Genomic DNA, 57099 nt, shown 5'->3' on the forward strand with positions numbered 1-57099 from the left:
CGCGGCCCACGTGAAGCGCACCGGCGCGCCCGGCGTGTCGCTGCTGACGCTCGATGTTTTCGGCGATGAGGAAGGATTAGGCATGTTCATGAGAGGCTCCAGACGAACCGGCGGTCGCATAGGTCATCACGGCGTTCGACTCGATCGCGTCGCCTTCGAGCAGCGCTTCGATGCGGCCCTGGCGGAATACGGCGACGCGGTCGCACATACCGACGATCTCCGGCAGCTCGGACGAGATCATGATGATCGAGTAGCCGCGCGCGGTCAGTTCGCGCATCAGCAGATAAATTTCGGCCTTCGCGCCGACGTCGATGCCGCGGGTCGGTTCGTCGAAGATCAGGATGTTGGTGTGGTGATTGAGCCAGCGCGCGATTACGACCTTCTGCTGGTTGCCGCCCGACAGCGTCGCGACTTCGGTGTGCATCGTCGGCGCCTTCACGCCGACGCGCTTCATGATGTCGGCGGTCGCGCGCGCCTCGCTGCGCTGGTCGATGAAGAAACGCAGCGAGCGGTACTTGCCGAGGTTGTTGATCGAGATGTTCTGCTTGATCGAGAAGTCGGTAATGAGCCCTTCGGTCTTGCGGCTCTCGGGCAGAATGCCGACGCCCGCGCGCAACGCATCGGCGGGATCGGCAAGCTTCGCGGTCGTGCCGTTCACGCGAATTTCCTTCGTGTAGGCGCGCTGCGCGCCGATCACCGCGAGCGCGGTCTCGGTACGTCCCGAACCGACGAGTCCAGCGAAGCCGAGAATCTCGCCCTCGCGCAGCGTGAAGCTCAGTTCGGGGCTGTCCTTTAACAACTGAAGGCGCATCACCTCGAGCACGATCTTCGCGTCGGCGCGCGCCGCCGGCTTCGGCGGAAAACTGCTTTCGATGCGGCGTCCGACCATCATCTGCACGAGCCGGCCCACGTCGGATTGCGCGACCTCGGTCATGCCGACGTACTGGCCGTCGCGCAGCACCGTGATGCGGTCGCACACCTCGAAGATTTCTTCCAGGTGGTGCGAGATGAAGATCATCGCGACGCCCTGCTGCTTCAGCTCGCGCATGATCGTGAACAGATGCGCCGCTTCCGCAGGCGTCAGCGTCGCGGTCGGTTCGTCGAGAATCAGCACGCGCGCATCGAGCGACAACGCCTTGCCGATTTCGACGAACTGCTGCTGAGCAACCGACAGTTCCCGGATCGGCACCGCCAGATCGATCGCGACGCCGAGCCGCTTGAAGATCGCGGCCGCCGCGCGCCGCATCCTGCCGCGTTCGAGCAGGCCGAAGCGGTTGCGCATTTCACGGCCGAGAAACATGTTCTCCACCGCGTTCAGATACGGAATCAGGCTGAACTCCTGAAACACGATACCGACGCCCGCGGCCACCGCATCGTGATAGTTCGCGAAGTGGCGCTGCTCGCCGTCGAGCGTAATCGTGCCTTCGTCCAGCTGATAAATGCCGCACAGAATCTTCATCAGCGTCGACTTGCCCGCGCCGTTCTCGCCAAGCAGCGCGTGAATCTCGCCGCGCGCGATCTCGAGGTGAATGCCTTGCAGCGCCTTCACGCCGGGAAAGCTCTTGCTGATGTTGTCGAGCTTCAGAAGCGTATCCATCGCGTGTTCCTTTGGTGCGCGCCGCCGCGCGTGATCCGCACGTGCGGCGGCCTGCGCTTGCGTTACCAACTGAAGCCCTTCGCGTTGCTCTTGTCGATCATCTTCACGTCGACCGGAATCGCCTTCGGCACATTGGCGCCCCACTTCTTCGCGAGCGCGATGCCGAGCGCGATGCGTACCTGGTCGGCCGGGAACTGCGCGGAGGTCTCGACGAATTTCGAATTCGGCTTCTGGATCGCGGCGATCGCTTCAGGCGCACCATCGACGCTCGTCAATTTGATGTCCTTGCCCGACGACTCGATCGCCGACAGCGCGCCCATCGAGCCGCCGTCGTTCACGCTGAACACGCCCTTCAGATTCGGATGCGCCTGGATCATGTTCTCGGTGACGGACAGCGCCGTCGCACGTTCCTGCTTGCCGTTCTGCGTATCGACGAGCTTCACGCCCGGCGCTTTCGCGAGCGCCGCCTTGCAGCCGCGCACGCGTTCGAGAATCGGCACGACCGGAATGCCGTCGAGAATCGCTACTTCGCCGCTGCCGCCGATCGACTTCGCGAGGTAGTCGCAAGCCATCACGCCCGCGTCGTAGTTCTTCGAGCCGACGAACGAATCGACCGGACCGTTCGCGTTCGCATCGACCGCGACCACCACCACGCCCGCCTTCTTCGCCGACATGACCGCCGACTGGATGCCGGTCGAATCGGTCGGATTGACGAGCAGGATGTCGATCTTCTTTTGCAGCATGTCTTCGACGTCGCTGACCTGCTTGCTGACGTCGTGATGCGCGTCGGTGACGACGACGGTCGCGCCGGTCGACGCGGCCGCATCGTTCAGCGCTTTTTGCATCGTCACGAAGTACGGGTTGTTCAGTTCCTGGAACGTCATGCCGATTTTCAGCGGCGCGGCCTGCGCGGTCTGCGCGGCCGACATGGCAACGAGCGACAAACCGAACGCGAGCGCGGCGACGCGGCGCGTCAAGATGATTGAGCGGTTCGATGAGCTGAGCGGAAAAGCAGACGGCTTCATGGTTGTCTCCATTTTTTGAAGTGAGCACGCCCCTCGCGCTGTGGGCGCACAGCGCGATCGATGCGTGTTGAAACGCGAGTGGACTAAAGCAGCGAACTACCGGGCGGCGGGCACTATGTGACGGGGTACGCGACCCCGCTGCGCGGCAAGCCGGGCGCGAGCACGATCGCCGGCGCGTTATCGATGCCCCTGCCGTGCGCGGCCGCTTGCTCGGAAGCATCGCGGCTCGCATCGTTCAGCTGCTGATAACGACGAAACGTCGACGGCGCCATGCCCTTCATCGCGAGAAACTGCCGGTTGAAATTCGACAGGTTGTTGAAGCCCGTCTTGAAGCAGATGTCGGTCACGCTCAGTTCACCATCGGTCAGCAACTGGCACGCGAGATTGATGCGCATGCGGTTCACGTACTGCACGAACGGCAGCCCGGTATGGCGGCGGAAATAACGCGAAAACGCGCTGACGCTCTGCCCGGCAAGTTGCGCAAGCTCCGACTCGCGCAACTCGTTCGCGAGGTTCTTGCCGATATACGCGAGCACGTGATTGATGCGGGTTGCCGCGAAGCTGGTCGGATCGGCCTGATACGCGGGACTCGCGAGCGTGTCGCGATCCTGCGCGTTCATCAGGATCTCCAGCATCGACATGAACAGCACGAGCCGGCGCAACCCGCGCGCCGCGAGCAGTTCCAGAAAGAGCGGCTTGATCTGCACCGAGGTCTCCAGACCGAACGACAGGCCGCGGCGCGCATCGGCAAGCATCGCTTCGACCTGACGCCACTCGGGGAAGCTCTCGAGACAGTTCGAAACGAACTCCTGGCCGAACTGCACGACCAGATTGCGCTGCGCGACGCTCTCGCCTTCGGGCACGTCGCTGACCCAGTTGTGCGGCAGGTTCGGCCCCATCAGCACGAGATTGCCGGGCGCGAAGCTGCCGATGTGGTCGCCGACGAACATCTTGCCGGTCGTCGCGACGATCAGATGGATCTCGTACTCCGGATGAAAGTGCCAGCGCACCGTTCGATACGGATAGCCATGCGACCACACTTTGAACGACTCGTCGTGGCGGACGGCCACGATTTCGAGATCAGGTTGCACTGTCTGCCTCCATGAAGCGGCACCTGTGAGGCGCCGCCGATCTTGATCTTGTAAAGCGAAAAGTAACCGCCAAACGCGTTGGCGACCACTTAAAAAGAAACCGCGGACCGATACTTTTTTGCATTCGGGTTAGCCCCGACGCGCACGAGGTCAAATTTGATGCAATGCAATATGCGTAGCGCGGCTTGATTTTCGGCCGCCGAGACTCGTCACCACGACCGGCGCGGCCTGCATGCCGCACTGCGCCACGAAAACTCCGCGCCCTTGCCTTGACTTTCGCCTGTCCGGGTACGATCATTCGCTCACAAACAGAGCAAATGCTCTAGCACAGAAAACGTGCGCCACGCGCGCCGCGAACAATTGCAACTACGTTGCACGGGACCAGAGTGGGCAATCAAGCGCCGACTCTGGCCGACACAGGAGACAGAACATGAACAGCGGGCAAGGCAGCGGCGCGGCCGCAAACGTGATCCTGCACATCGGCGCGGGATCGTTTCATCGCGCGCATCAGGCGTGGTATCTGCACCGGCTGAACGAAGCGGGCGCGGCCAGCGAGCCGCGCTGGTCGCTCACCGTCGGCAATATCCGCGGCGACATGAACCCGGTGCTCGAAGCGCTCGCCGCGCAGAACGGCGCCTACACGCTCGAAACGGTCACGCCGCAAGGCGAGCGCGCCTACGAGACGATCCGCTCGATCGAGCGCGTGCTGCCGTGGAGCGAAAGCCTCGACGGACTGATCGAAGCGGGCGCCGATCCGGCTTGCAAGATCATCGCGTTCACCGTGACCGAAGGCGGCTATTACCTCGACGAACACGACCGGCTCGATACCGCGAATCCCGATCTCGCGGCCGACCTCGCCGGCGGCCACACGACCATCTACGGCGCACTCGCGGCGATTCTCGACGCGCGCGTGAAGCGCGGCGCGGGCCCCGTGACGCTGCAGACCTGCGACAACCTGCGCAGCAACGGCGAGCGCTTTCATGCGGGCATGAGCGAGTTCCTCGAACGACGCGGCGCAAACGAACTCGCGCAATGGTTCGACGACCACACGTCGTGCCCGTGCTCGATGGTCGATCGCATCACGCCGCGTCCGACGTCCGAAGTGCGCGAGCGCGTGAAGGCCGCGACCGGCGTCGACGACGCGTGTCCCGTGATGGGCGAGGCGTTCATCCAGTGGGTGATCGAAGACCGCTTCATCGCGGGACGGCCGGCCTGGGAGAAGGTCGGCGCGGAACTCGTCGATTCGGTGCTGCCGTACGAGGAAGCGAAGATCCGCATCCTCAACGCGACGCATAGCTGCATCGCGTGGGCGGGCACGCTGGTCGGCCTGAACTACATTCACGAAGGCACGCTCGACGCCGACATCCGCCAGTTCGCGTACGACTACGTGAGCGAGGACGTGATCCCGTGTCTGACACCGAGCCCGCTCGATCTCGAACGCTATCGCGACGTCGTGCTCGAACGCTTCAGCAACCCGCATATCCTCGACACGAACCAGCGCGTCGCCGCCGATGGCTTCTCGAAGCTGCCCGGCTTCATCGCGCCGACACTCGCCGAATGTTTCGAGCGCGGCGTCACGCCGGCCGCGACCGCGATGCTGCCCGCGCTGTTCTTCCGCTTTCTGGAACGCTGGCACACGGGCAAGCTGCCCTACGCGTATCAGGACGGCGTAATGGACGAGCGCGTCGCGCACGGTTTTTTCGAAGCACCCGAGCCGCTGCGCGCATTCGCGGCCGACCGCCTGCTGTGGGGCGGCATGGCGCAGACGCCTGAGCTCGAAGCGGCGCTCGCGGGCGCGCTCGCGCGTGTCGACGCATGGCTCGCGAAACGCGGCGCGGCTTGAGCGCTCGACCACCTGACGCGCATCGAGCCAGGCTTAATGCGCATGACAGCCCGCGCGATGTGCGGCTAAAGTAGCGCATCCCCAACGACGAAGGTTTCGCTCCCATGTACCTAGGCATCGACCTCGGCACGTCCGAAGTGAAAGTTCTGCTGCTCGCCTCCGACGGCCGCGTGATCGGCACGGCAGGCTCGCCGTTCACCGTTTCGCGTCCGCATCAGCGCTGGGCCGAGCAGAATCCCGAAGACTGGTGGGCGGGCACGCGCGCCGCACTCGCCGCGTTGCGCGCGCATCATCCCGACGAGTTCGCGCAGATTCGCGGCATCGGCCTGTCGGGGCAGATGCACGGCGCAGTGCTGCTCGATGCGGAAAACCGCGTACTGCGTCCCGCGATCCTGTGGAACGACATGCGTAGCGACAAGGAATGCGCAGAGCTGACCGAGCGCGCGCCGGATCTGCACAGCGTCGCCGGCAATCTGGCAATGCCCGGTTTCACCGCGCCGAAGCTGCTGTGGGTCGCGCGTCACGAGCCGGAGATTTTCGCTAGAACAGCCTGCGTGCTGCTGCCGAAAGACTATTTGCGCCTGCAACTGACGGGCGGCAAGGTGTCCGATCCGTCGGATGCGGCCGGCACGCTGTGGCTCGACGTCGCGAAACGCGACTGGTCCGATTCGCTGCTCGCCGCCTGCAACATGACGCGCGCACAGATGCCGGCGCTGCGCGAAGGCAGCGCGCCGGCCGGCACGCTGCTGCCGGAACTCGCGCGCGAATTCGGCCTGCGCGACGACGTGATCGTCGCGGCCGGCGGCGGCGACAATGCGACGAGCGCGATCGGCATCGGCGCGACCCAGCCGGGCGACGGCTTCGTGTCGTTGGGTACGTCGGGCGTGCTGTGCGTGGTCGGCGACAGTTTCCGGCCGAACCCGGCCTCCGCCGTCCACGCGTTCTGTCATGCGATCCCCGACCGTTGGCATCAGATGAGCGTGGTGCTGTCGGCGGCGAGCTGTCTGCGCTGGGTCTGCAAGCTCACGTCGACCGACGAGCCGACGCTGCTCGCCGAAATCGCGGCACTGCCCGCCGCGGCCCTGACCACCGCGCCGCTCTTCTTGCCGTATCTGTCGGGCGAACGCACGCCGCATAACGACCCGTATGCGCAAGGCGTGTTCTTCGGCATGACCCACGCCACCGATCGCGCGCTGCTCGGCTACGCGGTGCTCGAAGGCGTGACGCTCGCGCTGACCGACGGCCTCGACGCGCTGCGCGCGGCCGGCACCGAGGCGAAGGTGCTGTCGCTGCTCGGCGGCGGCGCGCGCAGCGATTACTGGGCCCAGTTGCTCGCCGATGCGCTCGACACCGTCACCGTCAAGCACGGCGGCGGCGAAACCGGCGCGGCGCTCGGTGCGGCGCGTCTCGGCTGGCTCGCCGCGGGTGGCGAACCGGCCACCGTGCTGACCAAGCCGCCCGTCGAAAAGGAGTTCACGCCGAATCCGCGCCGCCACGCGGAATTGCGCACGCGCCTCGAAGCGTATCGCGCGCTGTATCGCCACGTACGGCCGCTGTTCGATCCCGCCCGCGCACCGCTCGCCTGAGCGTCAACCGCGGCCGGCCTGCGCGACGAACGCGCCGCCGGCCGCTTTCGTCGGCACACCTCAACCGAAACCTCATCGTGCCCAGGTCCACAGAAAAACTCGATCTCGCCACGCGCGCCGCGTGGCTTTACTACGTCGCGGGCAACACCCAGAACGAAATCGCCGAGAAGCTGCAGGTGTCGCGGCCGGTCGCGCAGCGGCTCGTCGCGTTCGCGGTCGAAAAGAATCTGATCCGCGTGCGGGTCGATCACAAGCTCGCCGATTGTCTGACGCTCGCCGATCAGTTGTCGAAGCGCTATGGCCTGACCATGTGCGAGATCGTGCCGGTCGACGACGATACGCCCGAGGAAGTCGACCGCAAGCTCGCCGTGGCCGGCGCCCAGGTGATGGAGCGCTATCTGAGTGTGGAGAAACCGATGGTGGTCGCGGTCAGCAGCGGCCGCACGCTGAAGGCCGCGGTCGATCAGATCGCGCAGCTGGACCGTCCGCAGCATCGGCTGGTATCGATGGTCGGCGCGATCGCTCAGGACGGCTCCTCGAACCGCTATGACGTCGCGCTGCACATTTCGGAGAAGACCGGCGGCAAGCATTTTCTGCTGCCCGCGCCGCTGCTCGCCGACAGCGAGGCCGAGCGCGCGCAGTGGTGCAATCACCGTCTGTATCGTATCGTCGAGTCGCTGTCCGCGCAGGCCGATGTCGCGTTCGTCGGCATCGGCAACATCGGCATGACGTGTCCGCTGCACGAGGACGGTTTCATCACGGAAGGCGAGGTGAAGGAATTGATGCACAACGGCGCGGTCGCCGAAATGCTCGGCCTGCCGATCGATGCAGCCGGCGCGCCCGTCGAATCGCCGACCGGGCGGCGCGTGACCAGCATCGCGCTCGACGCGCCGCCGCGCCGGCCGACCATCGGGTTCGCGGGTGGGCAGCGCAAGCGCGAGGCGTTGATCGCGGTGCTCAAGGGCGGGTGGTTGTCGGGGCTCGTGACCGATGAGTTGTGCGCGCGGGCGGCGTTGGAGGCGTGAGCGGCGGGTGAGTGCAAGTGCTCACGGCACAGCTTGACGGCAAAAGCAAAGCGGCGCCCAGGCGCCGCTTTTCACTTCCTCAAGCCGCCAGCACCTCGACGATCTTGCGCTGGAACGCCTTACCCTCGCTGTCGAACAGATGGCAATGCTCGGGCGTCGCGCCGAGCTTTTGCGTGTTGCCCTTCGCATGCCGCTCGAGCGGCGGAATCCGCGCGATCAAACCGTCCGGCGCGACGCTCGACTCCGCGTACAGATACGCGGCATCGCCGAGCGATTCGACCGTCATCGTGCGCGCCTCAATGCCGTCCTCGGTGGTGCTGACGTGCAGATGCTCGGGCCGGATGCCGACCGTCACCTTGTCGCCCTGCTTCGCCGCGCCCGGCTCGACCGACACGCGCTGCGTCTCGCCGGTCTCGTAACGCACCGAGACGCCGTCGTGCGACACCGACTGCACGACGCCTTCCATGAAGTTCATCTTCGGCGAGCCGATGAAGCCGGCGACGAAGCGGTTCGCCGGCGCGTGATACAGCATCGTCGGGCTGCCGACCTGCTCCAGATTGCCCGCCGACAGCACGACGATTTTGTCGGCCAGGGTCATCGCCTCGACCTGGTCGTGCGTCACGTAGATCATCGTGGTCTTCAGTTCGTCGTGCAGACGCGCGAATTCGAGGCGCATCTTCACGCGCAGCGCGGCGTCGAGATTCGACAGCGGCTCGTCGAACAGGAACACCTTCGGCTTGCGCGTGATCGCGCGGCCGATCGCGACGCGCTGGCGCTGCCCGCCCGACAGCTGCTTCGGCTTGCGTTCGAGCAGGTGATCGATGTGCAGAATCTTCGCCGCGTTGCGCACGGCCGCATCGATCTCCGGCTTCTTCGCGCCCGCGAGCTTCAGGCCGAACGCCATGTTGTCGTACAGCGTCATGTGCGGATACAGCGCGTACGACTGGAACACCATCGCGATACCGCGCTTGGCCGGCGGCACGTCGTTCATGCGCACGGCGTCGATGTTCAGATCGCCGCCCGTGATGTCCTCGAGGCCCGCGATCATCCGCATCAGGGTCGATTTGCCGCAACCGCTCGGCCCGACGAACACGACGAACTCGCCGTCCGCGATGTCGAGATTGATGTCGCGCATCACTTCGTTGTCGTCGTAGGCCTTTCTGATGTTGCGCAAGGTTACGCTTGCCATGATGTGTCTCCGTGTAATGCTGTTCGATACTTCGTGCCGCTACTGATTGAAGTGTAGTGTCGCGTGCGTTCGTGTGCTCAGGGTGACGCGGCCGTCGCGGACAGCGTCCATTGCGCGACGAGCTCCGGCAACTGCCGCATATCGTCGAACACGTGACGCGCGCCCGCCGCATGCAGACGATCGATCTGCGCATCGCTCGCATGACCGCCGCCGATGAACCCCAGCACCGCCATGCCCGCCGTGGCCGCCGCCGTGACGCCGGTCACGCTGTCCTCGACGACGAGGCACGCGGCGGGTGCGAGCCCGAAGCCCTGTGCCGCCGCCAGATACACGTCCGGCGCGGGCTTCGGATTCGGCACCGCGTCGGCGCAAAACAGCTGCTCGCCGAAGAATCGCTTCAGGCCCGTGCGCGCCAGCACCGTCTCGACGTACGGCCGGAAGCTATTGCTCGCGCAGCCCTTGACGAGCGGCACCTGGGTGAGCGCCATCTCGATGCCGTCGACCGCGGGCGCCTCGATTGCCGCCGCTTCGACCGCGCGGCGGATCGCATCGATATCGTCGGCGCCGAGCTGTTTGCCGAGCTGCGTCGCGGTGTCCCGCAACACGCGCTCGATGCGCAGCCCGAGCAGCGGCAAAACGACCGGCTCGACGTCGATGCCGGGCCAGCGCGCTTCGAGTTCGCGCACCAGCATGCGCGCAGCCACCGCTTCGCTGTCGATCAGCACGCCGTCGCAATCGCAGATCAACGCGTATCGCGCGATGCCCGGGCCTGCCGTCGGGTCCGTCATCACTTGACCGCCCCGAACGTGAGCCCGCGCACCAGCTGCTTCTGCGACAGCCAGCCGACGATCAGGATCGGCGCGACCGCCAGCAACGAAGCGGCCGAAAGCTTCGCCCAGAACAGTCCTTCAGGACTCGAATACGACGCGATAAACACGGTCAGCGGCGCCGCGTTCGAGCTCGACAGGTTGATGCTCCAGAACGCCTCGTTCCACGACAGGATCACGAGCAGCAGCGCGGTCGACGCGAGTCCGGGCAGCGCCATCGGCATCAGCAGATAGACGATCTCCTGCCACGTCGCCGCGCCGTCGATCCGCCCGGCCTCGAGAATGTCGCGCGGTATTTCGGCGAAGTACGTGAACGCCATCCACACCGCGATCGGCAGATTCATCAGCGTATAGACGATGACGAGACCCGACACCGTATCGAGCAGGCCGCTGCTTTTCCACAGCAGATAGATCGGCACCAGCACGCCGACCGACGGCATCATCTTCGTTGACAGCATCCACAGCAACACTTTCTGCGTGCGCCGCGTCGGGAAGAACGCCATCGCGTACGCGCACGGCACCGCGAGGATGAGGCACAGCAGCGTGACGCCGACCGAGATCAGGATCGAGTTCCACGCGAACGAGAAATAGTTGCTGCGCGCGAACACCTCGCGGAAGCTGTCGAGCGTCGGCATGAAAAACAGCGACGACGCGTAGGCCTGCTGCTCGGTCTTGAACGCGGTGATCGTCATCCAGAAGATCGGGAAGAACAGCAGCAGCGCGACCAGCCAGGCGAGCACGCCGGGAATCGCGCGCAGCACCGGCTCGAAAGGCGACTTGTGCGGCAGCGCGACCGGCTGCGTCGTCGATGCGGCAGTGGAGGCAACATGGCTCATTTTTCGTACTCCCCTTTCAGGTTCTTCGCGAGCATCCGCACGAGGAAGAACGACACGATATTGGCCAGCACGACCGCGAGAATGCCGCCCGCCGATGCGAGACCGACGTCGAACTGTTGCAGGCCGAGCGCGAAGATCAGGTACGACAAGGTGGTGGTCGCGTTGCCCGGACCACCGCCCGTGGTCGTGTAGATCTCGGCAAAGATCGACAGCAGGAAAATCGTCTCCATCATCACGACGACCGCGATCGCGCGTCGCAGGTGCGGCAGCGTGATGTAGAAGAACATCGAGAACGGACCCGCGCCGTCGATCTTCGCGGCTTCCTTCTGCTCCTGGTCGAGCGACTGGATCGCCGTAAAAAGAATCAGGAACGCGAACGGCAGCCACTGCCACGCGACGATCATGATCACCGCGGTCAGCGGATAGTCGGCGAACCAGTCGATCGGCTGCATGCCCAGCGCGCGCATGCCCTGAGCGACGAGCCCGTAGACCGGGTGCAGGATCATGTTCTTCCAGATCAGCGCGCTGACCGTCGGCATCACGAAGAACGGCGCGATCGCGAGCAGGCGGGCCACGCCCTGACCGTAGAACTTGCGATCGAACAGAATCGACATCAGCACGCCGCCGCCCACGGTGATCACGAGCACCCACACGATCAGCTCGATCGTATGCGCGATCGACGGGCCGAACGACGGATCGGTGGCGAGGTAGCGGTAGTTGTCGAGGCCGGCGAATCCGCGCAGATCGGGATTCAACAGGTTGTAGTGCGAAAACGAGAACCAGATCGTCATCGCGAGCGGAATCGTCATCCACAGAACCAGCACGCCGACCGACGGCGCGACGAGCCAGCGGGCCGAATTGGCCTTACGGGCTTCGCGTTCTTTTTCTGTCTGGGGATGGGCTTGCATCATTGGGACGCGCAAAGGACGCATGATGGACCACCTGTACGGAAATGCGCGGAGCGTTTGCCTGAGCCGCGTTGGCGCGATGCGGCGTGCGGTGCCGAAAGACACAACACACGTCCCGCATCGCATGCGGCGCAGGCAAACGGCCGCCCTGCTGCATGAGCCGCATCGGTCGATGCGGCTGGCCTGCCGGGTTACTTCTGATAACCCGCCTGCTTGACCGCGCGATCGGCGGCCGCGTTGCCGGCCGCGAGCGCCTGGTCGACCGTCATCTGACCGGCGATCGCGCCGGAGATACTCTGCCCGACCACCGTGCCGAACGACTGGAACTCAGGTATCCCGACGAACTGCACGCCGGTGTACGGGACCGGCTTCAAGGTCGGATGATCCGGGTCGGCGGTCTGGATCGCCTTCAGCACGAAGTCGCCGAACGGCGCGGCCTGTTTGTACTCGGGGCGCGCATAGGTGGACTGGCGCGTGCCCGGGGGAACCGAGGCCCAGCCCTCATCCTTCGCGACCATTTCGATGTATTCCTTCGAGGTCGCCCACTCGATGAACTTCTTCGCCGAATCGGCCTGCTTCGACGACTTCGGAATCGCCAGCGCCCAGGCCCACAGCCAGTGCGAACCCTTCGGCGTGACCGCGACCGGTGCCGCGGCGAAGCCGACCTTGTCGGCAATCTGCGACTGCTGCTTGTTGTACAGCATGCCGGCCGCGACCGTCGCGTCGATCCACATCGCGCACTTGCCGGACGACATCAGTGTCAGGTTCTCGTTGAAGCCGTTCGAGCTGGCTCCCGGAGGGCCGTCCTTCTTCAGCAGATCGACGTAGAACGTCATTGCCTTCTTCCATTCCGGCGACGTCAGCTGCGCGTTCCACTTCTCGTCGAACCAGCGCCCGCCGAACGTGTTCACGACCGTCGTGCCGTACGCCATGTTCTCGCCCCAGCCCGCCTTGCCGCGCAGACAGATGCCGTATTGCTCCTTGGACTTGTCGGTGAGCTTGTCGGCGAACTGGGCGATCTGGTCGTAGGTCGGCTGGTCGGGCATCTTCAGGCCGGCCTTGTCGAACAGATCCTTGCGGTAATAGGTCATTGAGCTTTCGACGTAGAACGGCAGCGCGTACAGCTGGCCGTTCGCGGACAGGCCGTCGCGGGCCGTCTTGACGACGTCGTTCAGGTCGTAGCTCGCCGGCAGGTTCGTGATCGGCGCGAGCCAGCCGCGCTTGCCCCATTGCGGCGTTTCGTACGCGCCGATCGTCATCACGTCGAACTGGCCGCTGCCGGTCGTGATGTCGGTCGTCGCGCGCTGACGCAGCACGTTTTCCTCGAGGATGACCCAGTTCAGCTTGATGTCCGGATTCGCTTTTTCGAACGCGGGCGACAGCTTCTTCAGCTCGATCATGTCCGGATTGTTCAGCGTCGCGATGGTCACCGTCGCCGCCGATGCGCTCAGCGCGAAGCAGGTGGCCGCGCCGGCACCGGCCGCCTTCAGCGCGAATTTGAAAGCTGGTTTCATCGTTGTCTCCTTTCTCATACGTTATGTGATGCTGCGTTCGTTTGACGACTTCACGCGTCGCTCAGAGCACCCAACGTGCCCGCTCCCTGCTCTTCGTTCAGCTCATCCAGTTGCCGCCGTCGACGTTCAGCGTCTGCGCGGTGATGTAGTCGGCATCGGCCGACGCGAGGAACAGCGCGGCGCCGGTCAGATCATCGGGCACGCCCATGCGCCCGAGCGGCACGGCCTCGCCGACGAGGCGCTTCTTCTCGCCGAGCGGCCGGTTTTCGTAGCGCGCGAACAGCGCGTCGACCTCGTTCCACATGGGCGTATCGACGACGCCCGGCGCGATGCCGTTCACGTTGATCTTATGCGGCGCGAGCGCGAGCGCCGCGGACTGCGTATAGCTCAACACCGCCGCCTTGGTCGCGCAGTAGTGCGAAACGAGCGCCTCGCCGCGCCGGCCGGCCTGCGACGACATGTTGATGATCTTGCCGCCGCGGCCCTGCTCGACCATCTGCCGCGCGACCGCCTGCATCAGAAAGAACATGCCTTTTACATTGACCGCGAACAGGCGGTCGAACACGTCCCAGGATTCGTCGAGAAGCGGGCGCATGTCGAACAGCGCCGCGTTGTTGAAGAGAATGTCGATCTTGCCGAAGCAGCCGAGCGTGCTCGTGACGATGCGCTCGATGTCCTCGCGGCGCCGGACATCGGCGCTGACGCTCAGTACGCGCTCGCCGTAGGTACCGCGCAGCGCGCCGCCGATGCTCTCGGTCGGCTTCACGTCGACCAGCACGCAGCGCGCGCCTTCGTCGAGGTAGCGCAGGGCCACCGCTTCACCGATACCGCTGGCCGCGCCCGTCAGAATGGCGACCTTGTCCTGCAATCGTGCCACTGCCTGTCTCCGGTTCGTTTTTGATTTCTGGCGCGCAGTGAGCGAACGCTCATCGCGCGATCAATTGCTCGGTTGGTGATCGAATGATCGGATACGGACCGGGTCATGTCAAGGCACGCGGACGAATTTCGATGGTGCAGCGCGGCAGGCGCAAGCGGGGCGCGACGCGGGTCGCCACGACGCGTTCGGCGCTTCCCGCCACGCGAAGGAGCGCGCCACTGACAAAAAATCGCGATACGTTATATCATTTCGACCTCGCCGCCCTCCCGGGCGCCGCCACATCAGGAGATTCACGCCGATGACTACCTCGCTCGCCGAACAGCACGCCCTGCGACTGACGCATGCGGATGCGCACGCCGCTGCACAGGGGCTCGCGCTGACTCCGCTGCGCCGCCAGGTGTACGCGGCGATCGTCGCGAGCGAGCGGCCGGTCGGCGCGTACGAATTGCTCGACGCGCTCGCGCCCGAGCGCGGTCGCATGCCGCCGACCACGGTCTATCGCGCGCTCGACTTCCTCGTCGCGCATGGCTTCGTGCACCGGATCGAATCGAAGAACGCGTTCGTCGCCTGCTGCGAGATCGGCGTGCCGCATCGCAGCCAGTTCCTGATGTGTGACGGCTGCGGCGCGACCGTCGAAATTCCCGGCGACGAACTCGCCGAGCGCCTGTCGCACAGCGCGCCCGCGCATGGCTTCGAGGTGCATCGCCAGGTGATCGAACTGAGCGGCCTGTGCGCGCTGTGTGCGCGAGCGGCGAAGCCCGGCGGCGCCAGCGGCGCAGCAGGCGCTTCGTCGTGATCAGGCGCGCGGCGCCCCGCTGAGCGCAGCCCGGTATCTGGCCTTGCCACCCCGAGTGGCTCATTCAAACTTTCACGCAGCAGGAAAACAACGATGAAAACGATCGGTTCGATGTTGTCCACGGCGCACCGCGCGCTGAAGCGTTCGACCTCTGTGCGCCCCCACCTGCGCACCTGGCTGCTCGCGGCCGCGGCGCTCTGCTTCGGCCACGGGGCGTTCGCCGCCGACGCAAAAATTCCGGTCGTCGCCGCGGAGAACTTTTACGGCGACGTGGTGCGGCAACTCGGCGGCGATCGCGTCGACGTGACCAGCATCCTCAGCAATCCGGACCAGGACCCGCATCTGTTCGAAGCGAGTCCAGCCACCGCACGAGCGTTGCAGCATGCGAGCCTCGTCGTCTACAACGGCGCCGACTACGATCCGTGGATGGCGAAGCTGCTGGCCGCGTCGAAAGGTTCGCAGCGCACCGTGATCGTCGCGGCCGACCTCGTCGGCAAAAAAGGCGGCGACAATCCGCACCTGTGGTACGACCCGGCGACGATGCCGAAAGTCGCGCGCGCGGTCAGCGACGCGCTCGCCGCTGCTGACCCGGCGCACAAGTCGGCGTACGATGCGAACCTCGCGAAGTTTCTCGATTCGCTGAAGCCGATCGACGCGAAGGTCGCCGAACTGCGCGGCCGCTATGCGGGCCTGCCTGTCACGGCGACCGAACCGGTGTTCGGCTATATGTCCGACGCGATCGGTCTAGGCATGCGCAACCAGCGCTTCCAGCTCGCCGCGATGAACGACACCGAAGCGAGCGCGGCCGACATCGCCGCGTTCGAACGCGATCTGCGCGAGCGGCGCGTGCGCGTGCTGATCTATAACAGCCAGGCCACCGAGGCGCTGACCCAACGCATGCTGAAGCTCGCGCAACAATCGAAGGTACCGACGATGAGCGTCACCGAAACCCTGCCGGCCGGCAAGACCTATCAGACGTGGATGCTGACGCAGCTCGACGCGCTGCAGAAAGCGCTCGCCGCGGGCGACACGAACGGCGCGACCAACGCGAACGCGAAAGGAAAGACTCCATGATTCCGACTGGCCATCAAACGCCAGCAGGTGCGCCGGCGGGCGCCCCCAGCATGCGCGGCGACACGCCCGTGCTCGAACTCGACAACGTGACGCTCGATCTGGGCGGCCGCACGATCCTGCGCGACACCAGCTTCGTCGTGAACCAGGGCGAGTTCATCGGCGTGCTCGGGCCCAACGGCGCGGGCAAGACGACGCTGATGCGCGCGGTGCTCGGCCTCGTGCCGGCCGCCGGCGGCGCGATTCGCGTGCTCGCGCAGCCGGTCGAGCGCGGCAATGCGTCGATCGGCTATATGCCGCAGACGCGCACCGCACTCGCCGGCCGGCGCGTGCGCGGCCGCGATTTCGTTGCGATGGCCGCCGATGGTCATCGCTGGGGCTTGCCGCATGCGGATGCGAAAACGCGCGCGGACGTCGATCGGGTGCTCGAGCTCGTCGGCGCAACGAATCTGTCAAAGCGGCCGCTGTCGGAGCTGTCGGGCGGCGAACGGCAGCGGCTCCTGCTCGCGCAATGCCTGCTCGGCAATCCGAAACTGCTGCTGCTCGATGAGCCGTTGATCAGTCTCGATCCGCATCATCAGAAGAGCGTCGTCGAACTCGTGCGGCGCGTGCAACAGGAGCTCGGCATCGCGGTGCTGTTCTCCGCGCATGAACTCAATCCGCTGCTCAACTCGATCGATCGCGTGCTGTATCTCGGCAGCGGCGTCGCGGCGCTCGGCACCGTCGACGAAGTGATCACGCGGCCGGTGCTGTCGCGTCTGTACGGCTCGCCGATCGACGTGATGCGCGTGAACGGCCGCATCTTCGTGATGTCGGGCGGCGTCGAAGTCGAGAAGCACGATCACGAGCATGAAGACGAGGACGGCGGCCATACGCATTCGCACGGTCACTCGCATGAGCATGGCCACGGTCATTCACACGGCCACTCACACAGTCACTCGAACCCGCACGACTCACGCGACGGACACAAGCACGATGTTTGAATACGATTTCATGGTGAACGCATTCGCGGCGTCGGGGATCGTCGCGGTGCTGGCCGGCGTGGTCGGCTATTTTCTGGTGATGCGCGGACAGACGTTCGCGGGCCACGCACTGTCGCATGTCGGCTTCACCGGCGCGACGGGCGCGGTGCTGATCGGCATCTCGCCGATCTGGGGGATGATCGGCTTCACGCTCGCGGCCGGTGTCGGCATGGGCGCGCTCGGCGAGCGGCTCGCCGGACGCGACGTCGCGATCGGCGTGATCCTTTCCTTGTCGCTCGGTTTCGGGCTGCTGTTTCTGCACTTCTTCACCGCGTACGCGACGCAGGTCACGGCGCTGCTGTTCGGCAACGTGCTCGGCGTCAACGCATCGACGCTCGGCGTGCTCGCGGCGTTGGGCGTCGTCAGTCTCGTCGCGCTCGCGGCCATCATGCGGCCGCTGCTGTTCGCGTCGCTGCAGCCGGAGCTTGCCGAAGCGAAGGGCGTGTCGCTGCGCCGCGTATCGGTGCTGTTTCTCGCGATCGCCGCGCTGGCCGTCGCCGCCTGCACGCAGATCGTCGGCGTGCTGCTCGTGTTCACGCTGATGGTCGGCCCCGCCGCCGCCGCGCAGAACCTCAGCACGCGGCTGTCCGCCGGTCTCGTGCTCGCGGCCGTGTTCGCGCTCGCGCAGGCGTGGCTCGGGCTGACGCTCGCGTTCTACACCGATTGGCCGACGAGCTTCTGGATCACCGTGCTGTCGGCGGTGGTGTATGGCGGGAGTCTGCTGAAGCGGCATTGAGCAACGCTTGCGTCGATCAGATGAAAAAACGGCGGCACCTGAGGTGCCGCCGTTTTTTTTTGCGCCGCGTTTTACGACGTTTTTCAGCCGACCAACACCTTCGCGTGATGCGCGAGATGATCCTCGATGAAGGTCGAGATGAAGTAGTAGCCGTGGTCGTAGCCCGCATGACGATGCAACGTCAGTGGCTGACCCGCGGCCTTGCACGCCGCTTCGAACACGTCGGGATTCAGTTGCGTGGGCAGGAACTGATCCGCGAGCCCCTGATCGATGAGAATCCCTTCCGCGAACTTGCGCGTCGCATGCGCGACCAGCTCGCTCGCGTCGTACTGCTTCCACGCTTCGCGGTTCTCGCCCAGATAGCCGCTGAACGCCTTCTCGCCCCACGGACAACGCATCGGTGCCGCGATCGGCGCGAACGCCGACACCGACCGATAGAGGTCCGGATTGCGCAGCGCGAGCATCAATGCGCCGTGACCGCCCATCGAATGACCGAAGATGCCGAGGCGGTCGCCATCGACCGGCAATTCGTTCACGACCGTCTCGCGCAGCTCATCCCGCACGTATGAGTACATGCGGTAATGCTTCGCCCACGGCTCCTCGGTCGCATCGACGTAAAAGCCCGCGCCGACGCCGAAGTCCCACGCATCGCTCTCGCCCGGCACGCCCGCGCCGCGCGGACTCGTATCGGGCGCGATCAGCACGATGCCGTGCTGGGCCGCGAAGCGCTGCGCACCGGCCTTGATCGGAAACGTTTCTTCCGTGCAGGTCAGTCCGGCCAGATAGAACAACGCCGGCACACGTCCCGCGTTCTCATGCAACGCCTGCGGCGGCAGATAGACCGAGAAGCGCATCGGCAGACCGATGGTGCGCGACTCGTGCCGGTAAAAACGCTGCTCGCCGCCATGACAGGCGTGCGACGAAAGTAATTCGAGCATCGCAACACTCCTCTCTTAGTACAACACGACCGAGCGGATCGACTCGCCCTTCTTCATCAGCTCGAAGCCCTCGTTGATGCGCTCGAGCGGCAGACGGTGCGTGATCAGATCGTCGATATTGATCTTGCCTTCCATGTACCAGTCGACGATCTTCGGCACGTCGGTGCGCCCGCGCGCGCCGCCGAACGCCGAGCCCTTCCACTCGCGGCCCGTCACCAGCTGGAACGGCCGCGTGCTGATCTCCTCGCCCGCCGCCGCGACGCCGATGATGAACGACTGCCCCCAGCCCTTGTGCGTGCATTCGAGCGCCTGGCGCATCACCTTCACGTTGCCGATGCATTCGAACGAGTAGTCGGCGCCACCATCGGTCAACTGCACGATGTGATCGACGACGTTCTCGACTTCGTTCGGGTTGATGAAGTGCGTCATGCCGAACTTCTTCGCGAGCTCGACGCGCCCCGGGTTGATATCGACGCCGATGATCCTGTCCGCACCTACCATTTTGGCGCCTTGAATGACATTCAGGCCGATGCCGCCGAGCCCGAACACGACCACGTTCGCGCCCGCCTCGACCTTCGCCGAATACACGACCGCGCCGACGCCGGTCGTCACGCCGCAGCCGATGTAGCAGATCTTGTCGAACGGCGCGTCTTCACGCACCTTCGCGACCGCGATCTCCGGCACGACGATGTAGTTCGAAAACGTCGACGTACCCATGTAGTGAAACAGCGGCTTGCCGTCGAGCGAGAAGCGCGAGGTCGCATCGGGCATCAGGCCACGGCCCTGCGTCGAACGGATCGCCTGACACAGGTTGGTCTTACGCGACAGGCAGAACTTGCACTGGCGGCATTCGGGCGTGTAGAGCGGAATCACATGATCGCCCTTCTTCAGCGTGCCGACGCCCGGCCCGACATCGACGATCACGCCCGCGCCTTCGTGGCCGAGAATTGCCGGAAAGATGCCTTCGGGATCGGCGCCCGACAGCGTGTAGTAGTCGGTGTGGCAGATGCCCGTCGCCTTCACTTCGATCAGGACTTCACCGGCGCGCGGACCTTCGAGATCGACTTCCTCGATCGTCAACGGGGCGCCCGCTTTCCATGCGATTGCTGCTTTGGTCTTCATCGTCAATGCTCCTGTGTCGACCAGAGTTAGCGCTTTAGCGCCTACTCCGGACCCATCCGACATGATTGTCGCGAATACGAAATGGCATCGTGTGCCGGGCGGGCGCGTGGCGCACGAAAAGCGTAATGGTATTGCAAAGTGCGTGACGGCCGCGTTGCCGATGGCTGCGCTCGGCACCTTGTTCGACACCGTCCCCGCTAGTTCGCTTCGCGCGGCTTCGTACCACCGAACCACGGCTCGACACGGCCATATAGATCGACGAAGCGCCCATAACGCTCGGCGAGCGCCGCATCGCCTCGCGGACCCGCAACGCGCGTCGCGCCCGGCGCGAGCGCGGCCAGATCGCCCGTCTGCCAGTGGCCGCACGCGAGCCCGCCGAGGATCGCCGCGCCGCGCGGCGCCGCGTTCGGACAATCGACCGCGTACAGCTCGACGTCGAGCGCATCGGCGAGCAGTTGTCGCCACCGCGCATCGACGGAACCGCCGCCCGCGAGCTTGAGCGCCGTCACCGATGCGCCGCTCGCGCGGATCGCGTCGAGCCCGGCGCGCAACGAGAACGCCACACCTTCGAACGCGGCGCGCATCATCGCGCCGCGGGTATGCTCGAGCGACAACCCGAGCCAGCCGCCGCGCGCCTGCGGATTCAGCCACGGCGTGCGCTCGCCGGTCAGGTACGGCAGGAAGGTCAGCGCAGACGCGGCATGAGCGCCTGCATGAGCGGCCGCATCGTCCGCGTCGCCGAATGCCTCGCGGTAAGCCTCCGCCCACCCAAACGACAGCCACCCGCGCACCCGCTCCAACGCGATGCCGACGTTCTGCATCGCCGCCATCCGATACCAGTGCTCGCTCGCCGCGCGATAGCGATGCAATCCCTTCAGCGGTGCCGGCTCGTCGTTCGCGAGCACGACGATCTGTCCGCCGCTGCCGGTCGTCAGCAGCGAGTCGCCGTCGCGCGCGAGGCCGCTGCCGAGCGCCGCGCACGGCGTGTCCGCGGCACCGGTCGCGAGCACGGTACCGGCCCGCAAGCCGAGTGCCTGCGCGGCCCGCTGCGACAGCGCGCCCGACGCCGCATACGACGGCGCCAGCGGCGCGAACCAGTCGCGCGGAATCTCGAGGCGCTCCAGCAGCGCCGCGTCCCACGCGCCGGCGGGATCGGCCAGCGCGGTCGCGCACGCGTCGGACGCATCGGTCACGCATGCGCCGCCGAGCGCGACGCGCAGCCAGTCCTTCGGTTGCAGCGCCCAGCGCGTGCGGCGCGCGGCTTCAGGTTCATGCAGCACGAGCCAGCGCAGCAGCGGACCGGCCATACCGGGCGCGACCGGATTCGGTTGCGGCTCGGGCCATGCGTCGAGCACGGCGAGCGCGCGCGAGTCGGGCCACAGCATCGCACGACGAACCGCCGCGCCGTTCGCATCGAGCAGAACGACGCCGTGCATCTGCCCGGAAAAGCCGATCGCGCGCACGCCGTCACGCAACTCGGGAGGCAGGCTCGCCATCGCATCGACGAGGGCGTTCCACCAGGTCTCGACGTCGATTTCAGCCCACCCCGCGTGCGGCGTAACGAGCGTATAAGCGACGCTCGATACCGCCTGCTCGCGTCCAAGGTCGTCGACGATTGCCGCTTTCAGGGAGCCGGTGCCGAGATCGATGCCGAGAAAACTCATGAGCGCAGGAACGTTGAAATGAGGATGAAGAAGGAGCCAGCGAAGCTGGCGACGAGACTGGTGAGCGAAGTCAAAAAGCGAAGCAGCGCAGACGTCGCGAACCTTCGTCAGACAGCTCGGAAAACGCGCGAACAAAAGCCCATTCGCGGGTTAACCCCGCCGTGCGGCGAGCGTCGCCAAAACAGGACTATGCTCGAAGCCTGATACACGTCATTGATTCTCACACATATCGCCGCCGGCGACGAAGCCACACCCCGCGCGCGGCGCACCGCCCGCAATCGCCGCCGCATAGGGCTCGCCGCCGCTGCGCGGCCGATCCGTCCCACGCGTGGCTTTAATTTGCCTTTCAAAACAGGTCTGCGCATATCGTCGCCGGGAATGCCGGAATAGCCGCGTATGGTCTTGTTGCGCCTTTTCGTCCCCGATACCTTGGAGTCATCCCAAAACGAGATGGTGGAGACAGACGATATGCAAGCGAACACGGTTCACCCGTGCGACGAGCGCCTACCCGCGGGCCAGTTGCTTACCCTCGGTATTCAGCACGTGCTGGTCATGTACGCCGGCGCGGTTGCGGTACCGTTGATCATCGGCGCGGCGCTGAAGCTGCCGAAAGACCAGGTCGCCTTCCTGATCAGCGCCGACCTGTTTTCCTGCGGCATCGCCACGCTGATCCAGACGCTCGGACTGTGGATCTTCGGCATCCGTCTGCCCGTCATCATGGGCTGCACGTTCGCGGCAGTCGGCCCGATGGTCGCGATCGGCACCAATCCTTCGCTCGGTATCCTCGATATCTTCGGCTCGACGATCGCGGCCGGCGTAGTCGGCATTCTGCTTGCGCCGGCGGTCGGCAAGCTGTTGCGCTTCTTCCCGCCGGTCGTGATCGGCGTCGTGATCTCGGTGATCGGTTTGTCGCTGATGGAAGTCGGCATCAACTGGGCGGCCGGCGGCGTCGGCAATCCCGATTACGGCAATCCGGTCTACCTCGGCCTGTCGATGCTCGTGCTGACGCTGATCCTGCTCATCAACAAGTTTGCCAAAGGATTCGTCGCCAATATCTCGGTGCTGCTCGGCATCGTCGCGGGCTTCGCGATCGCACTGATGCTCGGCCGCGTCAACATGGACGGCGTCACGCACGCGCCGTGGGTCGGCATCGTGATGCCGTTCCATTTCGGTTTGCCGCACTTCGATCCGCTGTCGATCGCGACGATGGTCACCGTGATGTTCGTCACCTTCATTGAATCGACCGGCATGTTCCTCGCGGTCGGCGACATGGTCGATCGTCCGGTCGATCAGAAGACGCTGGTGCGCGGCTTGCGCGTCGACGGTCTCGGCACGCTGATCGGCGGCATCTTCAACTCGTTCCCGCATACGTCGTTCTCGCAGAACGTCGGGTTGATCGGCGTGACCGGCGTGAAGAGCCGCTTCGTCTGTGCGATGGGCGGCGTGATTCTCGTGCTGCTCGGCCTCTTTCCGAAGATGGCCCAGGTGGTGGCGTCGGTGCCGGCGTTCGTGCTCGGCGGCGCGGGCATCGTGATGTTCGGCATGGTCGCGGCGAACGGCATCAAGGTGCTGTCGCGCGTCGACTTCGTCAGGAATCAGCACAACCTGTTCATCGTCGCGGTCAGCATCGGGCTCGGCCTCGTGCCGGTCGTGTCGCCGCATTTCTTCTCGCAGCTGCCGCCGGCGCTGTCGCCGCTGTTGCATAGCGGGATTCTGCTCGCGTCGGTGTCGGCGGTCGTGCTGAACCTGATCTTCAACGGCGTGAAGAGCGAGAAGAAGGCCAAGAGCGAGCTTCGCCGCGCCGGGCACGATCTCGACAAGAGCGCGGGCAGCGAGCCGCAGAGCAACGAGATGTTGCGGGCGGCGGACCTGCATTGAGCTTATCGATGCATCGCTGACATGGCGCGCGGCACCGAGTGCCGCGCATCAAAAAAAACGCCACGGCATGCCGTGGCGTTTTCGTTTGCTTCAGCGCTTGTTCAATCCGAAGCGCTCAGCTCACCCTGCCGTCGGCGCCGAAGCCGCGACCGGCGCGCTCGTCGCACCGTAGTCGACCGGCGCGTCGGCGGGACGCGGCTGGTCGCCGTTGTGCTCGATCCAGCCGCCGCCGAGCGCCTGGTACAGTGTGACCAGGTTCTGCAGACGTTCCATGCGCGCGGTCACCAGCGCCTGCTGAGCCACATACAACGAGGTCTGCGCGGTCAGCACCGACAGATAGCTGTCGACACCGTTCGTATAACGGAGGGTCGACAGATCCAGCCGGCGCTGTTCGGCCGCGACGTCCCGCTCGAGCGCCGCGATCTGCTCGTCGTACGTGCCGCGCGCGGCCAGTCCGTCCGCCACTTCGCGGAAGGCCGTCTGGATCGCCTTTTCATACGTGGCGATCTGCACGTTCTTCTCGATGTTGGCGAGATCGAGGTTGGCCATGTTCTGGCCGCCCTCGAAGATCGGCAGCGTGATCGACGGCGCGAAGCTCCAGGCCGCCGAACCCGGTTTGAACAGACCGCCGAGCGTCGGGCTCAGCGTGCCGGCGCTGCCGGTCAGCGTGACCTTCGGGAAGAATGCCGCGCGCGCCGCGCCGATGTTCGCGTTGGCCGCGAGCAGATTCTCCTCGGCCTCCATGATGTCGGGACGGCGGGTCAGCAGATCGGCCGGCAGACCCGCCGGAATATCCGTCAGCAGGCTCTGGTCGTTCATCGGCAGGCCGTTCGGCAGATCGGCCGGCAACGGCTCGCCGATCAGCAGCACCAACGCGTTGTCAGCCTGGACCCGCAAACGCGTCTGCGCTTGCATGTCCGCGCTCGCGGTCTCGACGACCGTTTGCGCCTGGCGCAGATCGAGTTCCGAACCGGTGCCGTTGTCGAACTGCAGCTTGGTGATCCGATACGACTCCTGCGCCGTCTTCAGCGTGTTCTGCGTGACCTTCAGCAGATCGTCCAGTTCGAGCACCGTCATGTACTGGTTCGCCACCTGCGACACCAGCGAGATTTCCGCCGCCTTGCGCGCCTGCGCGGTGCCGAGGTACGTAGCCAGCGCCTGATCCTTCAGGCTCTGCACACGCCCGAAGAAGTCGATTTCCCACGACGCGTTCAAGCCCACCGAATACGAGTTGGAAATCGTCACGCCGGTGAACGTCAGGTCTTTCGGCGTGCGCGACTTGCTTTGCGAGGCCGCGGCGTCGAGCGTCGGGAACAGACCCGCACGCACGATGCGGTACTGCGCCGCCGACGCCTGCATGTTCAGCACCGACACGCGCAGATCGCGGTTGTTCTTCAGCGCGATTTCGATCAGCTGCTGCAGACGCGGATCGACGAAGAAGTTGCGCCAGCCGATGTCGACGGCGGCCTGGCCGTTCGCGCTGCGCGCGCCTTGCGCGCCCGGCTGCTGGTCGTACACGCCGCCAGTCGGGAAGGTCGCCGTCACGGGCGCCGCGGGCCGCTGGTAGTGCGGCGCCAGCGTGCAACCCGTGGCGAGCAGCGCGACCGCCACTGCAATCAAAGAGTGTTTTTGCATCTCAATGCCCATCCTTGCCCGAGCCATTGCCATCCGACCCGTCGGTCGTGCCACCCGCCGCGCCGCCTTGCGGATCGTGCGGATGGTGCTGTTCGTAGTGGCGCAGCGCCTCATCCGGGTCTTCCTTCTCACCGCCGAACTTCGCGCGAATCACCACGAAGAACATTGGGATCATGAAGATCGCGAGGAAGGTCGCCGTCAACATGCCGCCGATCACGCCGGTACCGATCGCGTGCTGGCTGGCCGAACCCGCGCCGTTACTGATCGCGAGCGGCAACACGCCGAGAATGAACGCGAGCGAGGTCATCAGAATAGGACGCAACCGCAGACGCGCCGCTTCGAGCGCGGCCTCGATCGGCCCCATGCCTCCACCCTGCTGCAGTTCGCGCGCGAATTCCACGATCAGAATCGCGTTCTTCGCCGACAGACCGACGGTGGTCAAGAGACCCACCTGGAAGAACACGTCGTTCTCGAGCCCGCGCAGCGTCGCGGCCAGCAGTGCGCCGATCACGCCGAGCGGCACCACCATGATCACCGAGAACGGGATCGACCAGCTTTCATACAGCGCCGCGAGACACAGGAACACGACGAGGATCGAGATGCCGTACAGAATCGGCGCCTGCGAACCCGACTGACGCTCCTGCAGCGACAGACCCGTCCACTCGTAGCCGACACCCGCCGGCAGCTTCGTGACGATCTGTTCCATCGCCGCCATCGCCTGACCGGTCGACTTGCCCGGTGCGGCCGCCCCCTGGATTTCCACCGACGAGATGCCGTTGTAGCGCTCGAGCTTCGGCGAACCGTAGGTCCACTCGGTGCTGGCGAAGGCCGAGAACGGCACCATCGCGCCCGCGCTGTTGCGCACGAACCAGGCACTCACGTCTTCCGGCTTCATCCGGAACGGCGCGTCGCCCTGCAGGTACACCTTCTTGATCCGGCCATCGGTGTCGAGGAAGTTGTTCACGTACGCCGATGCCCAGGCGATCGAGAACGTCTGGTCGATCGAGGCGAGCGACACGCCGAGCGCCGAAGCCTTCTCGTGGTCGATGGTGACCTTGAACTGCGGCGTATCGTTCAGGCCGTTCGGACGCACCTGCGCGAGCGTCGGATCTTTCGCCGCCAGACCGAGCAGCATGTTGCGCGCTTCCATCAGCTTCGCGTGACCGATACCCGCGCGGTCCTGCAGCTGGAAGTCGAAGCCCGCCGCGGTGCCGAGTTCAGGAATCGACGGCGGATTGACCGGATACACGAGCGCGTTCTTGTAGCTGCTGAAGTGCATGAACAGACGCCCGACCAGTGCCTGCACCTTCTGGTCCGCATGCTGACGCTGCGAGTAGTCCTTCATCCGCACGAACACGAGACCCGCGTTCTGGCCGCGACCCGCGAAGCTGAAGCCGTTCACCGTGAAGGTCGATTCGACGATCGCCTTCTCGTCGTTCAGCAGGTAGTCCGACACGTCCTTCAGCGCGCGCGCGGTGGTTTCCTGCGTGGAACCCGACGGCGTTTGCACCAGCACGAACATCGTGCCCTGGTCTTCATCAGGCAGGAACGACTTCGGCAGTCGCACGAACAGCAAGCCCACCGCGAAGATCACCACCATGTAGATGATGAGCCAGCGGCCCGAGCGCTTGATCACGTGGTGCACGCCCGAGTGATATTTGTCGCGGCTCGTGTTGAAGGTGCGGTTGAACCAGCCGAAGAAACCGGTGGCCTTTTCGTGATGACCCTTCGGAATCGGCTTCAGGATCGTCGCGCACAGCGCCGGCGTCAGAATCAACGCGACGAGCACGGACAGCACCATCGCCGCGACGATGGTCAGCGAGAACTGCCGGTAAATCGCACCGACCGAGCCGCCCGAGAACGCCACCGGCACGAACACCGCCGACAGCACGAGCGCCACGCCGACGAGCGCGCCGGTGATCTGGTCCATCGCCTTGCGGGTTGCCTCGCGAGGCGACAAGCCCTCCTCCTGCATCACCCGCTCGACGTTTTCCACCACCACGATCGCGTCGTCCACCAGCAGGCCGATCGCGAGCACGAGGCCGAACATCGACAGCACGTTGATCGAGAAACCGACCACGCTCATGATCGCGAACGTACCGAGCAGCACCACCGGCACCGCGATCGTCGGGATCAGCGTGGCGCGCAGGTTCTGCAGGAACAGGTACATGACGAGGAACACGAGCACGATACCTTCGAGCAGCGTCTTGACCACTTCCTCGATAGACAGGCGCACGAACGGCGTCGTGTCGTACGGATACTGCACCACCAGACCGTGCGGGAAGTACTTCGACAGTTCGGCGATCTTCGTGCGCACCGCCTTCGCGGTGGCGAGCGCGTTCGCGCCCGTGGCGAGCTGGATACCGAAGCCTGCCGTCGGCTGGCCGTTGTACTTGGTGTCGAAGTTGTAGTTTTCGCCGCCGAGCTCGATGCGCGCCACGTCGCGCAGACGCACCTGCGAGCCGTCCTGGTTGACCTTCAGCAGGATGCTGCCGAACTGCTCGGGCGTATTGAGCAGCGTGGCCTGCGTGATCGTGGCCTGCAGCACCTGGCCCGGCACCGACGGCGTGCCGCCGAGCGAGCCGCCCGCGACCTGCACGTTCTGCGCCTGCAGCGCGGTTTCGACGTCGAGCGGCGTCAGGCCGAAGTTATTCAGCTTGTTCGCGTCGAGCCAGATCCGCATCGCGTACTGCGAGCCGAACAGCGTCACCGTGCCCACGCCGTCGATACGGCTGATCGGATCCTGGATGTTCGACGCGACGTAGTTCGCGAGGTCGTACTTGTTCATGCTGCCGTCGGTCGACACGAACGCCATCACCAGCAGGAAGCTGCTGCTCGACTTCGTGACCTTGGTGCCGAGCTGCTGCACCGCCTGCGGAAGCAGCGGCGTGGCGAGCTGCAGCTTGTTCTGCACCTGCACCTGCGCGATGTCGGGGTTGGTGCCGGCCGCGAACGTCAGCGTGATGGTGGCCGTGCCCGAGTCGTCCGAGGTCGACGCGAGGTACAGCAGGTGGTCAAGACCACTCATCTGCTGCTCGATCACCTGCGTGACGGTGTTTTCCACCGTCTTCGCCGAAGCACCCGGATACGTTGCGCTGATCTGGATCGACGGTGGCGCGATGGTCGGGTATTGCGCGATCGGCAGTGTGAACACCGACGCAAGACCCGCGAGCATCAGGATGATGGCGATCACCCATGCAAAAATCGGGCGATCAATAAAGAACTTTGCCATGAGGCGGGCTCCCTGTTATTACGCGCCCGAGGCAGCGGAGGCAGGCTGTGCCGCGGGTTGAGCCGCGGGTTGACCTGTCGGGGCGCCGCCCGCGGCCGCGTCGGAAGCCGCCATGCCGGGCAGCTGCGCCGGCACGGGCTTGACCTGCTGGCCGGGACGCGCCTTGTCGGTGCCCTGGACGACCACGCGGTCACCCGGCTTCAGACCGTTCGACACCACCCAGTACGAGCCGAAGGTGCCCGTGGTGACGAGCTGACGCAGCTCGACCTTGTTATCGTCGCCGACGACGAGCGCGGTGGGCGTACCCTTCTGGTCGTGCGTGACGCCGACTTGCGGCACGATCAGCGCGTTCTGGTTGACGCCCTCGTCGATCTTCGCGCGCACGAACATGCCCGGCAGCAGCACGTGGTTCGGGTTCTTGAAGATCGCGCGCACCGTGACCGAGCCGGTGCCCTGGTCGACGGTGACGTCGGTGAACTGCAGCTTGCCCTTCTCGTCGTAGACGCGGCCGTCCTCCAGCACCAGCGTGACCTGCGCGGCGCCCGGGCCGGTCGTCTTCAGACGCCCTTCCTGCATGTCGCGGCGCAGCTTCAGGCCATCGAGGCTCGATTGCGTGAGATCGACGTAGACCGGGTCGAGCTGCTGGACCGTGGCCATCAGCGTGGCCGCGCTCTGCTGCACGAAGGCGCCCGGCGTCACCTGCGACACGCCGATCTGGCCGGTCACGGGCGAGGTCACGTCGGTATAGCCGAGGTTGATCTGCGCGGTATCGACCGCGGCTTTGCCCGCGGCGACGTCGGCGGCGGCCTGGCCTTCGGCGGCCACCGCGTTGTCGTAGTCCTGCTTGCTGACCGCGTTCGCCGCGACCAGCACCTTGTAGCGACTCGCTTGCGCGGTGGTCGTGACGAGATTCGCCTGCGCCTTCGCGAGCGATGCCTTCGCGTTGTTCAACGACGCGATGTACGGCGCCGGATCGATCTTGTACAGCCGCTGGCCGGCCTTGACCTCGCTACCCTCGGTGAACTCGCGGCGCAGCACGATGCCGTCGACCCGCGCGCGCACCTGCGCGACGAGGAAAGCATTGGTACGGCCGGGCAGTTCGGTGACGACGGGCACCGTCGTCGGCTGGAGGGTGACGACGCCGACTTCGGGCGTCTGTGGCGGCGGGGCAGATTGTTTTGGTCCGCACGCCGCCAGCAAGATGGCAGCCGTCGCGGCACTAATTAAGCGGAATGGAACCCGTTCGACTCGCATGGAGCGACCTCTGTCAAAGACTGAGAATGAAAAAGTGCGCGCATCCCTACCCCGGGGACGACAGCGCACACAGGCGTCTCTCGACGCTCAACCGGAAGCCCGCGGATGCATGCCTGCGCCTGCAGGGCACCCTGCTACGAATGCGCCATACCGGGGAATGCCGCATGGCGCCGCCGTTTGGCGGCTGCATTAGCGTTTTTGAAAGGCAACAGTGACGGATATTAACCGGTCGTCACGGCTTGGGCTATCCGGTCGTGGGGTGCTATTATATATACATTCACGAATGCATGTAAAAGTGCATTTTTATCTTCCAAGGGTCGGGGCCCGCAAGTTCGCGTCGCAATTGGCTCCAGAAATAGTCAAATTGTCATCAGGCCGACTTAAAACCGTCCGCAGAAACCCCAGGATCAGCGCAGGTCATACCAATATGGTCAGAAGAACCAAAGAAGAGGCGCTGGAGACGCGCAACCGCATTCTGGATGCAGCCGAACAGGTCTTCTACGAGAAAGGCGTATCGCGCACGTCGCTGGCCGATATCGCCCAGGCCGCCGGCGTCACGCGCGGCGCCATCTATTGGCACTTCGCGCACAAGAGCGAACTCTTCACCGAAATGTTCGACCGTGTGCTGCTGCCGCTCGACGAGCTGAAGGCGGCGTCGCTCGACCCCAACGAACCCGATCCGCTGGGGCGCATCATCGAAGTCTGCATGGTCTGCCTGCGCGACACCGCCACCGACCCGCGCCGCCGCCGGGTGTTCGACATCCTGTTCCTGAAGTGCGAGCTGGTCGAAGACATGGGACCGGTGATGGAACGGTATCAGACCAATATGCGCGAAGGGCTCGCGAAGATCGAAGGCGGTCTGCGCAACGCGATCTCCAAAGGCCAGATGCCCGCCGACCTCGACACGAAACTCGCCGCGGCGATGGTGCACGCGTTCGTCGGCGGCTCGTTGCGCGACATGCTGTTTTTGCCCGATGCGACCGACTTCGGCGCGCACGCGCAGCAGATGGTGGAAGGGATGTTCGACGCCTTGCGCCTGAGTCCGGCGTTGCGCAGGAAGGCGCAGTAGAAGGCGCGCAGGGGTTGCGGGTCGGGAAGGCGGGCGGTTCGATGAACCGCCCGTTTCTATTGGCGAACCGGACCGCCCGTTCCCGCGCCGGGTTCAGGCAACTGCACGGCGAGCTCGCGCCGCCTGATTCGACGCATAGATGTTGTCGCGCTCGAGCGGCGCGCCGCTCCGTAGCGCCGCGATCCACTGATCGGTACTCGCGACCGCCGCGAAGCGCGACTGCAGCACCACGCTGAACACGCGATGAATCTCCTCCGCGCTCGCGAAGCCCGCGCTGTTTTCATATGGCACCGAGCCGGTCGCGTCGTGCAGGAACTCGACGGCGAGGCCGGCATGCACCGCGTGGTTGATCGTCGACGCATCGCAGTTGTGGGTCATGTAGCCGGTGACGCTCAGCGTATCGATCTGCCGGGCGGCGAGCCAGTCGGCCAGGTCGGTGCCAGCAAAAGCGCTCGGCAGCGACTTCTCGACGAAATGGTCATGCGCGCGCGAGCTGACGACCGTGTGCAATTCCGCGCCCGCGCTGCCGCGCGCGAATAGCGGCGAGGTGGCGGGCGCGATGTTCTGCACGACCACGACCGGCACGTCGGCGGCGCGCGCCGCATCGATCGCGCGACCGATGTTGGCGAGCGACGTGCGCACGTCCGGAAATTCGATCGGCAGGTCACCGCTCACGTATTCGTTCTGCACGTCGATGACGATCAGCGCACGGCGCGGCGCGGTTGTGCTCATGGCAAGGCTCCTGGTCAGTAAAAACGGTCGATGGCGCACGCCCGGCGCGATGGCCAAGGCGCGACGGCGATGACGGCATTGTTGCTCCACCGCCCGGCCGCCGACAGCGGCCCGAATGACAAGCTTCGCTAGAATCGGGCCATAATTCAGGCATTCATAAGGGACCCGGCATGACCACCTTCGCATCGTCCGATGAAGTCTCGGATCAGGCGCCACGCCACGTGGTCGCCGTCGTCGCATTCGACCGCATCAGCCCGTTCCACCTGTCGGTGCCGTGCGTCGTGTTCGGCGAGGACCGTCGCGGCGGCGGTGTGCCAGCCTTCGACTTCCGCGTCTGCGCCGCGGAGACGGGCGCGCTCGCGACGACCGCGGGCTTCTCGATCGCGCTCACGCACGGACTCGAAGCACTTGCCGACGCGCAGACGATCATCGTGCCGAGCTGGCGCGATCCCGACGAAATGCCGCCCGCCGCGCTTCTCGACGCGCTGAGGGCCGCGCACGCGCGCGGCGCGCTGCTGGTCGGCCTGTGCCTCGGCTCTTTCGTGCTGGCGGCGGCGGGCATCCTCGATGGGCGGCCCGCTTCGACGCACTGGGCCTGGGCCAACGACTTCGCGCGACGCTACCCGCGCGTGCGGCTCGACCCCGACGTGCTGTACGTCGACGACGGCAACGTGCTGACTTCGGCCGGCACCGCCGCCGGCCTCGACTGCTGCCTGCACGTGCTGCGCAAGATCTGCGGCGCGCAGGTCGCGAACCACGTCGCACGCCGGCTCGTCGTGTCGCCGCACCGCCAGGGCGGCCAGGCGCAATACGTGCAGCAGCCGATGCCGCCGAAGCCGCGCGGCGATCGGCTGTCCGGCCTGCTCGACTGGGTGAGCGGCAACCTGGCCGCGCCGCATACGCTCGATACGCTCGCCGCGCGCGCGTTGATGAGTCGCCGCACCTTCACGCGACGCTTCCGGCTCGCGACCGGGAGCACCGTCGGCGCGTGGCTGCTCGCGCAACGGCTCGCGCGTGCCCAACAGCTGTTGGAAAGCACCGACGAGTCGGTCGAAGCGATCGCGGCGAGCGCCGGGTTCGGCTCGGCCGCATCGCTGCGGCAACATTTCGCGGACGCGTTCCGTACGTCGCCGACCGCGTGGCGACGGGAGTTTCGAGGGGATTAGATGAAGGCGGCGGGAGCACCGCAATTTCGTAGTGCGTCACCGTGATTTCGTAGTCGCGCGAGGATGTCCGGCACGCGTTTAATCAGGCGTTGCGCGCGCCCCTCGGCGTCAATGCTCGCTGAACCAGCGCGCGACATACAACAGCAGCGCGACCAGAAAGATCATCCCGGCCCACGCCCAGTACGGCACGACATGATGTCCGGGTTCGTGATGCGTCACGCCATGCGACCAGCTATGCGACGCGCTTGCCGCACGCCCCGGCAGCGTATGGCCGTGCTCGACACGCGCGCGCCGCGTGATGCCGCCGAGCGTGATCGGCCGCAAAAACACGTACTGACGACGCGGCGCCGTGCCACGCGCGCGGTTCGGCCCTTTGCCGTGCTTGGCGCGCACGACGGCGTCGAACTCGGCGAAAAAGTCGTCGGCGATCTGACGCAGGGCGTTCTCGAGCTGGCGCGTCGGCAACTCGGCGAGCGGTCCCGACGACGTCGCCCACAACGTGTAGTCGATGCGCGTGCCGCGCTCGCGCCCCTCGTCCGCGCGCAGCCGGACTTCGATCTGACCGCGCAACGCACCGATGCCCTCGGCCCGTGCCTTGAAGTTGATGGTGCGGCGCTGCGCGTCCGCCGGGCCGGAATCCTGGCCGGCGACGTGCGCGCGCGCATGATAATGCGCGCGCAACGGGCCGAGCGGCACGGTCATCGTCAGCGCGTATTCGCCGTGGGCGAGACGCACGAACGACTCACAGTTGTCGAGGCTGGCACGCAACAGCGCGAGATCCTGCAACGCGTCCCACACCTCGGACGGCGCCAGCGGAATCCGTAACGCGTCGTTCAGTTCCATGACAACCTCCCCCCGATGAACGTGCCGACTGCGGGATCAGGACGTCTGATCGATGCGGTCGACCCGCGATGCGTAAAAAGCGAGATAGCCCCTGATGCGACTGGCCTGCTCGAACGGGGCTTCGTAGCTCCACACCGCGTTCTCGATCACGCCATCTTCGGTGCGCAGATGGAAGTACGACGCGTCGCCCTTGAACGGGCAATGCGAGGTGTGTGCCGAGCGTTCGAGCCGGGCCATGTTCACGTGCTCGCGCGGGAAATAGAACACGTCGGCGAGGCCCGTCTCCGATAGCGTCAGCGCGGCCTGGGTGTCGGCCATCGTCACGCCGCCGTGTATCACGCGCACACGGTGGGCGTTATCGCGGATCACGATGGTATGGCCGTCAGGCCGTCCCGCAGATGTCGACGCATCGCTCATGTCCAGGCTCCATGATGGGTGACGCTGCACTGCCGGCTGTTGCCGCAGGAACGGCAAAGCCACGGGACACGCCCGTGGCTTCATTATCGGCCAAACTTCGGCCGCTTGCGCAAGCTTCCTGCGGGTCTGCGGGCGGCTCGACCCGTTACTTCACGCTCCAGATGAACGCGGATTTGACGTTGCCGTGCGCCGGCACGCTCACCGACCGGGTTTGCTCGCTATCGTTGTATTTCGCGTGCACCGTGTATCGGCCGGGGCTCAGGCGTACCAGCATGAACGGTCCGCGCGACGTCGTGTTCAGCACTTCGCCGTTATGCGCATCGACGATGCGCACGTGCACATCGGCGAGAAACTCGGCATTGGGTCCGGTGAAGCGCAGCGTCAGTGGCCACTGGCTTTGCGCTTGTTGCAGCGCCCGCGATTCGTCAAGGCCGACACCGCCTGACACGTACGAAACGTCGCCCTGCTGCTGGACTTGCGGCAGACCGCCGCCGTTGGTGTTGCCCGCGCTGGTGTTGTCGGTGGTCGAGCCGCCGGTCACGCCCGCCTGCTGCGCGTTTGCGCCGCCCGCCAGTCCGAGCGTGAGCGCCGCGCACAGCGCGGCGGCTACGATCCTTTGCTGATTGCGTTGGGTTTTCATCGGTTCGCTCTCCTTGTTGAAGTCCTTGCCCAGTCCCCGAACGGGCCCGAATCAAGGACGAAGCAACCTGTGTGCCAACCGTCCGGTTGCGTCGACGGAACGCGCACGACCATCGCGGCCCGGCGCGCCTCGGCCTGTTGGCGCTGCTCGCAGCAGCACGGTTCGGACAGGCGAAAAAAAACCGGTCCTTGCAGTAAATGCAAAGGACCGGCAATCGCTACTACAGCTCAAACTGGGTTGGGCGATCCTTTCGAACCGCCCGGATACTGGATCAGCCGAGATCAACGGGCACAAAAATCTGCGCGTTGTCCCGCTGGATCAGCAGCGCAATGCTGTTGCCTGCGCCCGAAATCATCTGCTTCAACTGATCGATGTTCGTGACCGGACGGCCGTTGACCGCGAGAATCACGTCGCCTGGCTGGATGCCGGCGCTCGCCGCTGCCCCGCCCGCCTGCTGCACCAGCAGACCGTGCGACACCGACGCCCCGCTCTTCTCTTCCGGCGTCAGCGGCCGCACCGCGACGCCGAGACGGCCCTGCAACTGGGTCTGTTGATCGGTCTTGTTCGCCGACGCGACCTTCACGTCCGAGAACGAGCCGATCGTCACCTTCACGTCCTTGCTGGCCTTATCGCGCCACACTTTCAGCGTCGCCGAGCTGCCCGGCGCGAGACCTGCGATCTTTGCCGGCAGATCCGTCGAATCGCTGACTTCGTCGCCATTCACCGACAGGATCACGTCACCCGGCTGCAAGCCAGCCTTGGCCGCCGGACCGCTGGCGTCGACCGAGCTGACCAGCGCGCCTTGCGGCTTCTGCATGCCGAACGAATCGGCGAGCGTCTGGTTCAGGCCCTGCACCGCGACGCCGAGGCGTCCACGGCTCACGTGACCGGTCTTGACGAGATCGTCCTTGACCTTGATCGCCTCGCTGATGGGGATCGCGAACGACAGGCCCTGGAAGCCGCCTGTCTGCGAGTAGATCATCGAGTTGATGCCGATCACTTCGCCTTGCAGATTAAAGAGCGGACCGCCCGAGTTGCCCGGATTCACCGGCACGTCGGTCTGGATGAACGGCGTATAGTTTTCGTTGGGCAGCGAGCGCGACTTCGCGCTGATGATGCCCGAGGTCACGGTGTTGTCGAAGCCGTACGGCGAGCCGATCGCGACGACCCACTGACCCACCTTGCTCTGACGCGGATCACCGATCTTCACGGTCGGCAGGTCGCTCGCGTTGATCTTCAGCACGGCGACGTCGGACTGCTTGTCGGCGCCGACCACCTTCGCCTTGAACTCTCGCTTGTCGGTGAGCTTCACGGTGACGACGTTCGCGCCATCGACCACGTGCGCGTTCGTCAGGATGTAGCCGTCATTGCTGATGATGAAGCCAGAGCCGAGGCTCGCGCTCGGCTGGTCGGGCGCGTCACCGCCATCGCCACCTTGCATGCCCGGCACGCCGCCGAAGAAACGTTTGTAGAACTGATAGAACGGATCGTTCGGATCGATCGGCAGCTGGTTGCCGTTGAGGTTGCCGCCGTTACCGCGCATCGCGGTCTGCTTGACCACGTGCTTCGCGCTGATGTTGACGACGGCCGGACCGTAGGTCTCGACGAGACCGGAGAAATCGGGGATACCGGTTTTGGCGGCGGCTTCGGCTGGCATCATCGCGGCGGCTTCCGCCGGCGAGATGATCTGCGGTGCGGGCACATCGCGATGGCCCGCCACATAGCCGGCTGAAAGCGCAGCGGCGACCGCTACCGCAACGGCGCCGCGGGACAAGGTTTTCGCGTTCATCATGAGCTCCTGACTGGAGAAAGTGACTTTGGATGTCGAGGAGCGTAAGGGGCGTCACTTAAAAGAGTCTTAAGCAGCGCCAGATCATGGGAACCTTATCGGCCGGGCCGTTACGGCGCCCTCGCGCCAGCATGAACGCCAGGTTTGGCCGATGCACAAACCACCATGCTCAGAAGCGGACGATGACCTGCAAACCACCGGCCGGCGATTCGTCGAGCGACACTTGCGCATGATGTTGCATGGCAATCCGGCGCACGATCGCGAGACCGAGACCGCTGCCCGCCACGTCGGTGCGCGCCCGAGTCGCGCCCGCGCCCGCGCGATAGAAGCGGTCGAACACGCGCTCGCGATCGGCCGGGTCGATACCGGGGCCGCTATCGGCGATCCGCACGACCGGATGGCCGTCCTCGACGCGCAGGCTCACGTCGACGCGGCCGCCATGCGGCGTGTACTTGGTCGCGTTGTCGACGAGGTTGTTGAACATCACGCGCAACGCTTCGGCGTCGCCGGTCACGCTGGCGGCCTCGCTCGCCTCGATGCCGAGGTCGACGCCGCGATTCATCGCGAGCGGCGCATAGGTCGCAACGCACTCCCGCAGCAGTTCGCGCAGATCGAGCGTCCCGGCGACGCCGGCGCTGTCCGGCTCGGCGCGCGCGAGCGCGAGCAGTTGCTCGGCGAGGCGCGTCGCGCGCGTGACACCCGCCAGCAGATCGGCGAGCGCTTCGTTGCGGGCTGCGTCGTCCTGCGCGCGGGCGACCAACTGCGCCTGAATCTGTACCGCGGCAAGCGGCGTGCGCAATTCGTGCGCGGCATCGGCGACGAACGCTTTCTGGATATCGAGCGCGGTCGCGAGCCGCTGCAACAGCCCGTTCAGCGCGCGCACGAGCGGCCGGACTTCGAGCGGCAAGCGCTGATCAGGCAATGGATCGAGCGCCTCGGGATGACGCGCGTCGAGCGCGCTCGTCACGCGTCGCAGCGGGCGCAGCCCGCGGCCGACGATGACCCACACCGCGAGCCCGAGCAGCGGCAGCAGCACGATCAGCGGCCACAGCGTGCGCAACGCGACGTTGGCGGCAAGCCGGTTGCGCACCGACAGCGGCTGCGCGAGCTGCACGACGTTATCGCCGACGATCGCGCCATACACGCGCCATTCGCCGCGGTCGGTACGCTCGGTCGAAAAACCGAGTTCGGCACGCGGTGCGAGCGGCGCGCGCGGCCGCGAGTAGTACATCAGCATGCCGTTGCGGTTCCAGATCTGCAGCACGATGCCCTCGTCTCCGGTATCGCGGCCGAGCACCTGCGAGAACGGTTCCGCCGGCAGCGCCGCGGCGATCTGCTCCAGCTGGTAGTCGAACAGTTCGTTCGCTTCGGCGAGCGCCTGCCGGTAGATCAGCCAGCCCGCGATGCCAACGCCGAGCAGAACGAGCGCCAGCAGCCAGAACAACAGTTGTCGGCGAATCGAGCGCATCGGCTCAGGCGTCCTTCGCGATCATGTAGCCCAGCCCGCGCACGTTGCGGATCAGATCGGCGCCGAGCTTCTTGCGCAGCGCGTGAATGTAGACCTCGACGGTATTGCTGCCGATCTCCTCGCCCCAGCCATACATCTTCTCCTCGAGCTGGCTCTTGGACAGCACCGCGCCGGGCCGCGCGAGCAGCGCCTCGAGCAGGGCGAATTCGCGCGCGGACAGCGCGACCGGCGCGCCATCGAGCGTCACCTGATGCGACGCGGGATCGAGGGTCACATTGCCGTGGCGAATCGTCGAATCGCTGCGACCGGACTGGCGCCGGATCAGCGCGCGCATCCGTGCACCGAGTTCGTCGAGATCGAAAGGTTTGACAAGGTAATCGTCAGCGCCCGCATCGAGGCCCTTGACACGATCGGCGACCGCGTCGCGCGCGGTGACGATCAGCACCGGCAGCGCATGGCCGCGCGTGCGCAGTGCGCGCAGCACCTCGAGACCGTCGCGCTTGGGCAGACCGAGGTCGAGCAACGCGAGGTCGTAAGGCTGGGCGGCCGCCGCGCGCAGCGCCGCTTCGCCGTCCTCGACCCAATCGACTGCAAAGCCTTCGCCGCGCAGCGCCTTGCGCACGCCTTCGGCGATCATCCGGTCATCTTCGACTAGCAGGATGCGCATGGTTGTCCGTTCCAAAACGTTCGATGATGCCGCATTCTAGCGCCCGCCTCCGGCCTGCGCGGCGTGTGGCGCTTTTTTCACCGCAGCGTCGCGGCATGTCACTACAATGGGCGCTTTGCGTCGCGCGACGTCCGTCGGGCAACACCACAGCGCGTTATCGCGCCGTCGAACCGCCCGGCTTGCCGTTCCGTCGTCCCGCGTACGCCGCACTCCGCACACCTTGAAATCCCGCTGGTCCGTTTGCCCGTTCACCCGTTCATGACGCACGCTTTCCTGTCTTCCGTCGCACGCCGTATGGCGTTGCGCTCGCGCCGTATGCTCAATCGCGCAGCCTCCATGCCACCTCGCGTCATGCCCCGCGCGGCCGTCTGGCTCTGCGCCGCCGCGCTCGGCGCAGGCACGCTGCTGCCGCTGGCCGCGCAGGCACGCATCAAGGCCGCGCATCCGAGCGTCAATGTCACGACGGTGCTGCCGCAGCAGGTGATGGTCGGCCTGCAGCGTGCGCACGTGCCGTTGTCGTCGATTAGCGTGGTGGTCGAAAAGGTCGGCGATCGCACGCCGATCCTCGCGCTGAACGCCGGCAAGCCGATGATGCCTGCCTCGACGATGAAGCTCGTCACCACCTATTCGGGTCTGTCGATCCTCGGCCCCGGCTACCGCTGGCGCACCAGCGCATACGCGGACGGCCCGCTCGACGCGCACGGCGTGCTGCACGGCAATCTGTACATCCAGGGCACAGGCGACCCGAAGCTCGTGCCCGAAGAACTGATCGACCTCGTGCAGAAGATTCACAAGGCGGGCATCAACGGCATCGACGGCGCGCTGGTGCTCGACAAGCGCTACTTCGATCCGTCTACGCGCGACCTGCCCGCGTTCGACGACGACGTGAGCGCACCGTACAACGTCGGCCCCGATCCGCTGCTGTACGCGTTCAAATCGCTGTCGTTCACGCTGACCCCATCGCCGGACGGCACGGTGGCGATCGACGTGCTGCCCGCGCTCGCGCAACTGCGCATCGACAACCAGTTGCGCGCGACCAACGGCCCGTGCCGCGGCGAAGCGCCGACGCCGACCATCACGCCGCAGCCCGACGGCACGATCGTCGCATCGTTCACCGGCGACTATTCGATGCGCTGCGACGAGCACACGATCAACATCGCCGTGCTCGATCACTCGACGTTCTTCGCGCGCGGCTTCCTCGCGCTGTGGCAGCAAACCGGCGGCACCTTCACGGGCGCGACCCGCGAAGGCGCGGTGCCAGCCGGCGCGAAGCTGGTTGCGACGCACGAGGGGCCGATGCTGTCGGACATCGTTCGCGACATCAACAAGTACAGCAACAACACGATGGCGCGCAACCTGTTCCTGACGATCGGCGCCGCCGAGGAACGGGCGCCCGCCACGCCCGCGAAAGCCGCGCGCGCGGTCGAAGCGTTCCTCACGCGCGACAGCCTGAACACCGAGTACCTGTCGCTCGAAAACGGCTCGGGCCTGTCGCGCGACGAGCACATCACCGCGCTCGCGCTCGCCGACGTCCTGCAGCGCGCGAACGCGAGCCCGGTCGCGCAGGTGTTCGTCGACTCGCTGCCGATCGCCGGTGTCGACGGCACGATGCGCAACCGCCTGACCAGCCAGGGCGCGGGCGGCAACGCGCACATCAAGACCGGCACGCTGCGCGACGTGCGCGCGATCGCCGGCTACGTGGCGTCGGCAGATGGCAACAGCTACATCGTCGTCAGCCTGATCAACGATCCGCATTCGGAAGCGGCGCGCGCCGCGCACGACGCGCTGCTCGAATGGGTGTACGAAGGCCCGTCGCAAGGCTTCACGAAGGTCTCCGCGCCCATCGAGGAAGCGCGCGAAAAGCCCAGGAAAAATCCGCGCAAGCGCGGCGCCCACTGAGTATTCCTTCTAGCGATGCCGCGCGCGGCAAGCTGCTAACCGTGTACGCTGTCGGGCAGCATGCGGCGCGCGACATCACGCGCTTGCCGCGCAGGGCGCCCGATCGGTCAGACCGCGCGACCCTCACGAACGATAACGACACCACCCGCCGCGTACCGCGCGACGGTCAGGGACCAGGAAGGGAGACACGATGCAATTCGATGCCGAATTGCTGCTGCTCGCCATGGGGCCCGTCTTTCTTGCCTGCATCGGCTGGGAGGCGTGGCACTTGAGCCGCACGCGCCCGGCCGAGCAGCTCTACAGCTGGCGCGACACGCTGTGCAATGCCGCGCTCGCGATGCTGCAGCAGGCCGCCGACAAGCTCGCGTGGCTCGCGATCATTCCTGTCTACGCGTTTTTCTACGAGCACTACCGTATCCATACATGGCCGGCGACGTGGCTGTCGTTCGTCGTCCTGTTCGTTGCGCAGGACCTGCTCTACTACGTGTTTCATCGCTGCAGTCATCGCGTGCGCTGGCTGTGGGCCGCGCACGTCGTGCATCACTCGTCGGAGCGGATGAATCTTTCGACCGCGTTCCGCCAGAGCCTGATGTACCCGATCGCCGGCATGTGGGTGTTCTGGATTCCGCTCGCGATCCTCGGCTTTGCTCCGAAGCAGATCGTCGCGATCGTACTGATCAACCTCGGCTTCCAGTTCTTCGTCCATACGCAGGTGATCGGCAAGCTCGGCTGGGTCGAGTACGTGTTCAATACGCCGTCGATCCATCGCGTGCATCACGCGCGCAACGATCGCTACATCGATCGCAATTACGCAGGTGTACTGGTGATCTGGGATCGCCTGTTTGGCAGCTACGTCGACGAAGATCCGCTCGAGTCGCCGCTATACGGCATCGTCGAGCCGCTGCATACGTACAACCCGCTGAAGGCGACGTTTCACGAATGGGCGTCGATGGCCGCGGACTTCGCGAGCGTGCGCGGCTGGCGAAACAAATGGCGCGCGCTGTTCGCGCCGCCCGCATGGGCCGCCTCCTATCATGCGCAGCGCGCGGTAGCGTTTGGCGGCGGTAGCGGCCTCGACGCGGGATCGAACGCGCATCCGCATTCGAGTACGAACGACACCGTGAGCAAATCCACCACCGCTGATTTACCCGGCTTGAACCCGAACCATACGGTCGCGCTGCGGACGTCACGCAGACCGTAGAAGATTCTGTAAGCTGTCGTCACGCCGCCGACGCGGTGGACGCCGTCTGCAACACATGGCATCAAAGGCCATACAAACGAGGAGATGCAGTCAACATGAATCAAACCGCTTCGAAAAAACAGCATTGGTTGCGCGTCACGCAGATCGCCGTGGCGAGCGCAGCGTTCGCCGCGCTAGCGGCGTGCGGCGGTGGCAGCGACAACAATAGTTCGAGCAGCAGCAACACGCCACCGGGGGGCGTCACGCTGCAGGTCGTGTCGTTCGGCGACAGCCTGTCGGATGTCGGCACGTACCAGGCGGCGGTTCAGGCGAACGTCGGCACGGGCGGCGGCCGCTTCACGACCAACCCGGGCGAAATCTGGACGCAGAAGGTCGCCGAGTACTATGGCGGCACGCTCACCCCCGCATTCGTCGGCGGCTTCGGCAACCCGCTCACCGCGGCCGGCGGTCTCGGTTATGGGCAGGGCGGCGCGCGTGTCGATCTGCAACCGGGCGAAGGCTTCGCGCCGAACAACATGGCCGCGACGACGGAGCCGGTCACGACGCAGGTCACGCACTATCTGAGCGCACACAACAACAGCTTCAATTCGAACCAGCTCGTGCTGATCAACGGCGGCGCGAACGACATCTTCATGGCGGTGCAAGCGGTCTCGGCTGCCGGCACGGCAGCGGCGACGCAAGCGCTCCTGAACGGCGGCACCGCGGCCGACGCGCAGACGGCGGCCGCCGCCGCATCGCAGGCGGCCACGCTGACCGAATTGCAGGCAATCCAGACCGCGGCGATCACGTTCGTCGGCACGGTGCAAAAGATCGTCGCCGCGGGCGCGACGCATATTGTCGTGTCAAACGTACCGGACATCGCGCAGACGCCGCAAGGTCTCGCCGCGGGCGCACAAGGCCAGGCACTCATCAACGCACTGGTTCAGACCTACAACGGCGTGCTGAAGCAAGGGCTCGCGTCGACCTCGCAGGTCATCTACCTGGACGCGTTCGCGTTGCTGGACCAGACCTTGGCCAACTACCAGGCGCTCGGCTTCACCGTGTCGAATACGGGCACCGCGTGTAACCTGACGGCAATGGCCGCGTCCGCGACCGCGTACGCGACGAAGAACCCGAGCGCGCTCGCATCCGGTCAGACGGCGGCGGAGTTCGGCGCCGCGCTCGCGTCGTCGCTGTTCTGCTCGCCGGAGACCTACACGGTGGCCGGCGCGGATCAGACCTACGTCTTCGCCGACCTCGTGCATCCGAGCACGCATACGGGCGCGCTGATCGCGCAGCAGGTCGAGAAGCAGATCGCCGCTAGCGGGCTTGGCAAGTAACAAGACGTCAAGGTTGCCTGAATGGCAAAAGGCCCGGCTCGTTGAACGAGCCGGGCCTTTGTCATTTCCGCCGGCCACGCCATGCAGCGCGGCGAGCCGATTGCGTCAGTGCTGCGCCTCGAAGGCCGCCGCCGCGCGTCCGAGCCGATCGTTGACCGCGATCCATTCGATCGTGTCCGGCAGCTTCTCGATCAGAATCCGCGTGACGTTCGCGCGATCGAGCGCGCGCAGCAAACCGTAGAGCTCGCGTGCATACACGTGCGGATCTTCCGGCGCGGCGACGAAATGCACGCCGTCGGCATCGGCCCACTGTCCCGCACGCGACGCACGTGCGACCAGCGCGACGCGCTCGCCCGGCTCGCGCACCGCGAGCAGCGGCTCGAGCTCGCCGAACGGCAGCAGCGCGAGCGGCGTGCGCGGCGCGTAATGCGCCTTCAACGTGCCCGACGCGCGCGGCGCGCTTGCATCCGACCCATCGGGCAGACGCGGCGCCTCGCCGAGCACGTCGGCGATATCCTGCGGCGTCACGCGACCGGGCCTCAGCAACGCCGGAAAGCCGCGCGACAGATCCAGAATCGTCGATTCGATGCCGACATCCGATGCCCCGCCATCGAGCACATGAATCGCGCTGCCGAACTCGTCGCGCACATGCTGCGCGGTGGTCGGACTCACATGCCCGAAGCGGTTCGCCGACGGCGCGGCGACGCCGCCATGCCCGCCGCGCAACGCGCTGAACGCTTCGAGCAACGCCTGCGCAACCGGATGCGATGGGCAGCGCAGCCCTACCGAATCCTGCCCGCCGCTGACCGCCGCGGGAATGCGCGCGGCGCGCTTGAGGATCAGCGTGAGCGGCCCCGGCCAGAACGCGTCGATCAGGCGCTGCGCGTCTGCCGGTAAATGCTCGACCCAGTAGTGCGGATCGCCATGCGGCGCGAGATGCACGATCACCGGATGATTGGCCGGCCGACCCTTAGCCGCGTAAATGCGCGCGACCGCGTCGGGGTTCTCGGCATCGCCGCCTAGACCGTAGACGGTCTCCGTCGGAAACGCGACCAGCTCACCCGCGTCGAGCAAGGCCGCCGCGTGCTCGATCTGCGCGGCGCTGACCGGCAACGCGTCGGTCGCGTCCTGGGCGGGTTTCTGTTGATCCGGCATGGCGCGCGCGTCAGCTGGTAGCGATGTGCAGCAGCCGTGCGCAATCGCGCGCCGCGGTGCGGGCTTCTTCGAGCGTCGGTGCGGTGAAATTCACGTGGCCCATCTTGCGGCCGCAACGCGCCTCTTCCTTGCCGTACAGATGCAGGCGCGCAGCCGGCATCGCGGCGACCTCCTGCCACGGCGGCGTGACCGCCGCGCGCTTTGAACCGTCCGGGAACCACACGTCGCCGAGGATATTCAGCATCACCGCCGGCGAATGCTGACGCGTGTCGCCGAGCGGCATGCTGGTCATCGCGCGCACCTGCTGCTCGAACTGGCTCGTCGCGCACGCGTCGACCGTGTAGTGACCGGAGTTGTGCGGACGCGGCGCCATTTCGTTGGCGACGAGCGAGCCGTCTTCGAGAATGAAGAACTCGACGCACAGCACGCCGACATAACCAAGCTTCTCGGCGATCTGCAATGCGGCCTGTTGCGCTTGCTGCACGAGCGTGGGCGACGCATCCGGCGCGGGGACGATGGTGTGCGACAGCACGCCGTCGCGATGGGTGTTCTGCGCGAGCGGATAGACGACCGACGCCCCGCTCGCCGCACGCGCGATCAGCGCCGACACCTCGAACTTCAGCGGCAGGCGCTTCTCGAGCACGCACGGCACGCCGCCGAGCGACGCATGCGCTTCGCGCACTTCCTCGGCGTTGCGCACGCGAACCTGGCCTTTGCCGTCATAACCCATGCGCGCCGTTTTCAGGATGCCGGGCAGTACCGCTTCGAGCTCGGCATCGCCAAGCGTCGCAAGCGCATCCGACGACTCGATCACGACGTGCGGCGCAACCGTCACGCCCGACGACGCAATAAAGCGCTTCTCGGCGATCCGGTCCTGCGCGACGGCGACACACCGCCCCGCCGGGCTCACGAACGTGGTCTTGCCGAGAAAGTCGAGGCTCGCGGCCGGCACGTTCTCGAATTCGGTCGACACCGCCGCGCACAGCCGCGCGAGTTCGGTCAACGCCGCTTCGTCGTCGTAGGCCGCGCGCAGGTGGCGGTCGGCGACCGCGCCCGCCGGGCTGGTTTCGTCCGGGTCGAGCACAGCGACGCGATAGCCCATCGCCTGGGCGGCAAAGCAGAACATGCGGCCGAGCTGGCCGCCACCGACCATGCCAAGCCATGCGCCGGGCAGAATCGGTGAAACCGGTGTGTTGTCAGGGTTCATCTTGGTGGTCGGTCGCGGCCGGATACGCGTCGCGCTCGCATACAGAGCGGCGGGCATCCGGCCGGGGGTCGGACAGGAGACGTCTTCAAAAAAACGACCGGCGCGCTTACAGCGCCGGCAATACCATCGCGTGAGCCGCTTCGTTCTGGCGCACGCGGAATGCTGCGAGCTTGTCCGCGTATTCGGCGCTGGTGCCGGACAGCAGCGACACCGCGAACAGCGCCGCATTCGCGGCGCCCGCCTCGCCGATCGCAAACGTCGCGACCGGCACGCCCTTGGGCATCTGCACGATCGAATGCAGCGAATCGACGCCCTTCAGATACTTGCTCGCGACCGGCACGCCGAGCACCGGCACCGTGGTCTTCGCGGCCAGCATGCCCGGCAGATGCGCGGCGCCGCCGGCGCCCGCGATGATCGCGCGAATGCCGCGCTCGCGCGCGCTTTCAGCATAGGCGAACATTTCGTCGGGCATGCGGTGTGCGGACACGACCTTTGCTTCGTACGGCACGTCGAATTCCTGCAGAACTGCGACGGCGTTTTTCATCACTTCCCAGTCGGAACTGGAGCCCATCAATACGCCGACGACCGGCGCATCATGCTTATGGGCGGTTTGTGCTTCACTCATCTTTACGGCTTCCTTGTTTCCGGGCGATGCGCGCCTGACACGGCGCGCGCAATCAGATCAGTCGAGCTTGTGCCCGGTCAGGCGCTCGAGCGCTTCCTGGTACTTCTCGCCCGTCTTCACGACCACGTCTTCCGGCAGCTTCGGTGCGGGCGGCTCTTTCTTCCACGACTGGGTTTCGAGCCAGTCGCGCACGAACTGCTTGTCGAACGACGGCGGGTTGGTGCCGACCTGGTACTGGTCCGCCGGCCAGAAGCGCGACGAATCCGCCGTGAGCGCCTCGTCCATCAGGTACAGCTTGCCGTGGTTGTCCAGACCGAATTCGAACTTCGTGTCCGCGATGATGATGCCGCGCGTCGCCGCGTAATCAGCGGCTTCCTTGTACAGGCGGATCGAGATGTCGCGGATCGTCGCCGACAGCTCGGTGCCGATGCGGCGCTCCATCTCGTCGTAGGTGATGTTTTCGTCGTGGTGGCCCATCTCGGCCTTGGCGGCCGGCGTGAAGATCGGCTCGGGCAGCTTCTGCGCGTTCTGCAGGCCCGGCGGCAGTTGCACGCCGCAGACCGAACCGGTGGCCTGGTAATCCTTCCAGCCGCTGCCGGCCAGATAGCCGCGCACCACCGCTTCGACGAGGATCGGCTCGAGACGCTTGACGACCACCGCGCGCCCCTTCACCTGCTCGACTTCGTCCGGCGCGACCACCGACTCGGGCGCGACGCCCGTCAGATGGTTCGGCACCACGTGCTGCAGTTTCTCGAACCAGAAGTTCGCCATCGCGTTGAGTACGCGGCCCTTGTTCGGAATCGGCTCGCCCATGATCACGTCGAACGCCGACAGACGGTCGGTCGTGACGATCAGCAACTGGTCGTTGCCCACCGCATAGTTGTCGCGGACTTTACCGCGGCCGAGCAGCGGCAGCGAGCGGAGCGTGGATTCGTAGAGGGTAGACATCGTCGTGGTTCGCTAAAAATGGGGCAAAAAATGTGACCGGAACAAAAGGGAAACGCCGTTCCCCCGATGATGCGGGAACGGCGATCGGACGACAACCTGGCCAAACGGCCAGGCGCGGAGCCAAAACTACAGCTTAGCGGACGACTTGCGCGAGCTCGCCCGACTTGTACTTCTCCGCAATTTTATCAAGCGAAACCGGCTTGATCTTGCCAGCCTGGCCTTCGCAGCCGAATTGCGTGTAACGGTCGATACAGATCTTCATCGCCGCTTCGCGCGCCGGCTTCAGGTAATCGCGCGGATCGAACTTGCCCGGGTTGGTCGCCATGTAGCGGCGGATCGCACCCGTGATCGCCAGACGCAGGTCGGTGTCGATGTTTACCTTGCGCACGCCGTGACGGATGCCTTCCTGGATTTCCTCGACCGGCACGCCGTAGGTTTCCTTCATGTCGCCGCCGAATTCGCGGATTTCCGCGAGCAGCTCCTGCGGCACCGACGACGAGCCGTGCATCACGAGGTGCGTGTTCGGAATGCGTTGATGGATTTCCTTGATACGCTGGATCGAGAGAATATCGCCCGTGGGCTTCTTGCTGAACTTGTAGGCGCCGTGCGAGGTGCCGATCGCGATGGCCAGCGCGTCGCACTGGGTCAGCTTGACGAAGTCGGCAGCCTGCTCCGGATCGGTCAGCAGCTGCTCGCGCGTCATCGTGCCTTCGGCGCCGTGACCGTCTTCCTTGTCGCCCTTCATCGTTTCGAGCGAACCGAGCACGCCCAGCTCCGCCTCGACGGTGACGCCGATCGAGTGCGCCGCTTCGACGACCTTGCGCGACACTTCGACGTTGTACTCGTACGATGCGACCGACTTGCCGTCGGCTTCGAGCGAACCGTCCATCATCACGCTCGTGAAGCCGCTGCGAATCGCCGCCATGCACACTGCCGGCGACTGGCCGTGATCCTGGTGCATCACGACCGGAATGTGCGGATACGACTCGACCGCCGCCTCGATCAGATGACGCAGGAACGGCTCGCCCGCGTACTTACGCGCACCAGCCGACGCCTGCATGATGACCGGGGCGTTGACCTTGTCGGCCGCGGCCATGATCGCCTGCACCTGCTCCAGGTTGTTCACGTTGAATGCCGGAAGGCCGTAGCCGTTTTCCGCGGCATGGTCCAGCAGTTGACGCATTGATACGAGAGGCATGCTCAAACTCCTTAGATTGAAACGAATTCTTTTGCCGTCGGCATCTTTTGCGGCGATTTTATCGCGAAGCAGGCGGCATTCCCGCGGTGATACCGGCGCCTTGGTGCGCCGTCGCACATGCACCGCGCGAGTGTCGCCGGCCTGCTTCGCTCAATCGAGCCTGTGCCGATCGGGCAGTCCTGCCTGATCAGTACGGTTCACCGACCCGCACGATCTTCAACGTGTTGGTGCCGCCTGCCTGACCCATCGGCTCGCCGACCGTCAGCACGACCATGTCGCCGTGCGACGCGTAGCCCTTGCCGACCACCGCCTCGAGCGCATGCTGAAGCGCGGTGTCGCGGTCGGTGTTGGTGTCCAGATGCAGCGACGTCACGTTGCGATACAGCGCCATCGCCCGCTCGCTGCCGACGCGCGGCGTCAGCGCGAAGATCGGTACGTGAGTCCAGTGGCGTGACATCCACAGCGCGGTCGAGCCCGATTCGGTCAGCGCGACGATCGCCTTCGCGCCGAGGTGATAGGCGGTGAAGAGGGCACCCATCGCGATCGACTGGTCGATGCGGGTAAAGGTGCGGTCGAGGAAGTCCTTGTCGAGCTCCGACTGCTCGGACTTTTCCGCTTCGACGCAGATCGCCGCCATCGTTTCGATGGTTTCCACCGGGTACTTGCCCGCCGCCGATTCCGCCGACAGCATCACCGCGTCCGTGCCGTCGAGCACCGCGTTCGCGACGTCCGACACTTCCGCGCGGGTCGGCACCGGCGCGTGGATCATCGACTCCATCATCTGGGTCGCGGTGATCACGAACTTGTTCGATTCGCGCGCCATGCGGATCATGCGCTTTTGCAGCGCCGGCACCGCGGCATTGCCCACTTCCACGGCCAGGTCGCCACGCGCGACCATGATGCCGTCCGACGCGTCGAGGATGCCTTGCAGCGCCGGAATCGCTTCCGCGCGCTCGATCTTCGCAATCATCTTCGGCTTGATGCCGTACGGCGCGCCGGCGATGTTCGCGAGCTGGCGGGCCATTTCCATGTCGGTCGCGTTCTTCGGGAACGACACCGCGATGAAATCGACGCCGAGCGACATCGCCGTGCGGATGTCCTCCATGTCCTTCGCGGTCAGCGCGGGCGCAGACAGACCGCCGCCCTGGCGGTTGATGCCCTTGTTGTTCGACAGCTCGCCGCCGATCTTCACGACCGTGTGGATCTCGCTGCCGATCACGCGCTGCACGCTGAGCACGATCAGGCCGTCGTTGAGCAGCAGCACGTCGCCCGGCTTCAGGTCGCGCGGCAGATCCTTGTAATCGAGGCCGACGCGGTCGTCGTTGCCGAGCTCGCATTCGGAATCGAGGATGAACGGATTGCCGGCGACGAGCGTGGTGCGACCGTTCTCGAACTTGCCGACGCGAATCTTCGGGCCTTGCAGGTCAGCCATGATGGCGACTTCGCGGCCGGCCTGGCGGGCCGCCTCGCGTACGAATTCGGCGCGCTGGCGATGATCGTCGGCGGTGCCGTGTGAGAAATTGAGCCGCACCACATCCAATCCCGCCTGAATCATTTGCAGCAGGATTTCCGGCGTGCTGGAAGCCGGACCGATAGTAGCGACAATCTTGGTGGCGCGATGCATGAGTCTCCTCGTCTGGATAGGATCGCTGGTAAGAGCGCTGCGGGGCTGCTGCGGAGTCTGCGCATCGAAAGATGCTGGCTGGGGTCGCGCGCCGGTTGTGGCCGGTGTCGCTTTGTGGAGTGATGCGGGTGATGCGGTATTCGAGACCGGCGTCTCGTGCGCCGAAGATTTGCTGTCCTGCTTGCCGGAAGGCTGTTCCGGCTGGGCCGAATCGTGTTCGACGGATTCGCTAATTGCCGTTGGCGGCTGCTGAGCGTCACCGCTCGGAGCATGCTCCGCAACCGGTTCCGCGAGCGCTCCGGCGGCCGGCGCCGGGTCGGCCGCCGCGGGCGCTGCCAGCGCCTCGGCAGCCACGTCCTGTTCGGCCGTTGCCGACGCAGCGGCCGCGCGTGTCGCGCGCTCCCCTGCCGGCGTTGCCGCGTTACCGCGCGGCGCTTTCGCGCCACGCGCCTTGGTCGACTTCGCCGCTAGGGAGCGCGTCGCCACGTTAAGCCCGCGATTCCAGAACTTCGACCGCCGGCAGCTTCTTGCCCTCGAGGAACTCGAGGAAGGCGCCGCCGCCCGTCGAAATGTAGCTGACCTGGTCGTGGATGCCGTACTTGGCGATTGCCGCGAGCGTGTCGCCGCCGCCTGCGATCGAGAACGCCGCCGAGCGCGCGATCGCGTCCGCGAGCGTCTTCGTGCCGTTGCCGAACTGGTCGAACTCGAACACGCCGACCGGGCCGTTCCACACGACCGTGCCAGCCTTCTCGAGCTGCGCGGCGAGCAGCTTCGCCGTTTCCGGGCCGATGTCGAGAATCATGTCGTCGTCCTGCACGTCGGCGACGGCCTTCACTTCGGCCTTCGCGGTCGGCGAGAACTCCTTGGCCGTGACCACGTCGGTCGGGATCGGCACCGAAGCGCCGCGAGCCTTGGCCGCGTCGATGATCGCCTTCGCTTCGGCGACGAGATCGGCTTCGGCGAGCGACTTGCCGATCTTCAGGCCGGCCGCGAGCATGAACGTATTGGCGATGCCGCCGCCGACGATCAGCTGGTCGACCTTCTCGGCGAGCGACTTCAGGATGGTCAGCTTGGTCGACACTTTCGAGCCCGCGACGATCGCCACGAGCGGACGCTTCGGCGCGCCGAGCGCCTTGCCGAGCGCTTCGAGCTCAGCGGCGAGCAGCGGACCCGCGCAGGCAACTGGCGCGTACTTCGCGATGCCGTGGGTGGTCGCTTCGGCGCGGTGCGCGGTGCCGAACGCGTCGTTCACGTAGATGTCGCACAGCTTCGCCATTTTCTGCGCGAGCTCGTCGGAATCTTTCTTTTCGCCCTTGTTGACGCGGCAGTTTTCGAGCAGCACGACCGAGCCCGGCGCGACGTTCACGCCGTTTTCGACCCAGTTCGCGACGAGCGGCACGTCGCGGCCGAGCAGCGCCGCAAGGCGCTTCGCCACCGGCGCGAGCGAGTCTTCCGGCTTGAAGTCGCCTTCGGTCGGACGGCCGAGGTGCGACGTGACCATCACGGCGGCGCCGGCGTCGAGCGCGGCCTTGATGGCCGGCACGGAGGCGCGGATGCGGGTGTCTTCGGTGATGTTGCCTTGATCGTCCTGCGGCACGTTCAGATCGGCGCGGATGAACACGCGTTTGCCGGACAGCTTGCCTTCGGTGATCAGGTCGGAGAGACGCAATACCTTGTTCATGGGCTTGAGTATGCGAGTTGATGAGAAGGCGGTGGCGGACTGCGCGCGGGGACGACGCGCGGCGAACTCCAGCGCTTCGGCCCAACGGCTCCGCGGGATCGGGCGCCGGCGGCCGGCCGCGGCACTAGGCGCCTTGCTGCGGCGCGCTCAACCCGGAAAAGGGCATTTTAACTGATCCCAACGGCCTACTGACCCGCGACGGCGCGAATGTCACGTATTTGATCGCGAGCCACCGATACTGCGGCGCAACATTGATCGCCAGAGCCCGCGCCGGACCGTCAGAGGAACACGCGCATCAGCGTGAACACGACCATTCCGGTCACGATCGTGCCGAGCATGGTGCGGCGCCACATAAACCAGCCGAGACCGGCGAGCGTGGCGTAAAGCTCATGATTGGACGCCGCGAACGACAGCCCGTCGGGTGTCGTCAGCACGTCGGGCACCACCACGGCGGCGAGCGCGGCGGCCGGCGCGTAGCGCAGCATCTTCTGCACGCGCGCGGGCAGCACCGTGCGCTCGCCGCCGATCAGGAACATCGCGCGCGTGAGCGCGGTGACGAAGGTCATGCCGAAGATGGCGAGCCAGATTTGCGTGGAGGTCATCGGGAATCTCCGGCGCGATCGTTCACGCCACGGATGCGGCGCAGATCGGCGCGCTCGATCATCAGGTCGGCCGCGCTGCCGGCGATGATCGCCGCGATCACCGCGAACGGCAGCGCGAGCCGGTACGGCAGATCCAGCGCGAGCAGCGCCACGATGCCGGCCACGCCGACCGCGACCAGCGTCGAGCGGGTGGCGATCGCCGACACCATCACCGGCAACAGCGCGAGCGTGCCGGCGAGCGCGAGCCCCCAGTTGTCGGGAATCAGGCTCGCGAGCAGGATGCCGATGATCGACGACACCTGCCACGACAGCCAGCTCGACACCGCCATGCCCCAGAAATATGCCTCCTTGCCCGGCACGTAGCCGGTCGGAAAGTTCTTCTTGACGAACAGCAGATAGATCACGTCGCCGTTGAAATAGCCGAGCACGATGCGCCGCCACATCGACAGATACGAAAAGTGCGGCGCGAGGCCCACGCTGAAGATCACGAAGCGGGTGTTGACCATCGCCGCGGTCAGCAGCACGGTCCATACCGGCAGCTTGGCGGCGAGGAGCGGCAGCACCGCGAGCTGCGACGAACCGGCGTAGCACAGCAGCGACATCGTCAGCGCCTGCGGCAGCGTCAGCACGGACTTGCTCATCGCGATGCCGGTTACGAGGCCCCAGGAAAAAATCGCCATCAGCGTGGGAGCATAGGCGCGCGCGCCTTCACGAAAAGCGCGGCGATCGGTGTCGGACAGTCGAGCGAGCATCGGGCGAAAGGTGCGGGTGCGAGAAGCCCCGTCAAGAAGGCCAGGTCGGCGCCAGGCTGTGAGACCACCCGCCGGCGCATCCGGATTTGATTTATGCGTGCGCTGGATTATAGCGTCCGGGGTGCGCCCAAATGCCCGTTGTGTGTGCAAAAGAAGCTAAAATAGCGCTCCCGGCCATGTCCCGCGGCCGCACCTCATAACGCACCTGCTGGAGAACCGTATGTCAATGGCCGACCGCGACGGCAAGATCTGGATGGATGGCAAGCTCATCGACTGGCGCGACGCCAAAATCCACGTGCTCACCCACACGCTGCACTACGGCATGGGCGTGTTCGAGGGCGTGCGCGCTTACAAGACCGCCGACGGCGCCACCGCGATTTTCCGCCTGCAGGAACACACCAAGCGCCTGCTGAACTCGGCGAAGATTTTCCAGATGGACGTGCCGTTCGACCATGAAACGCTCGCCGCCGCGCAGCGCGAAGTGGTCCGCGAGAACAAGCTCGAGACCTGCTATCTGCGCCCGATCATCTGGGTCGGCTCGGAAAAGCTCGGCGTGTCGGCCAAGGGCAACACGATTCACGTCGCGATCGCCGCGTGGCCGTGGGGCGCGTACCTCGGCGAAGACGGCATCACCAAGGGCATCCGCGTGAAGACCTCGTCGTTCACGCGCCATCACGTGAACGTGTCGATGGTGCGCGCGAAGGCGTCGGGCTGGTACGTGAACTCGATTCTCGCGAATCAGGAAGCGATCGCCGACGGCTACGACGAAGCGCTGCTGCTCGACGTCGACGGCTACGTATCGGAAGGCTCGGGCGAGAACTTCTTCCTCGTCAACAACGGCAAGCTGTACACGCCTGACCTGTCGTCGTGCCTCGACGGCATCACCCGCGACACCGTGATCACGCTCGCGCGCGACATGGGCCTGCAGGTGATCGAAAAGCGCATTACGCGCGACGAAGTCTATACCTGCGACGAAGCGTTCTTCACCGGCACGGCCGCCGAAGTCACGCCGATCCGCGAACTCGACAACCGCACGATCGGCGTCGGCGCGCGCGGCCCGATCACCGAAAAGCTGCAGTCCGCCTTCTTCGACGTCGTCAACGGCAAGAGCGCCAAATACGCGCACTGGCTCACGAAGATCTGAGCGACGTTTCGAGATGCGCCGCGCCGCCCATCGGCGGCGCACTGCAAGCACCCCGCATACAACGAGAAAGTGTCATGAGCGAAATCAAGGAAATGCCGCTGGTCGAACTGTCGGCAAAAGATCTGCCGGCGTATTGCCCGAACCCGGCCATGCCGCGCTGGAGCGCGCATCCGCGCGTCTTCATCGACGTGTCGCACGGCGAAGCGCGTTGCCCGTATTGCAGCACGCGCTACAAGCTGCGCGACGGCGAAGTGATCAAGGGCCACTGATCCAACGCATCGAGCGGCTCTGAGCCGGCTTCAGCGGCACGAGGCGCGGGTTTCGGATCACGCCCTCGCCGCACCGCAGGCTCGATCGCACGACCCGCGCAGCCGCGCAGCCACCGAGCCGCCATCGCGGCGCGTGTGGGCCAACGGCATCGCGCCGCGCGGCTTTCCCCATTTACCCATCCGAGTGCCACGCGCATCGCGCGCGGCGCTTGTTATCGACACCGGACACTCACTCTGATGCGTCGCGCGTTGGTTATCGCACCGAACTGGATCGGTGACGCATTGATGGCGCAGCCGCTGTTTGCGCGCCTCGTGAAATTGCATCCGCGCATCGTCATCGACGCGGTCGCGCCCAGCTGGGTCGCCCCCGTGCTCGAACGCATGCCGGAAATCCGCGACGTCTACTCGACCGATCTCGCCCACGGCAAGCTGCAGATGCTGCGCCGCTGGCAGCTGTCGAGCGATCTGCGCGACGTCGGCTACGACGCGGCCTACGTGCTGCCGAACTCGTTCAAGTCGGCGCTGATTCCGTGGCTGGCGGGCATTCCGCTGCGCATCGGCTACACCGGCGAGAGTCGCTACGGCGTGCTGAACGTGCGTCACGCGAATCCGCGCAAGGACGCGCGCCCGCCGATGGTCGGCCACTACGCCGCCCTCGCCTATGCGCCCGGCGCCAAGGTCCCCGAGGATCTGCCGATGCCGCGCCTCGACACGGATCTGAACGAGGCGTCGCGCGTGTCGGCGCGCTTCAATCTCGACACGCGCGTGCCGCTGCTGGTGTTCTGCCCCGGCGCCGAGTACGGTCCCGCCAAGCGCTGGCCGCCCGAGCACTTCGCGGCGCTCGCGCAGATGGTAGGCCAGTCGTTCCCGTACACGCAGATCGTCGCGCTCGGCTCGCCGAAAGACGCGCCGCTCGCGCAGGCGATCGCCGAGAAAGCGCCGAACGTGCGCAACCTGTGCGGCCAGACCGCGCTCGGCGAGGCCTGCGCGCTGATCTCGCGGGCCAACGCGGTGGTCACCAACGACTCCGGCCTGATGCACGTCGCCGCCGCGCTGCGCCGCCCGCTCGTCGCCGTCTACGGTTCGACCGATCCGCGCCACACCCCGCCCTTGTCCGAGCTCGCGAAGGTACAATGGCTTCATCTCGAATGCAGCCCCTGTTTTGAGCGCGAGTGCCCGCTCGGTCATCTGAACTGTCTGAAGCAGTTGAGCGCCGAGCAGGTTTTCGGCGATTTGCGCGGCATGCTGCTCGCGCAGCGCTGAGCCGACTGGTACTTGCACGCAACACCGCACGCCCCCGAGCGCGTCGCGTCATGTTCGCGCCTTGCGGCACGGGCAAGCTGACGCCGGGGGCGATGGTCCGGCGCTCTGGACCGTCCCGCTACCGCTGACCCGCAACCGCGCGCCGCGCACAAGAGACTGACGAGCCATGCCACGTTTTGCCCATATCTTCGAAGCCGCCGCCGATACCCTGAACGCCTACTATCAGGCCGTCGCCGAGGTCAATATCGACAGCTTGATGGGCTTGTGGATCGACGAGGAGTTCGTCAGTTGCATCTGCGCGGACGGCTCGCATCTGCACGGTCTCGACAGCATCCGCAATGGCTTGCAGACTCAGCTAGAAGCGCTGCCGGTGTCGATCGAGCCGCTCGACATCCGCGTCTACGACAGCCTCGGCACCGTCGTCTATGCGATTGCCGAAGCACATCGTCCGGCCGATCCGACCGCCACGCCCGCGATGGTCTTCACCACCTACGTGATGGTCCACGAACGCGGCGAATGGCGCATTGCGCATATTCACGCGAGCCCAATGCCGAACGAAACCGCCAGCCAGTTCGCGACCAAGATGCGCCATGGCCAGGGCCCGCTGCACTGACGCGGCGCCACGACAGATTCAGATTCACGTTTTCTCGCTTTTCCGCCGGTATGAGTTCGACGCCCGATAAACCCGCTTTCTCCGGTACGGCCCCCGCCAGGGTGGCGGCCGCCGCCGAGGCGACCGTCGAGTTGCTATACCGCGCGCCGCTGTGGCTGCCCAACCGGCATGCGCAAACGATCGTCCCGTCGCTGTTCGCGCGCCGCCCCGCGGTGTCGTTTCGCCGCGAACGCTGGGATACGCCGGACGGTGATTTCATCGATCTCGACTGGGTCGCGCACGATACTCCGCCCACCGACACCGCCCCCCTCTTCGTGCTGTTCCACGGCCTCGAAGGCAGTTCGTCGTCGCACTACGCGGTCGCGCTGATGGCCGCCGCACGCGAGTATGGCTGGCACGGCGTGGTGCCGCACTTTCGCAGCTGCAGCGGCCCGCTGAACCGGCTGCCGCGTTTCTATCATCTCGCTGACAGCAACGAGGTCGACTGGATCCTGCGTCGCCTGCGCGCGACGCATCGCGGGCCGGTGGTCGCGGCGGGCGTGTCGCTCGGCGGCAACGTGCTGCTGCGCTGGCTCGGCGAGCGGCAAGACGACGCGGCACACGTGGTAGCTGCCGCCGCGGCGATTTCGACACCGATCGACGTCCACGCGGGCGGCCGCGCGCTGTCGCAAGGCTTCGGCCTCGTCTACACGCGCAGCTTCCTGAAGACGCTGAAACACAAGGCCAACCAGAAACTCGAGCAGTTCCCCGGCCTGTTCGACCGCGACGCGATGCTCGCAAGCCGCACGATGTACGAGTTCGACAACGTCGTGACCGCGCCGCTGCACGGCTTTCGCGATACCGACGACTACTGGAGCACCGCAACCACCCGCCCGCTGCTACCGCACATTCAGGTGCCGACGCTCGTGCTCAACGCGCGCAACGACCCGTTCCTGCCGGCCGAGGCGCTGCCGTCGCGGCACGAAGTGTCGGCGGCGGTCGAGCTTTATCAGCCCGAGCACGGCGGCCACGCGGGCTTCATGACCGGGCCGTTCCCGGGCCGCATCGACTGGCTGTCGCGGCGCGTGTTCGGCTATCTGGAGCGACACGTCGATCATGGATGACATCGTCAAACAGTCGTTGATCAAATGGCCGAACGTGCC

General features: G+C 65.8%; 51 protein-coding genes (2 of these 51 cut by a window edge). 19 read left to right on the forward strand and 32 right to left on the reverse strand.

Annotated elements, in window-relative coordinates; all coding sequences use genetic code 11:
* The 4 genes from L0U84_RS16295 to L0U84_RS16310 form a co-directional block, all read right to left on the reverse strand.
* Positions 1–90: the start of an ABC transporter permease gene (locus tag L0U84_RS16295; protein WP_233851137.1), read on the reverse strand. It extends 918 nt beyond the left edge of the window; only the first 90 of its 1008 coding nucleotides appear in the window; the start codon lies at positions 88–90; its stop codon lies beyond the left edge, outside the window.
* The gene (locus L0U84_RS16300; RefSeq protein ID WP_233851138.1) at positions 77–1597 is read right to left on the reverse strand and encodes a sugar ABC transporter ATP-binding protein; all 1521 of its coding nucleotides are present in this window, start codon (positions 1595–1597) and stop codon (positions 77–79) included. The genes L0U84_RS16295 and L0U84_RS16300 overlap by 14 nt, the downstream gene beginning before the upstream one ends.
* Before the next feature lie 62 nt (positions 1598–1659).
* Positions 1660–2622: a substrate-binding domain-containing protein gene (locus tag L0U84_RS16305; RefSeq protein ID WP_233851140.1), complete on the reverse strand. Its 963-nt coding sequence runs from the start codon at positions 2620–2622 to the stop codon at positions 1660–1662.
* Positions 2623–2735: 113 nt separating this feature from the next.
* Positions 2736–3713, reverse strand: coding sequence for an AraC family transcriptional regulator (locus tag L0U84_RS16310; protein ID WP_233851141.1), 978 nt, complete (start codon positions 3711–3713; stop codon positions 2736–2738).
* 430 nt (positions 3714–4143) lie between these two features.
* On the opposite strand from L0U84_RS16310, the gene dalD reads away from it, so the two are divergent.
* The 3 genes from dalD (at position 4144) to L0U84_RS16325 (ending at position 8167) form a co-directional block, all read left to right on the forward strand.
* Complete coding sequence (dalD, locus tag L0U84_RS16315) at positions 4144–5556, forward strand: D-arabinitol 4-dehydrogenase (protein ID WP_233851142.1); 1413 nt, start codon at positions 4144–4146, stop codon at positions 5554–5556.
* Between the two features lie 104 nt (positions 5557–5660).
* Positions 5661–7142, forward strand: a complete 1482-nt coding sequence (gene xylB, locus L0U84_RS16320) for a xylulokinase (RefSeq protein WP_233851143.1) — start codon at positions 5661–5663, stop codon at positions 7140–7142.
* Between the two features lie 77 nt (positions 7143–7219).
* A complete protein-coding gene (locus tag L0U84_RS16325) occupies positions 7220–8167 on the forward strand; it encodes a sugar-binding transcriptional regulator (protein ID WP_233851144.1) in 948 nt (315 codons plus the stop codon).
* Between the two features lie 79 nt (positions 8168–8246).
* Here the strand turns inward: L0U84_RS16325 and L0U84_RS16330 are convergent, their stop codons facing one another.
* The 6 genes from L0U84_RS16330 to L0U84_RS16355 all read right to left on the reverse strand — a co-directional run bounded on the left by L0U84_RS16330 (position 8247) and on the right by L0U84_RS16355 (position 14318).
* Positions 8247–9356 (reverse strand): ABC transporter ATP-binding protein, encoded by a 1110-nt coding sequence (locus L0U84_RS16330; RefSeq protein WP_233851145.1) that lies wholly within the window; start codon positions 9354–9356, stop codon positions 8247–8249.
* Positions 9357–9433: 77 nt separating this feature from the next.
* Positions 9434–10144 carry an HAD family hydrolase gene (locus L0U84_RS16335; RefSeq protein WP_233851146.1) on the reverse strand — a complete coding sequence of 237 codons (711 nt, stop codon included), beginning with the start codon at positions 10142–10144 and terminating at the stop codon, positions 9434–9436.
* Complete coding sequence (locus tag L0U84_RS16340; protein WP_233851147.1) at positions 10144–11019, reverse strand: carbohydrate ABC transporter permease; 876 nt, start codon at positions 11017–11019, stop codon at positions 10144–10146. Before L0U84_RS16340 ends, L0U84_RS16335 begins: the two co-directional genes overlap by 1 nt.
* A complete protein-coding gene (locus tag L0U84_RS16345) occupies positions 11016–11951 on the reverse strand; it encodes a carbohydrate ABC transporter permease (protein ID WP_233851149.1) in 936 nt (311 codons plus the stop codon). Before L0U84_RS16345 ends, L0U84_RS16340 begins: the two co-directional genes overlap by 4 nt.
* Positions 11952–12118: 167 nt before the next feature.
* Positions 12119–13441: an ABC transporter substrate-binding protein gene (locus L0U84_RS16350; protein ID WP_233851151.1), complete on the reverse strand. Its 1323-nt coding sequence runs from the start codon at positions 13439–13441 to the stop codon at positions 12119–12121.
* A gap of 97 nt (positions 13442–13538) precedes the next feature.
* Positions 13539–14318 carry an L-iditol 2-dehydrogenase gene (locus L0U84_RS16355; protein ID WP_233851153.1) on the reverse strand — a complete coding sequence of 260 codons (780 nt, stop codon included), beginning with the start codon at positions 14316–14318 and terminating at the stop codon, positions 13539–13541.
* Between the two features lie 298 nt (positions 14319–14616).
* On the opposite strand from L0U84_RS16355, the gene L0U84_RS16360 reads away from it, so the two are divergent.
* The 4 genes from L0U84_RS16360 to L0U84_RS16375 all read left to right on the forward strand — a co-directional run bounded on the left by L0U84_RS16360 (position 14617) and on the right by L0U84_RS16375 (position 17943).
* Entirely contained in the window at positions 14617–15114 is a 498-nt protein-coding gene (locus L0U84_RS16360) for a Fur family transcriptional regulator (RefSeq protein WP_233851155.1), read from the forward strand.
* Positions 15115–15207: 93 nt separating this feature from the next.
* Positions 15208–16188 carry a metal ABC transporter solute-binding protein gene (locus tag L0U84_RS16365; protein ID WP_233851157.1) on the forward strand — a complete coding sequence of 327 codons (981 nt, stop codon included), beginning with the start codon at positions 15208–15210 and terminating at the stop codon, positions 16186–16188.
* Positions 16185–17168 carry an ABC transporter ATP-binding protein gene (locus tag L0U84_RS16370; RefSeq protein WP_233851159.1) on the forward strand — a complete coding sequence of 328 codons (984 nt, stop codon included), beginning with the start codon at positions 16185–16187 and terminating at the stop codon, positions 17166–17168. The genes L0U84_RS16365 and L0U84_RS16370 overlap by 4 nt, the downstream gene beginning before the upstream one ends.
* A complete protein-coding gene (locus L0U84_RS16375) occupies positions 17161–17943 on the forward strand; it encodes a metal ABC transporter permease (protein WP_233851161.1) in 783 nt (260 codons plus the stop codon). The genes L0U84_RS16370 and L0U84_RS16375 overlap by 8 nt, the downstream gene beginning before the upstream one ends.
* An 83-nt stretch (positions 17944–18026) precedes the next feature.
* Here the strand turns inward: L0U84_RS16375 and fghA are convergent, their stop codons facing one another.
* The 3 genes from fghA to L0U84_RS16390 all read right to left on the reverse strand — a co-directional run bounded on the left by fghA (position 18027) and on the right by L0U84_RS16390 (position 21667).
* The gene (gene fghA / locus L0U84_RS16380) at positions 18027–18881 is read right to left on the reverse strand and encodes an S-formylglutathione hydrolase (protein ID WP_233851163.1); all 855 of its coding nucleotides are present in this window, start codon (positions 18879–18881) and stop codon (positions 18027–18029) included.
* Between the two features lie 15 nt (positions 18882–18896).
* On the reverse strand, positions 18897–20003 hold the full coding sequence (locus tag L0U84_RS16385) for an S-(hydroxymethyl)glutathione dehydrogenase/class III alcohol dehydrogenase (RefSeq protein WP_233851165.1): 1107 nt from the start codon (positions 20001–20003) through the stop codon (positions 18897–18899).
* A gap of 197 nt (positions 20004–20200) precedes the next feature.
* Positions 20201–21667 carry a xylulokinase gene (locus L0U84_RS16390; RefSeq protein ID WP_233851167.1) on the reverse strand — a complete coding sequence of 489 codons (1467 nt, stop codon included), beginning with the start codon at positions 21665–21667 and terminating at the stop codon, positions 20201–20203.
* A 468-nt stretch (positions 21668–22135) separates the two neighbouring features.
* Here L0U84_RS16390 and L0U84_RS16395 point away from each other — a divergent pair, with 468 nt between their 5' ends.
* Positions 22136–23545, forward strand: coding sequence for a nucleobase:cation symporter-2 family protein (locus L0U84_RS16395; protein ID WP_233851168.1), 1410 nt, complete (start codon positions 22136–22138; stop codon positions 23543–23545).
* Between the two features lie 120 nt (positions 23546–23665).
* Here L0U84_RS16395 and L0U84_RS16400 read toward each other — a convergent pair whose 3' ends face one another.
* The 3 genes from L0U84_RS16400 to L0U84_RS16410 are packed head-to-tail and all read right to left on the reverse strand — an operon-like array spanning position 23666 to position 29666.
* Positions 23666–25180 carry an efflux transporter outer membrane subunit gene (locus L0U84_RS16400; protein WP_233851169.1) on the reverse strand — a complete coding sequence of 505 codons (1515 nt, stop codon included), beginning with the start codon at positions 25178–25180 and terminating at the stop codon, positions 23666–23668.
* Position 25181: 1 nt separating this feature from the next.
* The gene (locus L0U84_RS16405; RefSeq protein WP_233851170.1) at positions 25182–28412 is read right to left on the reverse strand and encodes an efflux RND transporter permease subunit; all 3231 of its coding nucleotides are present in this window, start codon (positions 28410–28412) and stop codon (positions 25182–25184) included.
* A gap of 18 nt (positions 28413–28430) precedes the next feature.
* Positions 28431–29666 (reverse strand): efflux RND transporter periplasmic adaptor subunit, encoded by a 1236-nt coding sequence (locus L0U84_RS16410; RefSeq protein WP_233851171.1) that lies wholly within the window; start codon positions 29664–29666, stop codon positions 28431–28433.
* Positions 29667–30093: 427 nt separating this feature from the next.
* Here L0U84_RS16410 and L0U84_RS16415 point away from each other — a divergent pair, with 427 nt between their 5' ends.
* Positions 30094–30735 carry a TetR family transcriptional regulator gene (locus L0U84_RS16415; protein WP_233851172.1) on the forward strand — a complete coding sequence of 214 codons (642 nt, stop codon included), beginning with the start codon at positions 30094–30096 and terminating at the stop codon, positions 30733–30735.
* Between the two features lie 93 nt (positions 30736–30828).
* Here the strand turns inward: L0U84_RS16415 and L0U84_RS16420 are convergent, their stop codons facing one another.
* Positions 30829–31467, reverse strand: coding sequence for a cysteine hydrolase family protein (locus L0U84_RS16420; RefSeq protein ID WP_233851173.1), 639 nt, complete (start codon positions 31465–31467; stop codon positions 30829–30831).
* A 170-nt stretch (positions 31468–31637) separates the two neighbouring features.
* On the opposite strand from L0U84_RS16420, the gene L0U84_RS16425 reads away from it, so the two are divergent.
* Positions 31638–32633: a helix-turn-helix domain-containing protein gene (locus L0U84_RS16425; RefSeq protein ID WP_233851174.1), complete on the forward strand. Its 996-nt coding sequence runs from the start codon at positions 31638–31640 to the stop codon at positions 32631–32633.
* A gap of 108 nt (positions 32634–32741) precedes the next feature.
* Here the strand turns inward: L0U84_RS16425 and L0U84_RS16430 are convergent, their stop codons facing one another.
* From L0U84_RS16430 to L0U84_RS16455, 6 genes are all read right to left on the reverse strand, one after another.
* Positions 32742–33476: a CoxG family protein gene (locus L0U84_RS16430; RefSeq protein ID WP_233851176.1), complete on the reverse strand. Its 735-nt coding sequence runs from the start codon at positions 33474–33476 to the stop codon at positions 32742–32744.
* 36 nt (positions 33477–33512) lie between these two features.
* The gene (locus L0U84_RS16435) at positions 33513–33893 is read right to left on the reverse strand and encodes a DUF427 domain-containing protein (protein ID WP_233851178.1); all 381 of its coding nucleotides are present in this window, start codon (positions 33891–33893) and stop codon (positions 33513–33515) included.
* Positions 33894–34038: 145 nt separating this feature from the next.
* Positions 34039–34533, reverse strand: a complete 495-nt coding sequence (locus L0U84_RS16440; protein ID WP_233851180.1) for a carboxypeptidase regulatory-like domain-containing protein — start codon at positions 34531–34533, stop codon at positions 34039–34041.
* A gap of 271 nt (positions 34534–34804) precedes the next feature.
* A complete protein-coding gene (locus L0U84_RS16445; protein ID WP_233851182.1) occupies positions 34805–36322 on the reverse strand; it encodes a DegQ family serine endoprotease in 1518 nt (505 codons plus the stop codon).
* Positions 36323–36491: 169 nt separating this feature from the next.
* Complete coding sequence (locus L0U84_RS16450) at positions 36492–37790, reverse strand: ATP-binding protein (protein ID WP_233851184.1); 1299 nt, start codon at positions 37788–37790, stop codon at positions 36492–36494.
* Between the two features lie 4 nt (positions 37791–37794).
* Complete coding sequence (locus L0U84_RS16455; protein ID WP_233851185.1) at positions 37795–38457, reverse strand: response regulator; 663 nt, start codon at positions 38455–38457, stop codon at positions 37795–37797.
* A gap of 258 nt (positions 38458–38715) precedes the next feature.
* Between L0U84_RS16455 and dacB the strand changes: the two genes are divergently transcribed.
* The 3 genes from dacB to L0U84_RS16470 all read left to right on the forward strand — a co-directional run bounded on the left by dacB (position 38716) and on the right by L0U84_RS16470 (position 42876).
* A complete protein-coding gene (gene dacB / locus L0U84_RS16460) occupies positions 38716–40356 on the forward strand; it encodes a D-alanyl-D-alanine carboxypeptidase/D-alanyl-D-alanine endopeptidase (RefSeq protein WP_233851186.1) in 1641 nt (546 codons plus the stop codon).
* A gap of 190 nt (positions 40357–40546) precedes the next feature.
* A complete protein-coding gene (locus tag L0U84_RS16465) occupies positions 40547–41557 on the forward strand; it encodes a sterol desaturase family protein (RefSeq protein ID WP_233851187.1) in 1011 nt (336 codons plus the stop codon).
* Between the two features lie 95 nt (positions 41558–41652).
* Positions 41653–42876: an SGNH/GDSL hydrolase family protein gene (locus L0U84_RS16470; protein ID WP_233851188.1), complete on the forward strand. Its 1224-nt coding sequence runs from the start codon at positions 41653–41655 to the stop codon at positions 42874–42876.
* A gap of 105 nt (positions 42877–42981) precedes the next feature.
* On the opposite strand, the gene L0U84_RS16475 is transcribed toward L0U84_RS16470, so the two are convergent.
* The 9 genes from L0U84_RS16475 to L0U84_RS16515 form a co-directional block, all read right to left on the reverse strand.
* The gene (locus L0U84_RS16475) at positions 42982–44031 is read right to left on the reverse strand and encodes an L-threonylcarbamoyladenylate synthase (RefSeq protein ID WP_233851189.1); all 1050 of its coding nucleotides are present in this window, start codon (positions 44029–44031) and stop codon (positions 42982–42984) included.
* Between the two features lie 10 nt (positions 44032–44041).
* Positions 44042–45238, reverse strand: coding sequence for a 5-(carboxyamino)imidazole ribonucleotide synthase (locus L0U84_RS16480; RefSeq protein ID WP_233851190.1), 1197 nt, complete (start codon positions 45236–45238; stop codon positions 44042–44044).
* A 106-nt stretch (positions 45239–45344) separates the two neighbouring features.
* Positions 45345–45863: a 5-(carboxyamino)imidazole ribonucleotide mutase gene (gene purE / locus L0U84_RS16485; RefSeq protein ID WP_233851192.1), complete on the reverse strand. Its 519-nt coding sequence runs from the start codon at positions 45861–45863 to the stop codon at positions 45345–45347.
* A gap of 57 nt (positions 45864–45920) precedes the next feature.
* A complete protein-coding gene (locus L0U84_RS16490) occupies positions 45921–46811 on the reverse strand; it encodes a phosphoribosylaminoimidazolesuccinocarboxamide synthase (RefSeq protein ID WP_233851194.1) in 891 nt (296 codons plus the stop codon).
* A 133-nt stretch (positions 46812–46944) separates the two neighbouring features.
* Positions 46945–48009, reverse strand: coding sequence for a class II fructose-bisphosphate aldolase (fba, locus tag L0U84_RS16495; protein ID WP_233851195.1), 1065 nt, complete (start codon positions 48007–48009; stop codon positions 46945–46947).
* Between the two features lie 187 nt (positions 48010–48196).
* The gene (gene pyk, locus L0U84_RS16500) at positions 48197–49633 is read right to left on the reverse strand and encodes a pyruvate kinase (RefSeq protein ID WP_233851196.1); all 1437 of its coding nucleotides are present in this window, start codon (positions 49631–49633) and stop codon (positions 48197–48199) included.
* A 487-nt stretch (positions 49634–50120) separates the two neighbouring features.
* A complete protein-coding gene (locus L0U84_RS16505) occupies positions 50121–51314 on the reverse strand; it encodes a phosphoglycerate kinase (RefSeq protein ID WP_233851197.1) in 1194 nt (397 codons plus the stop codon).
* A gap of 278 nt (positions 51315–51592) precedes the next feature.
* A complete protein-coding gene (locus tag L0U84_RS16510) occupies positions 51593–51916 on the reverse strand; it encodes an AzlD domain-containing protein (protein WP_233851198.1) in 324 nt (107 codons plus the stop codon).
* Positions 51913–52668: an AzlC family ABC transporter permease gene (locus tag L0U84_RS16515; RefSeq protein ID WP_233851199.1), complete on the reverse strand. Its 756-nt coding sequence runs from the start codon at positions 52666–52668 to the stop codon at positions 51913–51915. Before L0U84_RS16515 ends, L0U84_RS16510 begins: the two co-directional genes overlap by 4 nt.
* A 220-nt stretch (positions 52669–52888) precedes the next feature.
* Here L0U84_RS16515 and L0U84_RS16520 point away from each other — a divergent pair, with 220 nt between their 5' ends.
* The 6 genes from L0U84_RS16520 to L0U84_RS16545 all read left to right on the forward strand — a co-directional run.
* The gene (locus tag L0U84_RS16520; RefSeq protein ID WP_233851200.1) at positions 52889–53812 is read left to right on the forward strand and encodes a branched-chain amino acid transaminase; all 924 of its coding nucleotides are present in this window, start codon (positions 52889–52891) and stop codon (positions 53810–53812) included.
* A gap of 74 nt (positions 53813–53886) precedes the next feature.
* Positions 53887–54081, forward strand: a complete 195-nt coding sequence (locus L0U84_RS16525) for a zinc-finger domain-containing protein (RefSeq protein ID WP_008920434.1) — start codon at positions 53887–53889, stop codon at positions 54079–54081.
* 237 nt (positions 54082–54318) lie between these two features.
* A complete protein-coding gene (gene waaF / locus L0U84_RS16530; protein ID WP_233851201.1) occupies positions 54319–55344 on the forward strand; it encodes a lipopolysaccharide heptosyltransferase II in 1026 nt (341 codons plus the stop codon).
* A 166-nt stretch (positions 55345–55510) separates the two neighbouring features.
* Positions 55511–55957 (forward strand): nuclear transport factor 2 family protein, encoded by a 447-nt coding sequence (locus L0U84_RS16535; protein WP_129960231.1) that lies wholly within the window; start codon positions 55511–55513, stop codon positions 55955–55957.
* Positions 55958–56007: 50 nt separating this feature from the next.
* Entirely contained in the window at positions 56008–57060 is a 1053-nt protein-coding gene (locus L0U84_RS16540; RefSeq protein ID WP_233851202.1) for a hydrolase, read from the forward strand.
* Positions 57053–57099 carry the beginning of a DUF2946 family protein gene (locus tag L0U84_RS16545; RefSeq protein ID WP_233851203.1) on the forward strand. Its footprint extends 529 nt past the window's final position, so 47 of the gene's 576 nt are visible here — the first part of the coding sequence; the start codon lies at positions 57053–57055; its stop codon lies beyond the right edge, outside the window. The genes L0U84_RS16540 and L0U84_RS16545 overlap by 8 nt, the downstream gene beginning before the upstream one ends.

The sequence above is a fragment of the Paraburkholderia sp. HD33-4 genome, from assembly GCF_021390635.1.
In the GTDB taxonomy this organism is placed as follows: Bacteria; Pseudomonadota; Gammaproteobacteria; order Burkholderiales; family Burkholderiaceae; genus Paraburkholderia.

What these genes read in the sequence shown, in the direction of transcription:
- L0U84_RS16300 (WP_233851138.1), bottom strand. Translation starts at nt 1,597, where the DNA reads ATGGATACGCTTCTGAAGCTCGACAACATCAGCAAGAGCTTTCCCGGC.
- L0U84_RS16305 (WP_233851140.1), bottom strand. Translation starts at nt 2,622, where the DNA reads ATGAAGCCGTCTGCTTTTCCGCTCAGCTCATCGAACCGCTCAATCATC.
- dalD (WP_233851142.1), top strand. Translation starts at nt 4,144, where the DNA reads ATGAACAGCGGGCAAGGCAGCGGCGCGGCCGCAAACGTGATCCTGCAC.
- xylB (WP_233851143.1), top strand. Translation starts at nt 5,661, where the DNA reads ATGTACCTAGGCATCGACCTCGGCACGTCCGAAGTGAAAGTTCTGCTG.
- L0U84_RS16330 (WP_233851145.1), bottom strand. Translation starts at nt 9,356, where the DNA reads ATGGCAAGCGTAACCTTGCGCAACATCAGAAAGGCCTACGACGACAAC.
- L0U84_RS16335 (WP_233851146.1), bottom strand. Translation starts at nt 10,144, where the DNA reads ATGACGGACCCGACGGCAGGCCCGGGCATCGCGCGATACGCGTTGATC.
- L0U84_RS16340 (WP_233851147.1), bottom strand. Translation starts at nt 11,019, where the DNA reads ATGAGCCATGTTGCCTCCACTGCCGCATCGACGACGCAGCCGGTCGCG.
- L0U84_RS16345 (WP_233851149.1), bottom strand. Translation starts at nt 11,951, where the DNA reads ATGCGTCCTTTGCGCGTCCCAATGATGCAAGCCCATCCCCAGACAGAA.
- L0U84_RS16350 (WP_233851151.1), bottom strand. Translation starts at nt 13,441, where the DNA reads ATGAAACCAGCTTTCAAATTCGCGCTGAAGGCGGCCGGTGCCGGCGCG.
- L0U84_RS16360 (WP_233851155.1), top strand. Translation starts at nt 14,617, where the DNA reads ATGACTACCTCGCTCGCCGAACAGCACGCCCTGCGACTGACGCATGCG.
- L0U84_RS16365 (WP_233851157.1), top strand. Translation starts at nt 15,208, where the DNA reads ATGAAAACGATCGGTTCGATGTTGTCCACGGCGCACCGCGCGCTGAAG.
- L0U84_RS16370 (WP_233851159.1), top strand. Translation starts at nt 16,185, where the DNA reads ATGATTCCGACTGGCCATCAAACGCCAGCAGGTGCGCCGGCGGGCGCC.
- L0U84_RS16375 (WP_233851161.1), top strand. Translation starts at nt 17,161, where the DNA reads ATGTTTGAATACGATTTCATGGTGAACGCATTCGCGGCGTCGGGGATC.
- fghA (WP_233851163.1), bottom strand. Translation starts at nt 18,881, where the DNA reads ATGCTCGAATTACTTTCGTCGCACGCCTGTCATGGCGGCGAGCAGCGT.
- L0U84_RS16385 (WP_233851165.1), bottom strand. Translation starts at nt 20,003, where the DNA reads ATGAAGACCAAAGCAGCAATCGCATGGAAAGCGGGCGCCCCGTTGACG.
- L0U84_RS16390 (WP_233851167.1), bottom strand. Translation starts at nt 21,667, where the DNA reads ATGAGTTTTCTCGGCATCGATCTCGGCACCGGCTCCCTGAAAGCGGCA.
- L0U84_RS16395 (WP_233851168.1), top strand. Translation starts at nt 22,136, where the DNA reads ATGCAAGCGAACACGGTTCACCCGTGCGACGAGCGCCTACCCGCGGGC.
- L0U84_RS16400 (WP_233851169.1), bottom strand. Translation starts at nt 25,180, where the DNA reads ATGCAAAAACACTCTTTGATTGCAGTGGCGGTCGCGCTGCTCGCCACG.
- L0U84_RS16405 (WP_233851170.1), bottom strand. Translation starts at nt 28,412, where the DNA reads ATGGCAAAGTTCTTTATTGATCGCCCGATTTTTGCATGGGTGATCGCC.
- L0U84_RS16410 (WP_233851171.1), bottom strand. Translation starts at nt 29,666, where the DNA reads ATGCGAGTCGAACGGGTTCCATTCCGCTTAATTAGTGCCGCGACGGCT.
- L0U84_RS16415 (WP_233851172.1), top strand. Translation starts at nt 30,094, where the DNA reads ATGGTCAGAAGAACCAAAGAAGAGGCGCTGGAGACGCGCAACCGCATT.
- L0U84_RS16420 (WP_233851173.1), bottom strand. Translation starts at nt 31,467, where the DNA reads ATGAGCACAACCGCGCCGCGCCGTGCGCTGATCGTCATCGACGTGCAG.
- L0U84_RS16425 (WP_233851174.1), top strand. Translation starts at nt 31,638, where the DNA reads ATGACCACCTTCGCATCGTCCGATGAAGTCTCGGATCAGGCGCCACGC.
- L0U84_RS16430 (WP_233851176.1), bottom strand. Translation starts at nt 33,476, where the DNA reads ATGGAACTGAACGACGCGTTACGGATTCCGCTGGCGCCGTCCGAGGTG.
- L0U84_RS16435 (WP_233851178.1), bottom strand. Translation starts at nt 33,893, where the DNA reads ATGAGCGATGCGTCGACATCTGCGGGACGGCCTGACGGCCATACCATC.
- L0U84_RS16440 (WP_233851180.1), bottom strand. Translation starts at nt 34,533, where the DNA reads ATGAAAACCCAACGCAATCAGCAAAGGATCGTAGCCGCCGCGCTGTGC.
- L0U84_RS16445 (WP_233851182.1), bottom strand. Translation starts at nt 36,322, where the DNA reads ATGAACGCGAAAACCTTGTCCCGCGGCGCCGTTGCGGTAGCGGTCGCC.
- L0U84_RS16450 (WP_233851184.1), bottom strand. Translation starts at nt 37,790, where the DNA reads ATGCGCTCGATTCGCCGACAACTGTTGTTCTGGCTGCTGGCGCTCGTT.
- L0U84_RS16455 (WP_233851185.1), bottom strand. Translation starts at nt 38,457, where the DNA reads ATGCGCATCCTGCTAGTCGAAGATGACCGGATGATCGCCGAAGGCGTG.
- dacB (WP_233851186.1), top strand. Translation starts at nt 38,716, where the DNA reads ATGACGCACGCTTTCCTGTCTTCCGTCGCACGCCGTATGGCGTTGCGC.
- L0U84_RS16465 (WP_233851187.1), top strand. Translation starts at nt 40,547, where the DNA reads ATGCAATTCGATGCCGAATTGCTGCTGCTCGCCATGGGGCCCGTCTTT.
- L0U84_RS16470 (WP_233851188.1), top strand. Translation starts at nt 41,653, where the DNA reads ATGAATCAAACCGCTTCGAAAAAACAGCATTGGTTGCGCGTCACGCAG.
- L0U84_RS16475 (WP_233851189.1), bottom strand. Translation starts at nt 44,031, where the DNA reads ATGCCGGATCAACAGAAACCCGCCCAGGACGCGACCGACGCGTTGCCG.
- L0U84_RS16480 (WP_233851190.1), bottom strand. Translation starts at nt 45,238, where the DNA reads ATGAACCCTGACAACACACCGGTTTCACCGATTCTGCCCGGCGCATGG.
- purE (WP_233851192.1), bottom strand. Translation starts at nt 45,863, where the DNA reads ATGAGTGAAGCACAAACCGCCCATAAGCATGATGCGCCGGTCGTCGGC.
- L0U84_RS16490 (WP_233851194.1), bottom strand. Translation starts at nt 46,811, where the DNA reads ATGTCTACCCTCTACGAATCCACGCTCCGCTCGCTGCCGCTGCTCGGC.
- fba (WP_233851195.1), bottom strand. Translation starts at nt 48,009, where the DNA reads ATGCCTCTCGTATCAATGCGTCAACTGCTGGACCATGCCGCGGAAAAC.
- pyk (WP_233851196.1), bottom strand. Translation starts at nt 49,633, where the DNA reads ATGCATCGCGCCACCAAGATTGTCGCTACTATCGGTCCGGCTTCCAGC.
- L0U84_RS16505 (WP_233851197.1), bottom strand. Translation starts at nt 51,314, where the DNA reads ATGAACAAGGTATTGCGTCTCTCCGACCTGATCACCGAAGGCAAGCTG.
- L0U84_RS16510 (WP_233851198.1), bottom strand. Translation starts at nt 51,916, where the DNA reads ATGACCTCCACGCAAATCTGGCTCGCCATCTTCGGCATGACCTTCGTC.
- L0U84_RS16515 (WP_233851199.1), bottom strand. Translation starts at nt 52,668, where the DNA reads ATGCTCGCTCGACTGTCCGACACCGATCGCCGCGCTTTTCGTGAAGGC.
- L0U84_RS16520 (WP_233851200.1), top strand. Translation starts at nt 52,889, where the DNA reads ATGTCAATGGCCGACCGCGACGGCAAGATCTGGATGGATGGCAAGCTC.
- L0U84_RS16525 (WP_008920434.1), top strand. Translation starts at nt 53,887, where the DNA reads ATGAGCGAAATCAAGGAAATGCCGCTGGTCGAACTGTCGGCAAAAGAT.
- waaF (WP_233851201.1), top strand. Translation starts at nt 54,319, where the DNA reads ATGCGTCGCGCGTTGGTTATCGCACCGAACTGGATCGGTGACGCATTG.
- L0U84_RS16535 (WP_129960231.1), top strand. Translation starts at nt 55,511, where the DNA reads ATGCCACGTTTTGCCCATATCTTCGAAGCCGCCGCCGATACCCTGAAC.
- L0U84_RS16540 (WP_233851202.1), top strand. Translation starts at nt 56,008, where the DNA reads ATGAGTTCGACGCCCGATAAACCCGCTTTCTCCGGTACGGCCCCCGCC.